This is a genomic window from Myroides sp. LJL116 (genome assembly GCF_054871685.1).
In genome coordinates, this window is record NZ_JBTXLR010000008.1 from 1 (window position 1) to 57,671 (window position 57,671).

Annotated in this window: 45 protein-coding genes and 1 pseudogene (1 of these 46 running past the window's edge); 14 read left to right on the forward strand and 32 right to left on the reverse strand. The window is 32.8% G+C overall.

From position 1 onward, the window contains the following. From ACYSNM_RS07245 to ACYSNM_RS07280, 8 genes and pseudogenes are all read right to left on the reverse strand, one after another. A pseudogene (locus tag ACYSNM_RS07245) lies at positions 1-2,936 on the reverse strand (hypothetical protein); the annotation flags it as partial. Positions 2,937-3,754: 818 nt separating this feature from the next. Further along, positions 3,755-4,651: a 23S rRNA (adenine(1618)-N(6))-methyltransferase RlmF gene (gene rlmF / locus ACYSNM_RS07250; RefSeq protein ID WP_461756278.1), complete on the reverse strand. Its 897-nt coding sequence runs from the start codon at positions 4,649-4,651 to the stop codon at positions 3,755-3,757. Between the two features lie 256 nt (positions 4,652-4,907). Beyond that, positions 4,908-6,401, reverse strand: a complete 1,494-nt coding sequence (locus ACYSNM_RS07255) for a carboxypeptidase regulatory-like domain-containing protein (protein WP_461756279.1) — start codon at positions 6,399-6,401, stop codon at positions 4,908-4,910. 10 nt (positions 6,402-6,411) lie between these two features. Then, on the reverse strand, positions 6,412-7,770 hold the full coding sequence (locus tag ACYSNM_RS07260) for a CsgG/HfaB family protein (RefSeq protein WP_461756280.1): 1,359 nt from the start codon (positions 7,768-7,770) through the stop codon (positions 6,412-6,414). A 5-nt stretch (positions 7,771-7,775) separates the two neighbouring features. After that, positions 7,776-8,174: a curli assembly protein CsgF gene (locus ACYSNM_RS07265; protein WP_461756281.1), complete on the reverse strand. Its 399-nt coding sequence runs from the start codon at positions 8,172-8,174 to the stop codon at positions 7,776-7,778. 23 nt (positions 8,175-8,197) lie between these two features. Further along, the gene (locus ACYSNM_RS07270) at positions 8,198-8,989 is read right to left on the reverse strand and encodes a CsgE family curli-type amyloid fiber assembly protein (RefSeq protein WP_461756282.1); all 792 of its coding nucleotides are present in this window, start codon (positions 8,987-8,989) and stop codon (positions 8,198-8,200) included. A gap of 1 nt (position 8,990) precedes the next feature. Further along, positions 8,991-9,488 (reverse strand): hypothetical protein, encoded by a 498-nt coding sequence (locus tag ACYSNM_RS07275; protein WP_461756283.1) that lies wholly within the window; start codon positions 9,486-9,488, stop codon positions 8,991-8,993. Positions 9,489-9,605: 117 nt separating this feature from the next. Beyond that, positions 9,606-10,571, reverse strand: a complete 966-nt coding sequence (locus ACYSNM_RS07280) for a hypothetical protein (RefSeq protein WP_461756284.1) — start codon at positions 10,569-10,571, stop codon at positions 9,606-9,608. Positions 10,572-11,146: 575 nt separating this feature from the next. Between ACYSNM_RS07280 and ACYSNM_RS07285 the strand changes: the two genes are divergently transcribed. Next, positions 11,147-11,860: a response regulator transcription factor gene (locus ACYSNM_RS07285; protein ID WP_461756285.1), complete on the forward strand. Its 714-nt coding sequence runs from the start codon at positions 11,147-11,149 to the stop codon at positions 11,858-11,860. Between the two features lie 379 nt (positions 11,861-12,239). Further along, entirely contained in the window at positions 12,240-13,598 is a 1,359-nt protein-coding gene (locus ACYSNM_RS07290; protein WP_461756286.1) for a hydroxymethylglutaryl-CoA synthase family protein, read from the forward strand. A gap of 105 nt (positions 13,599-13,703) precedes the next feature. Here ACYSNM_RS07290 and ACYSNM_RS07295 read toward each other — a convergent pair whose 3' ends face one another. Beyond that, the gene (locus ACYSNM_RS07295; RefSeq protein ID WP_461756287.1) at positions 13,704-14,651 is read right to left on the reverse strand and encodes a Na/Pi cotransporter family protein; all 948 of its coding nucleotides are present in this window, start codon (positions 14,649-14,651) and stop codon (positions 13,704-13,706) included. A gap of 157 nt (positions 14,652-14,808) precedes the next feature. After that, positions 14,809-18,240 (reverse strand): pyruvate carboxylase, encoded by a 3,432-nt coding sequence (locus ACYSNM_RS07300; RefSeq protein ID WP_461756288.1) that lies wholly within the window; start codon positions 18,238-18,240, stop codon positions 14,809-14,811. 400 nt (positions 18,241-18,640) lie between these two features. Between ACYSNM_RS07300 and ACYSNM_RS07305 the strand changes: the two genes are divergently transcribed. Both ACYSNM_RS07305 and ACYSNM_RS07310 read left to right on the forward strand, forming a co-directional pair. Then, on the forward strand, positions 18,641-19,222 hold the full coding sequence (locus tag ACYSNM_RS07305) for a chromate transporter (RefSeq protein ID WP_461756289.1): 582 nt from the start codon (positions 18,641-18,643) through the stop codon (positions 19,220-19,222). Between the two features lie 3 nt (positions 19,223-19,225). Then, positions 19,226-19,774, forward strand: coding sequence for a chromate transporter (locus ACYSNM_RS07310; protein WP_461756290.1), 549 nt, complete (start codon positions 19,226-19,228; stop codon positions 19,772-19,774). Positions 19,775-19,967: 193 nt separating this feature from the next. Here the strand turns inward: ACYSNM_RS07310 and ACYSNM_RS07315 are convergent, their stop codons facing one another. Then, entirely contained in the window at positions 19,968-21,011 is a 1,044-nt protein-coding gene (locus ACYSNM_RS07315; protein WP_461756291.1) for a CNNM domain-containing protein, read from the reverse strand. A 154-nt stretch (positions 21,012-21,165) separates the two neighbouring features. After that, complete coding sequence (locus ACYSNM_RS07320) at positions 21,166-22,641, reverse strand: anion permease (RefSeq protein ID WP_461756292.1); 1,476 nt, start codon at positions 22,639-22,641, stop codon at positions 21,166-21,168. A gap of 255 nt (positions 22,642-22,896) precedes the next feature. Here ACYSNM_RS07320 and ACYSNM_RS07325 point away from each other — a divergent pair, with 255 nt between their 5' ends. Beyond that, positions 22,897-23,247, forward strand: a complete 351-nt coding sequence (locus tag ACYSNM_RS07325; protein ID WP_461756293.1) for a DUF2200 domain-containing protein — start codon at positions 22,897-22,899, stop codon at positions 23,245-23,247. A gap of 34 nt (positions 23,248-23,281) precedes the next feature. Here the strand turns inward: ACYSNM_RS07325 and ACYSNM_RS07330 are convergent, their stop codons facing one another. The 5 genes from ACYSNM_RS07330 to ACYSNM_RS07350 form a co-directional block, all read right to left on the reverse strand. Next, positions 23,282-23,686, reverse strand: coding sequence for a DoxX family protein (locus ACYSNM_RS07330; protein ID WP_461753295.1), 405 nt, complete (start codon positions 23,684-23,686; stop codon positions 23,282-23,284). Between the two features lie 68 nt (positions 23,687-23,754). Continuing rightward, positions 23,755-24,462, reverse strand: a complete 708-nt coding sequence (locus ACYSNM_RS07335; protein ID WP_461756294.1) for an SDR family oxidoreductase — start codon at positions 24,460-24,462, stop codon at positions 23,755-23,757. A 194-nt stretch (positions 24,463-24,656) separates the two neighbouring features. Beyond that, a complete protein-coding gene (sucC, locus tag ACYSNM_RS07340) occupies positions 24,657-25,850 on the reverse strand; it encodes an ADP-forming succinate--CoA ligase subunit beta (protein WP_461756295.1) in 1,194 nt (397 codons plus the stop codon). A gap of 137 nt (positions 25,851-25,987) precedes the next feature. Continuing rightward, positions 25,988-26,608 (reverse strand): L-threonylcarbamoyladenylate synthase, encoded by a 621-nt coding sequence (locus tag ACYSNM_RS07345; RefSeq protein WP_461756296.1) that lies wholly within the window; start codon positions 26,606-26,608, stop codon positions 25,988-25,990. Positions 26,609-26,634: 26 nt separating this feature from the next. Continuing rightward, entirely contained in the window at positions 26,635-28,971 is a 2,337-nt protein-coding gene (locus ACYSNM_RS07350; protein ID WP_461756297.1) for an ATP-dependent helicase, read from the reverse strand. Between the two features lie 119 nt (positions 28,972-29,090). On the opposite strand from ACYSNM_RS07350, the gene ACYSNM_RS07355 reads away from it, so the two are divergent. Both ACYSNM_RS07355 and ACYSNM_RS07360 read left to right on the forward strand, forming a co-directional pair. After that, the gene (locus ACYSNM_RS07355; RefSeq protein ID WP_461756298.1) at positions 29,091-29,618 is read left to right on the forward strand and encodes a DUF7935 family protein; all 528 of its coding nucleotides are present in this window, start codon (positions 29,091-29,093) and stop codon (positions 29,616-29,618) included. Between the two features lie 18 nt (positions 29,619-29,636). Continuing rightward, complete coding sequence (locus ACYSNM_RS07360; protein ID WP_461756299.1) at positions 29,637-30,446, forward strand: DUF4197 domain-containing protein; 810 nt, start codon at positions 29,637-29,639, stop codon at positions 30,444-30,446. 168 nt (positions 30,447-30,614) lie between these two features. Here ACYSNM_RS07360 and ACYSNM_RS07365 read toward each other — a convergent pair whose 3' ends face one another. From ACYSNM_RS07365 to ACYSNM_RS07390, 6 genes are all read right to left on the reverse strand, one after another. Beyond that, complete coding sequence (locus ACYSNM_RS07365; protein ID WP_461756300.1) at positions 30,615-31,415, reverse strand: ABC transporter substrate-binding protein; 801 nt, start codon at positions 31,413-31,415, stop codon at positions 30,615-30,617. Beyond that, entirely contained in the window at positions 31,415-32,233 is an 819-nt protein-coding gene (pyrF, locus tag ACYSNM_RS07370; protein WP_461756301.1) for an orotidine-5'-phosphate decarboxylase, read from the reverse strand. Before pyrF ends, ACYSNM_RS07365 begins: the two co-directional genes overlap by 1 nt. Before the next feature lie 78 nt (positions 32,234-32,311). Further along, positions 32,312-33,385 (reverse strand): peptide chain release factor 1, encoded by a 1,074-nt coding sequence (prfA, locus tag ACYSNM_RS07375; RefSeq protein ID WP_461753304.1) that lies wholly within the window; start codon positions 33,383-33,385, stop codon positions 32,312-32,314. Between the two features lie 98 nt (positions 33,386-33,483). After that, complete coding sequence (locus tag ACYSNM_RS07380) at positions 33,484-34,077, reverse strand: YceI family protein (RefSeq protein WP_461756302.1); 594 nt, start codon at positions 34,075-34,077, stop codon at positions 33,484-33,486. A gap of 146 nt (positions 34,078-34,223) precedes the next feature. Then, positions 34,224-35,696 (reverse strand): aminoacyl-histidine dipeptidase, encoded by a 1,473-nt coding sequence (locus ACYSNM_RS07385; RefSeq protein ID WP_461756303.1) that lies wholly within the window; start codon positions 35,694-35,696, stop codon positions 34,224-34,226. A 171-nt stretch (positions 35,697-35,867) separates the two neighbouring features. After that, positions 35,868-37,370, reverse strand: a complete 1,503-nt coding sequence (locus ACYSNM_RS07390; RefSeq protein ID WP_461756304.1) for a S41 family peptidase — start codon at positions 37,368-37,370, stop codon at positions 35,868-35,870. Positions 37,371-37,971: 601 nt separating this feature from the next. Between ACYSNM_RS07390 and ACYSNM_RS07395 the strand changes: the two genes are divergently transcribed. Beyond that, positions 37,972-39,057, forward strand: coding sequence for a DUF3810 domain-containing protein (locus ACYSNM_RS07395; RefSeq protein WP_461756305.1), 1,086 nt, complete (start codon positions 37,972-37,974; stop codon positions 39,055-39,057). A gap of 15 nt (positions 39,058-39,072) precedes the next feature. Here ACYSNM_RS07395 and ACYSNM_RS07400 read toward each other — a convergent pair whose 3' ends face one another. The 4 genes from ACYSNM_RS07400 to guaA all read right to left on the reverse strand — a co-directional run bounded on the left by ACYSNM_RS07400 (position 39,073) and on the right by guaA (position 44,541). Further along, a complete protein-coding gene (locus tag ACYSNM_RS07400; RefSeq protein WP_461756306.1) occupies positions 39,073-40,371 on the reverse strand; it encodes an NAD(P)/FAD-dependent oxidoreductase in 1,299 nt (432 codons plus the stop codon). A gap of 308 nt (positions 40,372-40,679) precedes the next feature. Then, positions 40,680-40,907, reverse strand: a complete 228-nt coding sequence (locus tag ACYSNM_RS07405) for a DUF3820 family protein (RefSeq protein ID WP_461756307.1) — start codon at positions 40,905-40,907, stop codon at positions 40,680-40,682. A gap of 12 nt (positions 40,908-40,919) precedes the next feature. After that, positions 40,920-42,941, reverse strand: a complete 2,022-nt coding sequence (locus tag ACYSNM_RS07410) for a LysM peptidoglycan-binding domain-containing protein (RefSeq protein ID WP_461756308.1) — start codon at positions 42,939-42,941, stop codon at positions 40,920-40,922. 70 nt (positions 42,942-43,011) lie between these two features. Beyond that, on the reverse strand, positions 43,012-44,541 hold the full coding sequence (gene guaA, locus ACYSNM_RS07415) for a glutamine-hydrolyzing GMP synthase (RefSeq protein WP_461756309.1): 1,530 nt from the start codon (positions 44,539-44,541) through the stop codon (positions 43,012-43,014). 246 nt (positions 44,542-44,787) lie between these two features. Here guaA and gltS point away from each other — a divergent pair, with 246 nt between their 5' ends. Then, positions 44,788-46,011 carry a sodium/glutamate symporter gene (gene gltS, locus ACYSNM_RS07420; RefSeq protein WP_461756310.1) on the forward strand — a complete coding sequence of 408 codons (1,224 nt, stop codon included), beginning with the start codon at positions 44,788-44,790 and terminating at the stop codon, positions 46,009-46,011. Between the two features lie 765 nt (positions 46,012-46,776). Here the strand turns inward: gltS and ettA are convergent. The 3 genes from ettA to holA form a co-directional block, all read right to left on the reverse strand. After that, positions 46,777-48,465 (reverse strand): energy-dependent translational throttle protein EttA, encoded by a 1,689-nt coding sequence (gene ettA, locus ACYSNM_RS07425; protein WP_461756311.1) that lies wholly within the window; start codon positions 48,463-48,465, stop codon positions 46,777-46,779. 664 nt (positions 48,466-49,129) lie between these two features. After that, entirely contained in the window at positions 49,130-49,318 is a 189-nt protein-coding gene (locus tag ACYSNM_RS07430) for a CAL67264 family membrane protein (protein ID WP_461753316.1), read from the reverse strand. Positions 49,319-49,324: 6 nt separating this feature from the next. Beyond that, positions 49,325-50,332, reverse strand: coding sequence for a DNA polymerase III subunit delta (gene holA / locus ACYSNM_RS07435; RefSeq protein ID WP_461756312.1), 1,008 nt, complete (start codon positions 50,330-50,332; stop codon positions 49,325-49,327). Positions 50,333-50,388: 56 nt separating this feature from the next. Between holA and ACYSNM_RS07440 the strand changes: the two genes are divergently transcribed. The 5 genes from ACYSNM_RS07440 to ACYSNM_RS07460 all read left to right on the forward strand — a co-directional run bounded on the left by ACYSNM_RS07440 (position 50,389) and on the right by ACYSNM_RS07460 (position 54,536). Next, positions 50,389-50,844: a type I restriction enzyme HsdR N-terminal domain-containing protein gene (locus ACYSNM_RS07440; protein WP_461756313.1), complete on the forward strand. Its 456-nt coding sequence runs from the start codon at positions 50,389-50,391 to the stop codon at positions 50,842-50,844. A gap of 7 nt (positions 50,845-50,851) precedes the next feature. Then, on the forward strand, positions 50,852-51,844 hold the full coding sequence (locus tag ACYSNM_RS07445; protein ID WP_461756314.1) for a glycosyltransferase family 2 protein: 993 nt from the start codon (positions 50,852-50,854) through the stop codon (positions 51,842-51,844). Between the two features lie 76 nt (positions 51,845-51,920). Next, positions 51,921-52,757, forward strand: a complete 837-nt coding sequence (locus ACYSNM_RS07450; RefSeq protein ID WP_461753319.1) for an OmpA/MotB family protein — start codon at positions 51,921-51,923, stop codon at positions 52,755-52,757. A gap of 137 nt (positions 52,758-52,894) precedes the next feature. Beyond that, positions 52,895-53,845: a metallophosphoesterase gene (locus ACYSNM_RS07455; RefSeq protein WP_461756315.1), complete on the forward strand. Its 951-nt coding sequence runs from the start codon at positions 52,895-52,897 to the stop codon at positions 53,843-53,845. 232 nt (positions 53,846-54,077) lie between these two features. Then, a complete protein-coding gene (locus ACYSNM_RS07460) occupies positions 54,078-54,536 on the forward strand; it encodes a hypothetical protein (RefSeq protein ID WP_461756316.1) in 459 nt (152 codons plus the stop codon). A gap of 820 nt (positions 54,537-55,356) precedes the next feature. On the opposite strand, the gene ACYSNM_RS07465 is transcribed toward ACYSNM_RS07460, so the two are convergent. Together ACYSNM_RS07465 and ACYSNM_RS07470 are read right to left on the reverse strand one after the other, a co-directional pair. Then, entirely contained in the window at positions 55,357-56,583 is a 1,227-nt protein-coding gene (locus tag ACYSNM_RS07465; RefSeq protein WP_461756317.1) for a hypothetical protein, read from the reverse strand. 34 nt (positions 56,584-56,617) lie between these two features. Then, a protein-coding gene (locus tag ACYSNM_RS07470; RefSeq protein WP_461756318.1) for a hypothetical protein crosses the window boundary here: on the reverse strand, positions 56,618-57,671 show its 3' portion. The gene runs 653 nt beyond the window's last position; 1,054 of the gene's 1,707 nt are visible here — the last part of the coding sequence; its start codon lies off the right edge, out of view; the stop codon is at positions 56,618-56,620.

Consider the following 57,671-nt stretch of genomic DNA (forward strand, 5'->3'; position numbering starts at 1 on the left):
TATTCGGTATCTTTACCGTTAACTGTGGTTCCAACAGTTACGTTAGTTCCTGCTTTAACTGAACTAGTTTTTTGACCACTTTGGATATCTGTATCAGAAATTGAAGCATTAACCAAGTATTCGGTATCTTTACCGTTAACTGTGGTTCCAACAGTTACGTTAGTTCCTGCTTTAACTGAACTAGTTTTTTGATTACCTGTTACAAGAGTACTTTTATTTTCCCAGATTGGCTCTCCACTAGTATTAGTTACTAAAACTTGATCACTCCCAGCATCAGCAATTTTAGCTGTAGTAACTGCATTATCAGCAATTTTAGCTGTAGTCACCGCACCATCGAAAAGCTTCACAGTAGTTACTGCTCCTGATTTAATATTTGCGGTTACATCTTTTAGTAAAGCTACGTTAGCATCTGAAGACAAATCTAGATCTGTAGAGCTAAGCGCCTTACCATCAGTGAATTCTAATATACTTTGCGTCTTTGGTACCCATTTATTTGCTGTTACATCGTAAGTAAGTACTTGTTTATCTGCTGGAGTACCTTCTAAAACCTCTATTCCTTGAATAGCAACTACAGTATTATCATTTAATGCTCCTGTAACATCTCCTTCTAGTAGTTCTTGTGTTGGGTCAACTGACACAGTATAGGTATGTAGTTTTCCATCACCACTAGCAGCATATCCTACATCTATACCAGTACCTTCAACAACTTTAGTTACAATCTGACCATTTTGAATGTCTATATCAGGAGTGAAACTAGCTGAAGAAATAGTGTACACAGTATGTTTACCATCAGGTGAAGTTGTAGGGGCTACAGTTATGTTTACTCCTGCTGCTACAGTGGTAGTTTTTTGAGCTGCTTGAATAGCAGCATCAGAAACTGAAACGGTATAAGAAGCTTCATTACCTGCAATATTCTCTATAACCTGTACATTAGTTCCTTCAACTACCTTAGTAGTGTGATCAATACTTGCTAAATTAATTTTATTAGATTCAATACCATTCACACTGGTCGTTAAATTATTACCATCTAAAGTGTGTTCAACCTCAGCAATAATAACAGCAGATTTATCAACTCCATTAATAGTTGAAGTCATATTGTTTCCAGCACTAGATAGATTATGGATAATCTCTGGTGAAATAACCGTTTTATTTACCCACTCTAGCTCCCCATTATTGTTAGTTATCAAAACAGTATTAGCACTACCTGGATTAATCTGCGTAATGTTTAATTTACCCCCGATTAAACTTAAATCATAATTGGCTTGATTAATAGAAAGGGTTACATCTTTTAAAACAGATTCACCTCCGTTAGTTACTGTTAGTAAGTTATTAGCCGATTGTAAAAGTTTGCTCTCAATATTATCCTGAGATAATTTCTGGTATTTTACACTACCGTCAGCTTGGACAACTCCAACCATGGTATTTTGTGCAGGGGTAGCACCTAACTTATCTTCAGTTACAGCTCTACCTTGAAGCATTTCGGTAGATATTTTATCTACCAAACTTACTGAAGATTGTATTGCGTTTACCTTTGATACTAAAGAAGAATTATCTAAAGTTAAAGAGTTTGTAGTAAGCACATCTATAGCGGACCAAACAATATCACCATTCTGATCTACAATTAAGATATCTCCCTTATTCCCTTTAAAAAGTTGATTTAGGTTTAAAATTCCTCCTATATTTTGTAAACTCAATTTACTTTCATCAATATCTAAGTTTACTTCTTTTAATACAGAACCTTCTCCATTGGTAACTACAATCTTGTTATTTCCTTTTAGATCTTGACCTTGCATTACAGCCCCTAAATCTACACTAAGAACTCCCTCTTGATCTACCAATAAACCACTTCCTGGTTTAACCACCCCTAGAGAGCTAGCCGTTGCAGGTTTTACCTCTAAAGTATAGGTTAAAGTATTACCATTAACATTGCTTTGGACAGTAATGTTTTTAGAAGCATTAGCATCAATTCTTGTTTTCTCCTGAGTGTCTTGTACAATTTGGGTTAAATCAAAGTCAAATACCTGTTCATTCTCGTCAGTAAAATTTAAAATTCGAGTGGTAGGATTATAAAAAAGGCGTGTAATACTTTGATGGTCTTTCACAAAAGTTTTTAAGATATTATACAAGTCTAAGTCTAGTTTTCCATGGATAATATCTACTAAATCCCCACTAACATTGATCTTTGTTTGAAGGTCTTTTTCATTGGTGTAGGTATATTTTCCAGGTCCATCTTTAACTAAAGTGGTAACTGTCTCTGCATTTTTGACAAATCCTTTCAAGTCAATAGTAGTAGAATCTCCATTCTCATCATAAAATATGATGGTATTATCGTTTAGATTCTGAACGATTTTTGTTACCGATTCAAAAGCCTTGACAGCACTTTTAATATCTACACTGACTAAATTATTACTTTCATTTTTGTAAGTTAAAATACCTGTAGTGCTATCATAGTCTAAGATAGTGATGAAGTCATCACTTGAAAAAAGTAAAGTTGTCTGGTTTTTAGACTTATCGATATAATATAATTTATTATCATCATACAGAACATTCCCCTGGGTGTTTCTAATAATATTTTCAATTAGATTCGTTACATGAACATCCTGAGAAATTTCTTCAAAGTTGTCGATAACCACCTGAGGAATGTCTTCTGTAATTAGAAGTCTATTCCATTTATTATTCTCCCAATAATAATACCCTGGGCTTAATACATCTGTTGAATTAGTGTTATACACAAGTAGACTTTCTATATTTCCAGCCTTAATTGTTACAGCATCCGTCAAGTCCTTTAAAGCGATATTTGGAATTAATAATCCTCTTTCGGAGGATATTACAGCAAGTTCTGCGGATTTATTTGGAACAAGGGTTCCAACACCAACTTGCGCATAAAGGGAAAAAGCTCCCATTAAGCATGCTACTGATAGTAATTTCTTATTCATAGTTAGTAAGTAGTTAGATGTTTTTCCATTAATACGGAACACAGTAATGCGCATTGTCTTTTACTGAAACAAATGTTGATAATTTCGCTACAACTTATGTTTCAAAAAATTGGCATTAGGGTATTTACAACCAAAAAAGGGTCATAAAACAACAGCTATAAAACCAGGCCTTTAGCCGATTAACTAATTAATAATCAGACTCCTAATTTTTCAAAACACTATACTAAATAGGATAATTTAAACTACCTGCGAAATTGATAAAAACTAAACTAACAACTACTCTATTTTACTAGGTAACACTATACTTTTAAACATCAAAAATTAACATATCAAAACGTATAATACTATTAAATACAAAAAAAAACACAAATTATCAATTTTAAGACCCATAATAAGCTATTCCAAAAAGGTACTTTAAGTTAAAATTTTAACATTTTAATCCGGTTTAAAGCTACTTTTTAGAAGAGTTAACTATTAAAATACTTTCTTAAGCTATAAAATATAGAACTACACCTTTTTTAAAGCCTAAAGGTCAAATACATAACTTGTCCTTTGTTTATTTAAAGCGGATTAAAGGCCAGAAGTATAATGCTCTAATAAGATAGTCGTAGATCTTTAGAATATACCTTAAACAGTAGCTAAAATAACTTGTAACGCTTCTTTTAACAGGGCTAGTTTTCTAGTTACTATATATATTCAAAAACATAGTTGTTTAAAACAAGAAAGGCTTGTAAAGATGTTTCTCTACAAGCCTAATGTATTTTAAATTAATCTTCTACTCCTTTTATAGGAGATCATCAATTTTCTTTTGTGGTCGCTTAAAAACGCCAAGCTAATATTCTACTTACTTTATTGCCCTGTTGCATTGGGATAATCTGGTAAGAATCGACTTTTAATCGCTTCAATAAGGACTTTAAAAAAAACAAATTATCTTTATTAGAAACTAAAGTGGTAAACCATCCTACCTGTTTGGCATAATGTCTACTCTCATAGATATAATTTTCAATAAAGCGCTTCTCACCTCCTTGACAATATAATTCATTAGAAGAACCGCTAAAATTACGATTTTCGATGTTTTTTTTATTTCCCAAATTGGCATTCTTTCTGTTTGCCTGGCTATCGTATTGCTCCTTTGAATTGAAAAAAGGAGGATTACACATAACCGCATCAAAATAGTGATTTAAGGTAATAATACCTTTTAGAATATGATTAGGATTGCTTTGTACTTTTAATTGAACCTTTTCTGCTAAATTTGGATTAGCATTTATAATTTTCTGAGCATTATCTAAAGAAGCTTTACTTATGTCAGAAGCTAAGAAACTCCAGTTATATTCTCTACATCCTATTAAAGGATAGATTATACTTGCTCCTGTCCCAATATCTAAGATGGAAATACTAGTTATCTTAGAAGGCTTCTCATATTGCTTTTTTTGTAACAGATCACTTAAATAATGAATATAATCTGCCCTGCCTGGTATAGGTGGACACAAATTTTGCTTGGGAATATCCCAATTGTTAATTTTATAATCTTTTGCAAGTATTGCCTTATTCAAGCATTTTACAGCCGAATAATTAGAAAAATCAATGGTATCTATTCCTAAAGGGTTTTTAATTATATACCCTTGGAGTTCACTTACATGATCAGCCAACTGTTTAAAATCATATAGCTCATTGTGCTTACTTCTTGGATGTAGCTTTCCTTTGGAATTTTTCAATTTTTCTCTAATTATATTTAATCTACAAAACTAGAGTAATTAAATAGCATTTATAGCTAATTAAAGTCTAAACTTTAATAAAAAATAATACTGCCTGTACTCGTACCGCACACCTCAAGCCTTTGAAAGAAACCAGTTTAAAATTCAGGTTACCTAAACAACTTGTACCTGAGATTCTCACTAAGGTTTCTATGTGTTAAAGTACGAGTATGCAGTATTTAGAAAAATAATCTCTTTTTCAAATATTATCCGCCTTTTATAGCCAATCTGGCATTTTTGCATTGCTTTGAACTAACTTCCTATCTTTAGAATTAATATCTATACTATATAAATTAGCGGAAGACTTTGCGTCATTGGAAGTATTAGTAAAAATAATATAAGCTTCATTTGGTGAAAACCTCGGATCTATATCTATTGTACCATTTGGTTTATTTCCAGAAACGGAACTAGAAGCATTTGTCTTTCTATCGTAAACGAAGATCTGACTATCAAATCTTCTATATTCTGAATTTTGCTCTCCAGAAATATCATGAGAATAAACAAGTTTTTGCCCGTTAGAAGATAGATGTAAACCTGATACTGCCCCATCTACCTTATCTAAGACACTAAATAAAAGGTTTCCATTAAAATCTACCGCATAAATAGAAGCTTGGTAACCATTAGAATTATTAGTTTTCAAAGCAATTATACTATGTGTATGATTTACGTCCATTTCAGAGATAAAAGCACCATCCTTAGTTTGATAGATTAATTCAAGTCCTTGCCCATTGGAAGAAATACGATATAGCTTATCAAAATTTGAAAAATATATTTTATCACTTTGACTAGGCCAACATATGCCTAATTCGTTCATATTGAATCCCATTGGTTTAACATCTGTAGTAACCTTAGTTAAATTAGATCCATCCCTGTTAATGGTATAAATATCTGTATTAGCACCATTATTTTGTAAAAAGGCAATTTTGTTAGCCTCATAATTTCTCCTAGGTCTATAACTATTTATATTAGAAGACGTTAAAGCAAAGTCTTCTGCTTTATCGTTTGTAGAGAAAAGTACATTATTCTCAGCGATCTTTCTGGTAAATAGAATTCTATTCTCTAAAGGAGCAGTGTATACACTAAAAGACCCCATTTCACTTTTTACTGGCTCATGTAGGGAATTATCAACAGTTATTTGCCAAAAATATTTAGCTCCAAGCTCTAACTCATCATAAGTATAAACCGAATCTTTTATTCCTTCCAAATAAATAATTTTATCTGTATTTGCATTGTGTAAAGTTAGAGTATAATTAACCTGTCCTACCTTATTTGGTTCTGAACTCCAAGAGAAATTAGCCGAAGTGCTAGTTAGAAGCTCATTATTTTTAGGAGTTTTTAAAAGTGGTACAATCGGAGGAGTCTGTTCTTCTTTTTGGTATTCCATTTCCAGTACTACATTGGATTTTCTACCGCTGTAGACCTTTGTAGGTTCAAAAATAGTTACATATCCTTTTCCTTGCCCCTTAACAGAATAATCTCCTTGTTTTACGTTAGTTAAGGTGAACTTACCATCTTCATCGGTAAAAACCGTATTCGTAAGTGGAGAAGTCTCTATTTTAATATTAGCCAATGGCTTTAGATCATCATGTGAGACTACAGTCCCCTCAATGGTACCTTCTCCAAATTCATCTTGATAGTCTTCACTACAAGAAATGCTTATAAATACAAGAGAAAGTACTACTAATAATATCTTTATATATTGTGTTTTCATGTCGTTTCAATTAAAAGTAATACCTTAATCCAATCCCAAAGTTGAAGTAGTAATCATCTCTTTTTCCACTTTTAAGGTTATCTAATTCATCATTAAAAGTGATATTTTGCTCTGCAAAACCAATGATACTTACTTTAGAGCTAGCCTTATAACTTAAGCCTAAACCATATTGAAGTTTAAAATAAGATTTAGTCTTTTTGGCTGAACTATTATGGAATAAAAAATAACCAGGGCCACCGTAAATGTATGGGGAAAGCTTATCATGGGGTAAAAGCGTAGCTCTAATATTTCCATCTAAACTATACACTTGACTGGAAAATTCATTTCCTGCTTTAAGCGAAAGAGCATTTAAGCTGATTTGCGCATCAAAAACTTGACTAATCGCTCTAGCATATGCTAACCTAAAGGAATACCCTGGTTTTTTCTTTTTAATATCTCCATCTAAAAGACTTACTCCACCGGTAAGCTCTACACTGTTTTTATCATTTAAAACATCTAGCTTGCGATCATACAACTTTGTTGACTCATCTTGCTGCTTCTCATAATTATATTCAGCAATCAAAGCCTTATCAACCTCTTCTCCAGAAGAAGTAGACCATAGGTTAGAGTCGATCCCTTCAATAATCAAACCATTCACAGCCTTTTCAATGGCCTCCTTCATCGCTAAGTGAACAGGTTCATTGGTAGTAAACCCAGTTTCAACCTCTAATAAACGCTGAAAATTAACGAACTTAAAGAGATTGGCTGAAACAGCTTGTGATAAAATTGTCTTTGATACATATACTGTTTTAAGTATCTTACCATTTGTAGTTGAAACAGCTCTTAGATACACTGTCAATCTATCCTCTCTATATTGATTAGCAGCTCCCACCCCGAAGTAACGTACCCCAGAGCCTCCTGTAATAATATTAGTATCATAGGAAATTACCCCTCCTTCTAGGAGGATTCCAGCAAAAAGTAAAGGCGGTAAATGCGCTTGTGTAGGCTCTCCGGCTTTTTTGAATTGCTCCCTTGTGGTTTGAATTATATTACGTTCATTTAAAAGATTACTTAAATTTTCCCTTTCCACAACAGTAAACCATCCACTATCCTCTAAAGCTTTAATAAGCATAGTAGTTCCTCCTTGTGAAACAGCTGTACTAAACGAGCTACCTACTTCTATGCTCTTGTACTGTCCTGTTTGATCGCGAAAATTGTAAACCCCTGCTACAATTGGTTCAGTAGGCTTGGGAAGATCTTTAAGTATTTTATATTGATTAGTTACTTCTCCTACACGAGCTCCTTTTTTTGAAAAGGGTTGATTCATATAGGCCCCGCAACCAGTTAGTGTCAACGCTAATAATATACCACTTGCAAAATATTTTCTCATATTGCTTAGTTATTTGGCATAGTTATTTGTGTAAATTCCCCTGTCACTGTATTTAACATATTAATTACAGTTCCATTTTTTGTTTCGAAAATCTCAATAGATAATGTCCCTATAGTAAAAACTCCTTCTTTTATTCCATTAGAAAAACTTTCTTCGAAGAGTTCTCTAGATAGTTGGTTCATCAATTGATTATTAATTCTTTCCTCAAAAACTTGTTGAGAATTTTTTGTTTCTTTCTCGTCTTTTTTCTCCTTAAAGCTATTTTGTGCTTGGGCAGAAGATAAGATCATTTGGTAATTAAAAGTCTCCCCACCAAAAAATGGACTAATGGGCTTATAAGATAATTGCTGGCTATAACAAAACCCTACCCATAGTAGAGTTGTTAAAAAGATTATTTTTCTCATTTTGTTTAGGTATTAAGTATTGATTAATAAATTTTTAAGCGCTTTTCCTTTTGGTTTTCAAGTGCTATATAACGTTGAACCCTAGCTAGGGCAACTTTAACCATCTCTCTAATAAAATCATATTGGCTGCGTACAAAAAATTCAAATAGTAGCTGATTGTCAGCATATACTCTCAAAATAGTACTAGAACCCATACTCCAGGTTTCTGTAATTTTGATGATCGCATTGGTTTTGATGTTAGTGGCAATAAACTGACTATAAAACAATTGGTAAAAATCCCTACCTGCTTTTGTTTTTGTTTGATCAATTACAATATTTTCTAAGTGAACTATCTTATATTCTGGAGGACTACTAACCTGGCTACTATACATAGCGAGTTGCTCACTAAATGCCTCTTTTATCCTCAAAGAATCTATTTGTTCATTTAAAGCCAAACGCTTCATCCCAACCAAATCTGAATTAGTATCATATAACAATAATAAAAGTGTAAGACTTTCCTTTTGATTTAACTCTACGTATTCTTCAAAAAGGGTTATTGTTTGGAATTCTTGTACGACAAATCTACCTTCCCTCTTTTCCAAGGCTTGATTGGCAAGCGAGTCAGAAGACTTGATAATTGAAAAGACTGCAGATAAACTTTTAGTCTGATCTGTTTTATTAAAAGCTTGAGCAGTAACTAACATATTATCCTCAAAGTATTGGATATTTAGTTCTGCTTGTATTTTTGTATTAAGTATTTGACTATAGCTAACACTTGAAAACATTATTATAAAGAGTAGTAGGCTTATTTGTCTTATAACAATGTTTTTTTTCATTTTAGTTGAAATTGTTAATAATTAAAGAGCGATTATCCCCTTGCATATGTACAGTCATCTCTTTAGTCATAGAATTTTCGCCATAAATAGAAATAGATTGGTTTGATCCCTCTTGAAATACTTCTACATTTTGACTTACATAAGGATTATTAGTATAATGTTGCATCGAGTTGTTACCTCCTTCTTGTCGCACATTTTGTTGAACCTGATATCCACTTACGTCCACATCTATATAATTACTATCTCCAACTTGTCCATAATTAGCCTCATAAGAGGTGGAGGTTATGGAAACTTGTAGTTTATTTTCGTCCCCATGTTGCATTACATTCACAGTATTATTCTGCTGCGAAGAGTTTAGAATTACTATAGGTACCTTTGTTACCGATTCTCCCATAAAGGGTTGTAGGTGAATTTGATCAATATGTACTGGATTTTGGCTATAGATTAAAGAACTAAAACCAAAAAGACAAAACGTATAAAATAATTTATTTGTTTTCATAATAATAGGTTTTAAATAAAACGTTCCTTTTCTTATAAATGAAAAGGATGAGTCAGCCTTTTAATTTGAGAGCTAACTCACCCTGTTTCATTTCAATAAACAATCAAACTTTAAAAATTAGTTTGATCCACCTTGTTGATAAACTTGAGAAGAGTTTAAATTACCAAATTGATGAGTTACACTAGAGTGTCCGTTACCAATTTGAGTGTCATAAGCGGCGTTATTGTTACCAGTTTGCATTGTATAAGATAAGTTTGCAGCCCCCTCTTGGTAAGTATCGTGCATATTCCCTGCTCCATTTTGAGTAATGAACGTTGCATTATACATACCATCTTGTTTGATGATACTAAAGTTTGACTCTCCATTTTTCTGTAAAACTTCAGCATAGTTCCCTTCTCCATACTGAGTAGTCATAGAAATACTGTGATCCGCATCGTTTTGCTCAACTAAAGCTAAGTTTTCATCACCAACTTGTACAACTGTAGCATATCCCCAATCTGTTAATTGTACGATTTCACTTCCATTGTTGTCTCCTTGTTGAATTACATCAGCTACGTTGTTATCACCGATTTGATAAAATATTGAAGCGTTTTCATCTCCATACTGTCTTGAACGAGCCCAGTTATCATCTCCTTGTTGTCCTAAGAAAGTTGAGTTAGCGTTACCCTCTTGAAAAGCATTGTTCTCGTTACCATTACCAATTTGAACAAGTTCTGCTTGGTTAAACATACCATCTTGGAATACCGTTGATTGGTTATCGTCTCCAATTTGCATAACCGAAGAATCGTTTCCAAGAAAAATTTGTTCTACATCAGCGCTATTTCCGTTACCATTTTGTCCAACATAACTATTGTTTACATAACCTGATTGACGAACTTGAGAATTGTTATCGTCACCGTACTGTTCTACTTCAGATTGGTTACCAAGTCCAGCTTGCTCCATTTGACTAGTGTTTGAGTCACCAATTTGACGAAGTTTAGCTAAGTTTTGATCACCGTATTGATCAATTGTAGAACTGTTGTTTTGTGCAAATGCAAATCCACTGAATGCAATTGCTGCTAAGCATAATACTGTTTTTTTCATAATTTTAGAAAATGATGTTAATAAAAAAAGTTTGTTAATAAGATCTCCAATTACCTCTTCTTTGTTTACTATCTCTATTATGAAAAAAAACAAATTTTACCAAAGTCTACTGTATATTTGTAAAACAATATGGCTTCTGCTTGGTCTCACTTTTCAAGTTACTGCACTCGAAGTAGTTATTGTTGACAAGGCAAAGATTCGATTAATTCGAACACCAAAACATACCCTTTTTAGGGTATTTTTCTCACTTTTTTTGGCCCTTTTTTCGCCTTTTTTCGCTCTTTTTTTTACATTATAACAATTAGATTGAGGATTATATAGTATTTTACTTATTGATTTAACTAAATATCATCTTTCAAAATACATTTACTAAGTTGCTTTAACAGTTTTTTATAAGTTTGGTATTTCTATTTTTTTTTATATGTTTGTATGTATCAGAACATTATAACATGAAAATTCAAGCCTTTTACTAACCATTAAAAACACTTTCATTATTATGACATAATAAATTTGAGCCAACCTATTTTTAAACCAAGTGATTATAATTTGTAGAAAATGCAATTACACTCGAGAAAATGATAGAATTCACCCAATCAATCTATGAAAAGGTAGACCCTAGAAATAAAACAGCGTTTACCAGTCCTGAGGTTGCTTTGGCTAGAAAAATGAAATACTATTTTTATATACAGGATTGTATATCGGATAAAGCTATTTTATCGGACTCAGCTTTTGAAAACACAACAGGACACCCACCTCGTTTTTTGAAATGGAGCCATTTTAAAAAACTAATACATGAGCAAGATCAAGACGATGTCAATAAATATCGTAAAAGAGCAACAAAATTAACCTCTAAACTTGATTATGGCGATCTCTTTAAGTATGTGATTTACTTTCATTTTAGAATACGGTGTGCCAATAAACGGTACATTCGAGTCTTAGAGAAAAGGCAAGTCATTGAAGTAACTGCAGATGGAAAAGTAAGTAAACTTTTAATACAACATCAAGTGATTCCTTCCCTACAACAAGAAATCGGTAACAATTTTAAAATATTTGATTTAACCACTAACACCTACATTAAAGATGAACATTATTTTCATCTAACAAAAAGAGAATTTGAAATATTACGTTTAATTAAAGAGGGCTATAATAGCGGAGAGATATCGGATAAATTAGTAATAAGTATACAGACCATCCAAACCCACCGCAAAAATATTTTAGCCAAATCACAATGTAATAGCTTCATAGAAGTGATTCAAAAGTATGAATCTCAAGAGGCTAAAAAAATATAAAAAATGTATAAGTTAAGTAGCGTCCCCCCTTTACTTGCATTTACTACATTTTTAATAGAAAACTAGCCACAATTTTCGTTTCCCTATTCTAACCTAGAATAGATAGTTACAGTTTTGTATTTCTTTTACAAACTGTTTTTTGTCTTTTTACTTCTAATAAAAGACATATAAAATACAAAGATCTTTTGTCTTTAACATTTTTCCATTTTAAGTAACTTATTTTTAGATAGCTGTTTTTGTGCCTATTAAAACAGAAGGACTCTTCCTATACAATGGTATTATAGCTATGTCGATTATTTTTTAAAATAAAACACCATTTATTGTATGGTTAATATTTTAATTACTACTATTTTTACAGGTCACTTTTAAAAGACACACCATGAAAGTAGGAATTGACAGTATCTCCTTTTATATACCAAGTATTCATTTGCCCATTACTACCCTAGCATTAGAGCGTAAGATTGAACCAATGAAATTAATCAAAGGTTTGGGACTTGAGAAAATGGTTTTATTAGACACTAACCAAGATGTTATTTCTATGGCTGCCAATGCAGCATACCGCCTATTACAAGACAACCCTAATTGTCCCCTTGATAAAATCGCTAAGATTTACGTGGGAAGTGAAAGCTCTTTAGACAATTCAAAACCAATTGCTTCTTATGTATTAGGATTATTAGAACAAGTTTATCCAAAAGACAGCTTTTTAAACTGTGATGCAGTAGATCATACGTTTGCTTGTATTGGAGCTGTGGATGCCATGCAGAATGCCTTAGATTTTGTACGTGCAAATCCAACTAAAAAAGCTATTGTAATTGCTACAGATCATGCAAAATATGATTTAGAATCTACGGGAGAATATACCCAAGGAGCTGGCGCTATTGCCCTATTAATCAGTAGTGATCCTAGAATGCTAAGTTTCCATGGACAAAGTGGTGTAGCTACAAAAAGTGTATTTGACTTCTTTAAGCCTTATCACAAAATATCTAAAAAAGAAATTACTCAACAAGAACAAAATACACCTTGGTTCAATATTTTAGAAGCTGAGGTTTCCGTTCATAAAGAACAACCTGTTTTTGATGGACAATATTCCAATGAGTGTTATATTGAAAGAATAAAACAAGCATATAGTAATTTCAAATCTGTCAATAATATTGACCAACAAAATTACTATAACAATTGGGAATCCATTTTAATGCATTTGCCTTATTGCTACCAAGGAAGAAGAACTTTCCAGGAAATAATACTTTTAGAGGATCCATCTTTAATAGATCAACAAGCAGAGAATGTAAATGAACAAATCAAGGCTTTCGCTAAATCAGAAAACTATTTAGAGATTGTAAAAAATAAAATTGCACCTTCTGAAATAGCTTCAGCTAAGGTTGGAAATATATATACAGGTTCTATTTTCTTAGGCTTGCTTTCTACTCTTACTTACTTTGAAAGTATCAACAAAGATATTCAAGGAAAAAACATTGGTTTTATCGCCTATGGTTCTGGTTCTAAATCCAAAGTTTTTGAAGCAACTGTAGAACAAAAATGGCAAGAAGGGCTTCCTAAAGTTTCTGTTACTCAGGCTTTGGAAGAGTCATTAGAAATTGACTTCCCTACTTATATGGCATTACACAAAAAGGAGCTTAAAGAACCAATAAATCCGCAAAAAGATCAATTCGCATTAGATTTTGTGGAAGAAGAAAATCCAAATTTAATAGGAGCTAGATACTATACCTTTATAAAATAACCTTATAAAGTCAGCTATTTCCCATAATATAAAAGCTTTAAGACTAAGTGTCTTAAAGCTTTTATATTTTATACTTGTTATATACAAGGTTATCCACTAAAAATATTAAATCCCAAGCTTAGCCTCTTGGTACCAATGGTGTTTCATTAGTCTTTTTAAAGTTGGTTGTAAAAAAACTAAAAAGAACAAAGAAGTAAAAGTATTACTTAACGTAAAAGCTATGGCTACTTGCAAAGAAGCTTGACTGCTAAAGGAAAGAGCAATGTCCTTTAAAAACCCTAAAAAGGGAAAAAGTAAAATAACTCCAATAATATTAAACATACAACTGGCAAAAGCAACTAATTTGGATAAAGAGGATAAACGCATACTCACTAACAGTGCAGTAGAGGTTGTTCCAATATTTGCCCCAATAACAATAGGAATAGCTGCATTTATATCAATGGTACCTTGACCAAGTAAAACAATCACCAAACCTACTACAACGGAACTAGACTGAACTACAATAGTAATTATTATTCCATAAATAATACCTAAAATAGGCGTTGATGCTTTTGCAAGTATAGCTATAAGATATGGGTTACTCTTTATTGGCTCCATTGCCACTGATATAAAAGATAGGCTAAAGAAAATAAAACCAAAATAAAAAATAGGCTTACCAATAACAGCTATCTTTTTGGGTATCATACTAAGGGTACTCCCTAATACAATAAAGAAAGGACCTAAAAAAGAGGAATTTAAAGATACAATCCAAGCAGTAGATGTAGTACCAATATTAGTACCTAAAAGTATCATTATACTATCTTTAAATGCAATAACCCCACTATTTACTAGGGTCACTGTCAAGGTAGAAACTAAGGTACTAGATTGTATAACTGCGGTAAAGATAGCGCCTAAGAAAAAACCACCTAAGGGTAGTTTGGTTACTTTACTAACCAATAAAGAAAGTTTATGTGTACCTATAGACTCTATCTCTCTACTAAAACTCTGTAGTCCAAAAATAAATAAAGTAATAGAACAGATAATAACAATTATAGTTTGAAAAGTTTCATACATACATTCTAGGATATTATTCTCCTTTATGGAGTTAACTATTTATACTAAAAAATTAGCATTTTATAGGCTAAAGATAGTAATTAATACAAAATCAAAAAACCAGTTTTTATATCCTTAGATATAAAAACTGGTTTAATTTTATTATTTAAACAGAAATCTATTTTATTTCTATTACTGCATCATTTTGATCTACCATCACACCACTTGGCAAATAGATTTGCGTTACAACCCCAGCAGTAGAAGCAGTAACATTACTCTCCATTTTCATGGCTTCAATAACAAATAAAGGAGTTCCTGGTTCCACCTTATCCCCTACTTTTACCAAAATACTAGATAAACTTCCTTGTAAAGGCGCTCCTACTTGGTGTTTGCTATCCTCTACCTTCCTATGCTGTACTTTTGTGGAAGTGATACTATTGTCTTTTACTTTAATGATTCTTATTCCTCCGTTTAATCCAAAGGAAACTGTTCTATAACCTAATTCATCTGCAGTAGAGATAAATCGAAGGGTAATGTGAACTGTCTTACCTTTGGCGATTTTTACCTGGATTTCTTGTCCAACCTTTACCGGATAAAAGAAGGAACTAGTTGGTATGTTCTGAACATCCCCAAAGGTTTGTCTATGCTTATAAAAATCAGCAAATACCTTAGGAAACATTTGGTAGGATAAGAAGTCTAAGAATGTAGCACTAGGGTAATCCCTATTGAAATCACTGAAAGCTAAATCCAAATCAATATCTTCTAAAATAGCTTCCCTAGAAGGGCCTACAACTTCATTTTTTAAGACAATCTTGCGTAATTCTTCTGGGAAACCACCATATGGAATTCCAATATCCCCATTGAAAAAGCCTACAACAGATGCTGGGAAACTATGGTTTTGTTTTGGATCTAATACATCTTTTTGGCTTAGGTTGTTGGCAGTCATAAATAAGGCCATATCCCCAACTACTTTACTACTTGGAGTTACTTTAACGATATCTCCAAACATTTGATTTACAACAGCATAATTTTTCTTTATTACATCTAACTGATCTCCTAGACCAACTCCTTCGGCTTGTTGTCTTAAATTGGAATACTGTCCTCCAGGGATTTCATTATCATATACCTCTGCAGTAGAGGATTTTAAATCCGACTCAAAAGGATAATATTTCTCTCTTACTACATCCCAATAATTAGAATGCTGATTCAAAGAAGGTAAATTCATAGAGGTATTCTCTCTTTGGTGCCCCTGTAAAAGAGCAACTAATGAATTTAAATTTGGTTGAGAAGTAGTACCACTAAAAGATGCAATAGCACAATCAATGCTATCCACGCCTGCTTCAATAGCCCTTAAATAAGTAGCTATTTGAGTTCCTGCTGTATCGTGGGAGTGTAATGCAATTGGAATAGATACATTTTGCTTCAAAGTTGATATTAGTTCATGGGCTGCTTGTGGTTTTAACAGACCAGCCATGTCTTTTACTGCTAGCATATGAGCACCGGCATCCTGTAATCTTAAAGCTAAATCAACATAATAATTTAAATCGTACTTATTGTTGGTTGTACGCAAAACATCTCCTGTATAACAAATAGATCCTTGAGCAATAGAATTGGTGTATTTATTAACGTAATCAATGGCAGTAACCATTGAATCTAAATTATTCAGAGAGTCAAATATTCTAAATATGTCTATACCATGATTGGCAGCTTGTTCAATAAATTGCTGGATAACATTCTTTGGATAACTAGAATAACCAACTGCATTGCTTCCTCTAAAGAGCATTTGTAACAGAACATTAGGCATAGCTTGGCGAATTTGTGCTAAGCGTTCCCATGGACATTCATGTAAAAAGCGCATGGCAACATCAAAGGTGGCTCCACCCCAAACTTCACTTGAAAAAACACCAGAATTATTTTGAGCAAAACTACCAGCAGCAGCCAAAATATCCTTTGTTCTTACTCTAGTTGCCACCAAAGACTGATGAGCATCCCTATAAGTGGTATCCGTAAAAAGAATTTGTTTTTCATTAGCGATATGCTCCATTAAAGCATCTCTTCCTTTTTCTACTAGAATATCCTTATACCCTGGAGTGAAACCTTTTAGAGGGTCAAAATCTGGTTGTTTCTCTTTTCTAAATACTTTAGAGGGATCGTAAATCTTTACATCAGGATGTCCATTGATTTGAATATTTCCAATATAATTCAATAGTTTAGTAGAAGAATCCTTGAGTTTTCTTACTTGGAACAACTCTGGGTGATCTTTAATAAAGTTAACTCCACAATCTCCTTTTTTGAAAACAGGATGGCCAATAACTTGTTCTAAGAATAAAATATTGGTAGTTACCCCCCTTACTCTAAACTCAGATAAAGCGCGTAACATACGTTGAGATGTACCACTTAGTGTACGTCCTGAGGCAGTTACTTTAACAATCATAGAGTCAAAAAAAGGAGATATCTTCATTCCTTGGTAAGCAGAACCTTCATCTAAGCGAATCCCATAACCCGCTGCATTACGATAAGCCATTAAAGTACCGTAATCTGGTTTAAAATCGTTTAATGGATCCTCGGTGGTAATACGACACTGAATAGCATACCCATTAATCTTTAAACTTTCCTGACCTAGAATATGGATCTTTGGATCAGCTAAATGCACACCTTGAGCAATTAAAATTTGACTTCTAACAATATCAATTCCTGTAATTACCTCAGTAATAGTATGCTCTACTTGAATACGAGGGTTTACCTCAATAAAGTATACATTATCTTGTTGATCTACTAAAAACTCTACAGTACCAGCATTATTATACTGTACCTCTTGGGCTATTTTGGTAGCATAATCATACACTTCCTTTTTACATTTAGCAGACAAATTTGGTGCAGGTGCAATTTCAATAACCTTTTGAAATCTTCGTTGTACCGAACAATCCCTCTCAAATAAGTGTACAATATTCCCATAATTATCCGCTAAGATCTGTACTTCAATATGTTTTGGATTTTCTATAAAGCGCTCCATGAAGATACTATCATCACCGAAAGCCTTCTTAGCTTCTCCCTTAGCCTCTAGGTAAGCTGATTTTACTTCACTTACTTCTCTAACAATACGCATTCCGCGTCCTCCACCACCAGCAGCCGCCTTTAAAATTAAGGGAAAACCAATATTTTGTGCAATTTTCTCGATTTCCGCTATATCTTGTCCTTCTAAAATGGCATCTTCAATTACTGGTATTGCGATGCGTTTTGCCAATTTCTTTGCTGCGATTTTATCCCCTAGTTGTTCCATTACACTACTTCTAGGACCAACAAAGACAATACCCTCTTGTTCGCAACGACGTACAAAATCCACATTCTCGCTTAAAAAGCCATAACCTGGATGAATGGCATCCACCTCATTTTCTTTGGCTACGCGAATAATTTCTTCAATATCTAAATATGGTTTTAAAGGCTGGTCATCTTGTCCAATTTGATAGGATTCATCTGCTTTATACCTATGCATTGAATATCTATCTTCATAAGTGTATACACTTATCGTTCTAATGCCCATCTCTGAAGCAGCACGCAAAACACGAATGGCTATCTCTCCTCGGTTTGCAACAAGTAATTTCTTAAACATTTCAATATTTTTTAGTTATTTTGGTGGTTTATTGTTTGCTAACACATAGTATTTATAGGACCATTGTTATAAATATTTCTATGAATTAGCAATCATTGCCATAAACTTAATAAAATAAAAACTAAAAACATTGTGAAATTTACAAATAATGCAAAGCTATCCCTCCATTGAATTCTGTTAACAAAGTTAAAAAAAAGAATATTTATAATATTTATAACCTTAAATAAGAATATCTGCTAAATAAAAATATTCCTATCTACTAAATAGTCTATTTTCTGACTTGAAATAAAATTCATTTTTTTTTCTCTATCCTTGTTTTACTAGTATACCAAGGATAGAATAGGAATAAAACCCTTCATTTTAAAATAAATTAAGAGCAATAATAAAATCCACTTTATCTATGTGGTTAGCCGCAAAATCGGTATTTTGTGAACTAATTATTAATCGAGATATGCTTTTACATTTATTTTTAATCTTCACTAAAATTGGAATGTTCACCATTGGAGGTGGTTACGCTGTAATTCCACTGATAGAAAAAGATCTGGTTCAAAAGAAATGGCTGTCCAATCAAGAATTTTACGAGTTAATAGCTATAACGGAATCTTTACCTGGGGTTTTTGCCACTAATATTGCCGCTTTGGTAGGTTATAAAATTGCTGGTATAAAAGGAGCTTTAATAGCCGGTCTAGCAACGATAATTGCACCATTTATTTTATTGCTTATTATAGCAATATTTTTAGCGCAGTTCCAACAAAACATCTATGTAGCAAAAGCCTTTAAAGCCCTTAGGCCAATAGTGGTTGCTTTAATTGCAGCGCCTTGTTATACGGCCATTAAAGCCAATAAAATGACAATCAAAACCTTAATACTTCCTTGTATAGCACTAGCTTTAATGTTCTTTGCTGGTCTATCTCCTATTTGGATTATACTCCTTGGAAGTATTTCGGGCATAATATATCACAGTATAATTATAAAAAGCTAACACATGATATTTCTAAAACTATTTTGGGTATTCCTTAAAATAGGCACCTTTGGTTTTGGTGGAGGTTACGCCATGTTGTCTTTTATTCAAGAAGAAGTAGTAGATAACAACCACTGGATAACCAAGGAAGAGTTTACAGACTTAGTGGCTATTTCCCAAATGACACCAGGGCCAATTGGAATTAACTCGGCCACTTATGTTGGGTTCATCACTTTAGAGAATCAAGGGTATTCTCCAATAGTCTCTATCCTAGGCTCTTTTATAGCTACACTAGCTTTATGCCTTCCTTCCTTTATAATGATCTGCTTTATTAGCTACTATTATTTCAAATTTAGGTCTAATAAATATTTTTCCTATGCCTTGTCGGCAATTAAACCTCTTGGTATATCCCTAATTGCCTTAGCAGCCCTATCGATGACTACGCCAGAAAACTTTACAGGAATAGATAGTATTATCCTCTTTGCTCTTGCACTAGTTTGTAGTATTGGCTTTAAAATCCACCCTATAGTTATTCTATTCTCCGGGGCTATTGTTGGTCTAATCATATATTAGACATGGACCTCAATGCCTTAAATAAACAACACTTATAACTAATTATCAATCCATTACTTATAAAAACAACCTAAAGTATTACTTTAAGCTAAAAGGTATTTAAACCAAAAGAGTCTAACCATTTTAAATACCAAGAGCCTAGTAAAAACTAGGCTCTTGACGAGTTAAATACTTATGTAAAAAACTGTATTTCTTAATCTAAATATTGGTATTTCTTTTGTTTGCTTTTCCATCTCTGCATGGCAAATTCTCTTAAATCTACAATGCGATCCTTTTCATCTACAATTTCAAAACCTAAAAGTGTTTCTAGAATATCCTCTAGAGATAAAAGTCCACTGATTTCACCATAATCATTAGTTACAACAGCAATATGCTCTTGGTTGTCAATAAACTTATTCCAAGCATCTACCACGCTATTTCTTTGACTTATAACAAGAATCTCTCTTTTTATATCTGCTAATTTTAAATCAAACTTATCTTCAGCTAAATATTCAAAAGCTACCTCCCTTAATACATAGCCAATAATATTATCTTTATTATCCTGGTAAATTGGAATTCTAGAGAAGTGTAAAAGTTCTTTATTCTTTAGGAACTCTGCTAAAGTCATTTCACAGTCAGCACTTACCATCATAATACGCGGAGTTTGAATTTGATCAACATCTACAGATTTTAAGGCTATAATATTTTGAATAATACGATTTTCTTTTCCTTCTAAAATACCTTCCTGTTCCCCAATACTTGCTAAAACAGCGATCTCTTCTCTACTTGTTGTATTAGAGTTCTGACCTCTTGTAAGACGCTTGGTTAGAAAAGAAGAAAGCAATACTAATGGGTAACATATCCAAATCATCGCTTTGATTACTTTGGTACACGTCTTATATAATTCATTGGCATAATTGGCCCCTAGAGTCTTAGGAATAATTTCTGTAAGTACAAGGATAAGCAAGGTTAAAATCGCAGAAATAACTCCAAAATAAACTTGTCCAAATACTAAAGTTGCTTGTGCACCAACTCCAGCAGCACCAACAGTATGGGCTATAGTATTTAAAGATAAAATAGCAGATAAAGGTTTATCTACGTCCTTTTTCATATCAACCATGGTTTGTGCATTTTTGTCACCCGCTTCTACTTTAGTACGTAAGAAAGCAACAGAAATAGATAGTAAAACTGCCTCAGCTATCGAACAAATAAAGGATATCGATAAGGCAAGTGATAAGTAAACTAATAATAGTATCATATATATTTTTAAATTCAAGACAAAATTAAACTTTTAAAATAGCATTATTATAAAAATAATAACCCAAGCATAAAAAATCTTATCTGAAGTGTACAAAACAATTTACAGATTAATTTACTTACCTATTTTTTCAAGATAGTTTTATCTACGTATTTTACCAAAAACCTAAGAATTTCCACCAAAGAGCTCCTATAAAGACAAAGATTAATAAGTTTATAACACTCATTATAAATCCTGTCTTCCACCATTGTCCTAAAGTAGTATAGCCGGAACCGAAAATAATAGGCGCTGTACCTGTACCATAATGGGTCAATGACATCATTAAAGAAGACGAAAATCCAAGAGCCAAAGCCAATAGCATTGGTGGAGTTCCAAGGGCTATACCTGCGGCGAAAAAGGCTCCAAACATCGCCGTAATATGGGCAGTTGTACTGGCAAAAAAGTAATGAGAATAAACATAAACTAGCAACAGAATACCTGCTCCTACTGCCCAAGACACTCCTAAATCATCAATACCCGAGCCCACAATATTGGCCAACCAACTAACTAATCCTAATTTACCAAGGTAAGAGGCCATCATTACTAAAGCAGCAAACCAAACAATAGTATCCCAAGCACCTGTATTTTTTAGAATATCTTCCCAAGTTAAAACCCCACTTGCAATTAAAACAGACAAACCTATAAAGGCAGCTGTTGTAGGCTGAACAGCAAAACTTTCACCAAACATAGCAGCAGGAACCCCTGCCCAAAGCAATAGTAAAAGCACAAAAACACCTAAGGTGATTTTTTCCGCAAGAGAAATTGGCCCTAAATCTGCAATTCGCTGTTTTGCAAATAATGGTGCGTCTGGCGTCTTTTTAATCTCCGGTGGATACAGATAATAGATTACTAATGGCATAATTATCAAGCAGATAATCGCAGGCACAAAAGCCGCTAAAGCCCATGAAATCCAAGATAAATATTCCCCAGGAGAAGTACCTTCATAAATCAAGGCTATAATTAGTGGGTTGGGCGCTGTAGCAGTTATAAACATAGCCGAAGTAATTGGGTTAGTATTATAATTCACTAGAGCTAAGTAAGTACCTATCTTGCCACTTGTACCCTGTTTTTCACTAGAATTAAAACTCGAAGCAATAGACCGCATAATGGGATGTATAATTCCTCCTCCCCTTGCTGTATTACTCGGAGTAACTGGAGCTAAAACCATTTCAGAGAACACCAATGAATAGGCTATCCCTAATGTTTTCTTTCCAAAAACAGAAATGAGGTAATAACCAATACGAGGCCCTAATCCTGTTTTACTTAAACTCATAGAAATCATAATGGAGATTCCAATTAGCCATATTAGATCATTTGAAAAACCACTTAAAGCATCTGCTAAAGCAGCCTTTGGATTTCCTGGATTAGTTACTCCTGTAATAGCTACCAAAGCGATAGCTAAAATAGAAACTCCACCAATTGGCAAAGCCTTTCCAATAATAGCTGCAATTGTACCTACAAATAAGGCTAGTAAATGCCAAGCATTTGGAGTGACCCCTTGTGGGACCGGAATTACAAACCAAATAATTAAAGTGATTGCCACAGCAATGCTGGCTGGAATCCATTTTATGGGTTGAAGTTGATTATTCATAATAAAATACTTTTGCTAATACTAAAGATACGATAATTATCAAAAAAATACACAAATAACTAACGAAGCTTTCTTTAAATACGAATTTAACACAAAAGCAAAATTTAAAATATGATACATCTTATATTTTAAAATTTAATTAAAAATAAATTGAGCGGATAAAGGGGCTAAATCCTTGACATTTTACCCGTTTACCACTGTAACAAACACTAATAGTTGTATATTTAAAATGAAGAATTAACCTTTAGCAAAAAGATGAAGAATAACCGTGTTTACCAAATGACTTTTGCCAGTATATACCCTTTGTATATCAATAAAGTAGAAAAAAAGGGACGAACTGTCCTAGAGCTAGATCAAGTAATAACTTGGCTTACTGGTTATGACCAAAAGGCCATACAACAAACTATTATAAACAAATACACCTTAGAAGAATTCTTTGACAAGGCTCCAAGCTTTAATGAGAATGCCTCTAAAATTACAGGTAGTATTTGCGGCTACAAAGTACAGGAAATAGAAGAAGAACTAATGAGAAAGATCCGTTACTTAGACAAATTAGTCGATGAGTTAGCCAAAGGTAAGAAAATGGAGAGTATACTTAGAAAATAAAAGGCTCAAAATTCTTATTTTGAGCCTTTTATCTTTATTTAAAAATTCCTTTATCTCCTTGATAAATAGCCAGTTTACCTGGCCCTATAAATACAATGGTAATAGCTGCTATTAAAAACAGTATATTTAATTCTGCATTAACTCCCCCTGTAGCAGGGTTTATAAAAAAGCCCTCTACTCCTTTTACTAAAACAATAGACATCACCATAGTAAAGGCAATAAGAAAAGCAGATATCCTTGTTGCAAAGCCTAATATTAATAAAATTGGAGCTAAAACCTCTGAAATTGGTACACCTAGCCACAATAACTTAGGTAAGCCACTTTCTTGTAATTGCGAAATAATATAATCATGTCCATTAATTAGCTTGTGTATACCATGCAAAAGCATAAGTCCACCTACACCAAGACGCAGCATTAAGCTACCAAAATCTCTACTCATATTAGTTAATTATTAATTATAAACTGCTTTTAAGGATAGCCTCACAAAATTCATTTGCTCTCTTTCAGCTACAAGGAAGTCTTTGTTGGGCGTATTTCAATTTTACTAGGTAATACATTTGCTTTCATTTGAAGTATATCTACTATTAATTCAGCCATATCCTCTGGCTGAATTTTCCAAGCATCTGCCTTTGTAGGAGTATGATCGTTAAAATTGCTTGTCACAGACCCTGGAAGAATAGTTGTTACTTTAACCCCGTAGTTTCTCAAATCAAGCATTGCTGCTTGAGTAAATCCTACAACGCCAAACTTACTAGCATTGTATCCCGCTCCATTGGCAAAAAAGTTTATACCAGCTAAACTTGCAATAGAGATATAGTAACCTTTATTTTTTATCAGCTCTGAAGCACTGGCTTTTAAAGTATGAAAAACTCCAGTTAAATTCGTATCAATCATTGCATTCCACTGCTCTAAAGAAAGCTCAAACACTGGAGCGAAGATTCCTAAACCTGCATTTGCAATCACCACATCCACTTTACCAAAACGCTCTACTATTTTATCAACAGCATTTTGTTCTTGATCAAACTCTCTTACATCAGATACAATACCCAATACATCACCAAATTCGGATAACTCTAGTGCAACTTGATCAACTGTTTTTTGATCTCTTCCACTAAAGGCAACTTTACAATTGTTTTGCAATAACCCTTTAGCTATTCCTTTTCCAATTCCTTTTGTTGCTCCAGTTATATAAACTACTTTCCCTTCTAAGTTCATTGTAGAAAATTTAAATTTAATATTCCTTTAAATATAAACAAAAAAAACATCCATACTACCTTTATTACAGCCTAATAAGGTTTTTTTCATTTATAAACTCGTTTGTCTTTTAAATATTTTTACAAACGACATTTCTAAGTAAAAAAAAAGGGCCATCTAAATGATGGCCCTTTACTTTTTTGTAATCTATTGAATTAAGATAATGCAGCTTTAACTTGATCAGCAGCTTCTTGGAAAGCTACAGCAGATAAAATTGGCATACCTGAAGCATCAATTAATTCTTTCGCTAATTCAGCGTTTGTTCCTTGTAAACGTACAATAATAGGCACGTTGATTTCGTCACCCATGTTTTTGTAAGCATCAACAACTCCTTGAGCAACACGGTCACAACGAACGATTCCTCCGAAGATGTTAATTAAAATTGCTTTTACGTTTGGATCTTTTAAGATAATACGGAAAGCAGTTTCAACACGTTTAGCATCAGCAGTTCCTCCAACGTCTAAGAAGTTAGCAGGTTCGAAACCAGCATACTTAATTAAGTCCATTGTAGCCATCGCTAATCCAGCTCCGTTTACCATACAACCTACAGTTCCATCTAAGTCTACATAGTTTAATCCTGCAGCGTTAGCTTCTACTTCGATTGGTCTCTCTTCAGAAAAGTCTCTGTACTCAGCATACTCTTTTTGTCTGTAAAGAGCGTTATCATCGATAGTAACTTTAGCATCAACAGCTAAGATTTTATCGTCAGATGTTTTTAATACTGGGTTAATTTCAAACATTGAAGCATCACTTCCAATGTATGCTCTGTATAAAGCATCCACGAACTTCACCATTTCTTTGAAAGCGTTTCCAGTTAATCCTAAGTTGAAAGCAATTTTTCTAGCTTGGAATCCTTGTAAACCTACAGCTGGATCAATTTCTTCTTTGAAGATTAAATGAGGTGTGTTTTCAGCTACTTCTTCAATATCCATTCCACCTTCAGTAGAATACATAATCATATTACGTCCTTTAGCTCTATCTAATAAAACTGACATATAGAATTCTGAAGTTTCGCTTTCCCCTGGGTAGTATACATCTTCTGCAACTAAAACACGGTTAACTTTTTTTCCTTCTGGTGGAGTTTGAGGAGTAATAAGATCCATACCGATAATGTTACCAGCAATCTCTTTTACTTGCTCTAAGTTCTTAGCCAACTTAACTCCTCCCCCTTTACCTCTTCCACCTGCGTGGATTTGAGCCTTAATTACATACCAACTTGTACCAGTTTCTTCTGTAAGTTCTTTTGCTTTTTCAACAGCCTCTTCAGCGTTATTAGCCACTAACCCACGTTGTACTCTTACTCCGTAGCTAGCTAATATTTCTTTCCCTTGAAATTCATGTAAATTCATAGTTCGATAAGTTTAGCATTTAATTTAAACAGTTACAAAAATAAGAAAACTGTTTTTAATTATCTAATTTATTAGCAGTATATCTTTATTGCTATTTGTTTTTTGACCTTAATGGTCATTATATAATGTACTTGTTTTTATAAAAAATCAACATCCCCTTTACCCTGACGAATAAGCACTGGCTCGGATTCTGTCAAATCAATAACCGTAGAGGCTTGATTATCACCATACCCGCCATCAATAACGGCATCTACCTTATTTTGCCACTTCTCAAATATCAATTCTGGATCGGTAGTATATTCTAAAATTTCATCTTCATCATAAATGGAAGTAGAAACGATAGGATTTCCTAATTTTTCCACTATTGCCCTACATATACTGTTATCTGGAACGCGAATTCCCACTGTTTTCTTCTTTTTAAACTCCTTTGGCAATTCATTATTACCAGGCAAAATGAAAGTATACGGTCCAGGAAGTGCTTTTTTCAATATTTTAAAGGTAGCTGTATCTATTTGTCGAATGTAATTCGAGATATTACTAAGATCGGAGCATATAAAGGAAAAGTTTGCTTTATCTAATTTTATACCTTTTATTCTAGCTATCTTCTCTAAAGCTTTAGAATTGGTAATATCACACCCTAACCCATATACTGTATCCGTAGGATAAATAATTAACCCACCATCGCGTAAAATCTTTACAATTTTATCGATTTCCTTTTCATTGGGGTTTTCTGGGTAAATTTTAATAAACTGTGCCATATTCTATTGTACTATTTATTTGTAATTTACGATAATACCTTTAGCTTGGCAAATCTTAATAACAATTTTTTAATTCCTCCAACATCAAATTTAATCTCCGCTTTTTTATCGGCTCCAACACCTTCTAGATTCAAAATGAGTCCTTTACCAAATCTCTCATGCATCACAGTTTGCCCGCTAGCTAAAGCTTGGTTATCCACAGAAACCGCACTATTAGAAGAAGTACTACTCATAGGCTTTAGCTTTCTAATATTCCTATCCAAGGTAGGCTCTTGATTATTAGTTATATAAGCTGGAGGCGTACCATTCTCAGGTTTTTTAAGACGTAATTTACTTTTATCTACATCCCCAAAAACATCGGCATTCATTCTTGGCTTATACCTATAATTAGTTTCTACTGGAGTTAAGTATTCTAAATACTGATCATCGATATCCTCTATAAAACAAGAAGGTTCACTATCTACTAATTTACCCCATCTATATCTAGATTGGGCATAGGTTAAATAGGCTTGATGTTCTGCTCTTGTCAATGCTACATAGAAAAGACGCCTTTCTTCTTCCAAATCTGAACGGGTACTTTTACTCATTGCACTTGGAAATAAATCCTCTTCCATTCCTACACAAAAAACAGTTGGGAATTCTAACCCTTTAGCCAAGTGAATGGTCATTAGAGCTACTCTATCATCATCTCCGTTATCTTTATCTAAGTCAGTAGCTAATGCTACATCCTCCATAAACTCACTTAAAGAACCTCTAGCTCCATCAATTTGTTTTTGCCCCTCAATAAAGTCTCTAATACCATTGAGTAATTCCTCAATATTCTCCATTTTAGCAATACCCTCAGGAGTAGTATCTTTTCTTAATTCTTGAGCAAGTCCTGTTTTCTTAGCAACATGTTCTGTTAATTGATAAGCATCCATAGTGGCATCATTGGCCTGGAATGCCTTAACCATATTAACAAAGTCTGTCAATTTTCCTTTGGTACCTGAGCTAATCTTTAAATCAATTTTATCGATATGCTCCATTACCTCGAAAATAGAACGTTTATAATGATTGGCAGCAATCGTTAATTTATCTAGAGTAGTAGCACCAATACCACGAGCTGGATAGTTAATTACCCTAATTAAAGCCTCTTCATCTTTAGGGTTAATAATTAACCTTAGATAGCACAGTACATCTTTAATCTCCTTGCGTTGGTAAAAAGACAATCCTCCATAGATACGGTAAGGAATATCTCTTTTTCTAAGTGCATCCTCCATAGCACGTGACTGAGCATTGGTTCTATATAGGATAGCAAAATCACCATTTTGAGCTTGGTCTCTCATATTTAATTCGAAGATAGTTGAGGCTACAAACCTACCTTCTTCTCCGTCTGTTAAAGAGCGATGAATTTTAATCTTCGGACCTGGATCGTTAGCCGTCCAAACTACCTTCTCTAGCTTTACTTTATTTTTATCAATAATAGTATTGGCTGCTTCAACAATATTTTTTGTAGAACGATAGTTCTGCTCTAAACGATATGTTTGAACATTATCGTAATCCTTTTGGAAGTTCAAAATATTATTAATGTTCGCCCCTCTAAAGGCATAAATACTTTGTGCATCATCTCCAACTACACAAATATTTTGAAAACGATCCGAAAGAGCTCTAACAATTAAATATTGAGAGTGATTGGTATCTTGATACTCATCCACTAAAATATAGCGGAATCTATTTTGGTATTTAGCCAGAACATCTGGAAATACCGTTAGTAATTCATTTGTCTTTAGCAGTAAATCATCAAAATCCATGGCACCTGCTTTAAAGCAGCGTTCCACATAGTTTTGGTAAATCTCCCCTATACGAGGTTTTTTACTCATAGCATCAGCCTCTTGTAACTCTGGATTTTCAAAATATGCCTTTACAGTGATAAGGCTATTTTTATAGGATGAAATTCTATTAAGTACTTCTTTTGGCTTATAGATATCTCTATCTAATTGCATCTCTTTTATAATTTGACCAATAAGACGTTGAGAGTCTTGAGAATCATAAATAGAGAAATTAGAAGGATAACCTAAACGATCCGCCTCTGATCTTAAAATACGCGCAAAAACAGAGTGAAAGGTTCCCATCCAAAGATTCTTAGCCTCAGAGCCACCTACAATCTGTGCAATACGGGATTTCATCTCCTTAGCTGCTTTATTGGTAAAGGTCAAAGCTAGGATATTAAACGCATCCACTCCTTGATGCATTAAATAAGCAATCCTCAAAGTTAAAACTCTCGTTTTTCCAGATCCAGCACCAGCAATAACAATCATTGGCCCGTCCTTTTGTAATACGGGAGCCCTTTGTGCCTCATTTAACTGATCAATATAATTTTGCATATTCTCTTTTAGTAAAAAATCAAAATTACAACTCCTGTGGCTTTATAACAAGTTTTTGCAATTATAAAAAAGTTAACCTTAGAAGATAATATTGCCTATTTTTGTAAAAAAACAAAACAATGAATCTACAGTCTGTACTTACTATAGTAGCTTATGTCTTACCAGCAATGGTAGTAATTTTAATTAATAATTTGATATTTAAAAGAGTTCTAGAACAACAAGTAAAAATCAGCCGAGGACTTTTGCAACAAAGCCTAGAAAAAAAACTAGATGCTAATGCTTTAAAGCTTCAAGCATTGGAAAGATTAACTTTACTAATAGAGCGTATTGATTTACAAAACTTAATACTTAGGGTTCCTTTGGCTACACAGGATAAAAGTGCTTATACTTTAGCTTTAATCCAACATATCAACCAAGAGGTCGACTACAATATTACCCAACAACTCTATGTTAGTGATGCCCTATGGGAGCTAATTATAACCCAACAACAAACAATCATAGCTACTATTCAACAACTTGGCCAAGATTCTACCTATGCAAACTCTAATGAATTACAACAAGAGCTATTTCATAGAGCAATCCCCCTTAAGAACAACACTAAGATTACACTACAGGCTATAAAATCACAAGCAGTAGAATTATTATAAATAACCTAATACAACAAAATGAATTTAAAACTAAAAGGCATCCTATTTGCAGCAATGCTATGTTTGAGCCCAACTACAATCCAATTACATGCTCAAGAAAACCCTGGTCTTTTAACTTCTTTACCACAAGACAAAATTGCTCAGGCTTTAAAACTTGCTTTAAACAAAGGGATTACTGAAAAAGTGGCAAACCTTACACAAAAAGATGGTTTTTATAAAAACGAAATGGTCAAAATTTTGTTACCTGAGCAAGTAAGAAAAGTAGATGAAACTTTACGTAAGTTAGGTATGGCTAATCTAGCCGACCAAGGACTTATCTTGCTTAATAGAGCAGCAGAAACAGCAGTAAAACAATCTACACCGATATTTATAGAAGCAGTTAAAAATATTTCCTTTAAAGATGCAACTTCCATCTTACTTCAAACTCCTGATGGAGCTACTACTTATCTAAAAAATGCAACTAGTAACGCTTTATACGATCAACTAACTCCCATTATTAATGAATCACTTTCTAAAGTAGGAGCAGATAAAGTATGGCAAAATATTTTCAATACCTATAATAACCTACCATTAGTAAACCCAGTTAATACCGATTTAACAGACTATGTTACCAAAGAAACAATGCAAGGGGTATTTACTATGATAGCTGTAGAGGAAGAATCCATAAGAGAAAATTTACCAGGGGCTAGAAGCAATTCTTTACTACAAGAAGTATTCTCCATTCAAGATAAAACAGAAAATACACCAAATACTACTACTTCAAACCAAAATACAGAGGTAAAAAACAATAAATCCAAACTTTTAAGAAACTTGTTTAACAAAAAGTAAAAAATTAAACATTTTGATTAAATAACAATATTATAACATTCATTTAACTAATTAAGAAATATTATTTTTAGATATTTGCAGTAACAAAATATGATTGATTTCATAAAGGTTAGGGTTAGTTAATAAAAAAACCGAGTAGGATTAGGCCCCTACTCGGTTTTTATTTTTCTATTCAATTCTATTGTGAATCTGCTTAAAGTATTCAAAGGCCTTAAACAAGTGAGTTCCCGACCAAGAGAACATTTCTCCATCCACAAATACAGTCTTACCATGATGCGTACAACGCCCTACTTCAAAGGCGTGTTCTTCTTTAAATGGATAAGGTTCTGAGGATAAGAAAATCAATTCAGGATCCCCTTGAATTCTAATCTTACGTATTTCAACTTCAGGATATCTACCAGGTTTATTAGTATAAATATTCTCGAATTTATTGATACGCAATAACTCATTGATAAAAGTATTATCTCCAGCAGCCATATAAGGCTCTCTCCAAATAAAGTAAGCTGCTTTGTAACTAGGTTTACTAGCCACAAATTGCATAAAATCCCTTTGCGCAAAATTAATTTTATCAATCCACTTCTGCGCCTCAGTACGCTTATTAAACAATATTCCAAAATCTTGTATCATTTGAATATTATCCTCTAGAGTTACTACATCGGTAACCCATACTGGACAAATATCCTTTAAACTTTCTACAATCTCTAGAGTATTTTCTTCCTTATTGGCAATTATAATATCAGGACGTAATGCCTTAATTTTTTCTATATCTACTTTCTTAGTACCACCAACTTTAGTTTTAGTTGCTCTTAAATGATATGGGTGAACACAAAACTTAGTAATTCCAACTAACTCATCTTCCAAACCTAAATCAAAAAGAGTTTCACTTTGAGAAGGAACTAAAGATACAATACGTTTAGGAGTAGCTTCAAAGCTATGCTCCTTACCTATTTGGTCTTTTAAAACAATCATTACTTTGAATTTAAAATTTGCTCCATTTCCTGTTGCATTAATAAAGCTTGCTCTCTTGCTTTTTCTGCAAAATCCACTCCATTTCCTGCGTAAATAATTCCTCTTGAAGAGTTGATTAACAAACCAACATCCTTATTTAGTCCATATTTACAAACATCTTGTAAATTTCCTCCTTGAGCTCCAACTCCAGGAACTAATAAAAAACTATTAGGAACTATCTTTCTAATTTGTTGAAAGTATTCTGCTTTTGTAGCACCAACAACATACATTAAGTTATGTGCATTTTTATATTCCTGAGATACACTAAGTACTTTCTCATAAAGAGGAACTCCATCGATTTCTTGGGTTTGAAAATCAAAGGCCCCAGCATTACTTGTTAAAGCTAGTAAAATAGTATGCTTATCTTCAAAGGCTAAAAAAGGTTCTACAGAATCCTTCCCCATATAAGGTGCAACAGTCACACTATCGAAATCCATATCTTCAAAAAAAGCTTTTGCATACATGGTAGCAGTATTACCTATATCACCACGTTTTGCATCCGCGATGGTGTAAATCTGTGGATAATGTGTATTAATATAATCGATAGTCTTTTTTAAAGACTCCCACCCTTTTAAACCATATGCTTCATAAAAAGCAATATTAGGTTTATAAGAAACCGCTAGGTCATGGGTTGCATCAATGATGGCTTTATTAAAAGCAAAAATAGGATCTTCTTGATCTAGTAAATGCTTAGGTATTTTATTTAAATCAACATCTAATCCTATACAAAGAAAGGATTTTTTGCTTTTTATCTGCTCAATTAATTGTTGTGTGGTCATTCTAAGTGCAAATTAGTATTTTAAAAAAAACCACACTATACAAAAGTAAGTGTGGTTAAATATAATAGAATCAATAAATTAGAATACGTCGCTTTCTTTAAGCTTCTCTGTATTACTAACCATTTGTAATTCGTCAATGATTTTCTGAATATTACCATTCATTACTCCATCTAAATCGTATAGGGTTAAACCAATACGGTGATCCGTTACACGACCTTGAGGGTAGTTATAGGTTCTAATCTTAGCAGATCTATCTCCACTACTTACTTGTGAGTTACGTTTAATAGCATCTTCCTCTTGCTTTTTAGCAAGTTCCATTTCATATAATCTTGAACGTAAAACAGATAAAGCTTTATCCTTATTTTTATGTTGAGATTTTTCATCCTGACATTGAGCCACTAATCCCGTTGGAACGTGTGTCATACGAACAGCACTCTTTGTTGTGTTCACACTCTGACCTCCAGGACCTGAAGAACAGAATAAGTCAATACGAACATCGTTCATATCAATATGTACATCAAATTCTTCTGCTTCTGGTAAAACCATTACAGTTGCAGCTGAAGTATGTACACGACCTTGAGTTTCCGTTTGAGGAACACGTTGTACACGGTGTACACCAGCCTCAAATTTTAAAGTCCCATAAACATCCTCTCCAGTAACTTCGAAAATAACCTCTTTATAACCTCCAGAAGTTCCTTCATTTACATCTACCACAGAAGTTCTCCAACCTTTACTTTCACAGTATTTAGTATACATTCTATATAGGTCACCAGCAAATAAACTTGCCTCGTCTCCACCTGTACCAGCTCTTACCTCTACCATTACGTTTTTGGCATCCTCTGGGTCTTTAGGTATTAATAAGAATTTGATCTCTTCTTCTAATTCTGGTAAACGTTCCTTTGCCTCTGAAAGTTGCATTTTTGCCATTTCCACCATTTCATCATCACTACCATCAGCGATAATTTCATTAGCTTCTTCAATATTTCCAGTTACATCAATGTATTCAGCACGTTTCTCAACAAGCTGTTTTAAATCTTTGTACTCCTTATTTAATTGTACATAACGCTTTTGATCCATGATTACATCTGGTTGAATAATCAAATCAGAAACTTCATCAAAACGTTGTTTTATAATTTGTAGTCTATCTAACATATCTTTAAACAGATAATTAATTTGGTTTGCAAAGGTATAAAAAAAAGGGGAATATCACTAAATATTCCCCTTCAAATTTATGCTTTTTTACAATTGTATTATTTTGTAATATCTACTGAAATATCTACATCAGACCAAGTTTTACCTTCATGTAAGGCCTTACAAGCCTCGTGTAGGCTATTAAATGCACTCTGAGCAGCGAAATCACTAATAATATCGATACTACCTTTAATGTGGATACCATTTTCAATAGTAGTGTAATCAAACTCCTTTTCAATTGTTTTCCCATTCATTGTCAAGTGAATCAATACCTTATCTTGGGTGAACTCACCAAAAAAACCACTAATATTTCCAGTCATTTGACTAAAGAAATTAGCTACTAAAGTTTGATCTCTTGCTGCATCTTTTGTGGTTACACTAGAGGTAGTTACCACAAAAGTTGCACCTTGTAATTCTTGCTCTATAGTAGTCCCTTTTGGGTTTAATCCCGATAATTTAATATCTGTAAAGCTACCAGTAACTCCAACTTTTTCAGGCGTTTTAAAAGCTGTCCAACTCAAAGTATAATTTAAATTCTTTTGTTGTACCGATTCTACCTCAGTGGTATTTTCACTAGTATTGTCTTGTTTTTTATCTCCACAAGAAGCCATTAACGCTCCTACAAATAACAGTGCTAAAAGTGTTTTCTTCATAGTATTTACCTTTTTAAACTTTGGGTACAAATTACAAAAAATCTAGCAGAAAAAGTAATTAATCCGGTATTAACTTTATTGTATAAAAAATAAGGTTTTAATCCTAAAAAAATAAGCCAACTTAAAAAGTTGGCTTATAAAGATATTTAATTTTTCTTTGGAATATTTTTCAATACTTCCAAAATAAACTTCCAGTATTTCTGAACTGAAGAAATGCTAACTCTTTCATCTGGAGAGTGTGCTCCACGAATTGTTGGTCCAAAAGAAATCATATCCATCTCTGGGTAGTGCGTACCTAGTATTCCACATTCTAAACCTGCATGACAAGCCACTACATTAGCTTTAGCATTGTTTTGCTTTTCATATATTTCTTCTAAAACTCCTAAAATCTCACTATTTGAATTAGGACTCCATCCTGGGTAAGATCCAGAGAATTCTACCTCACAACCCATTAATTCAAATGCGCTTCTAAGAGAGTTGGCTAAATCCATTTTAGAAGATTCTACCGAAGAACGAGTTAAACATTTAACCGATAACTTCCCTTGCCCTACTTCTACTTTTGCAATATTATTTGAAGCTTCTACTAAATCTTCAAAATCTGTACTCATTTTATACACCCCATTATGAGCTGCATATAAAGAACGTACAAAGAAGTACTGAGCCATAGGAGGCATTACAAACTTGGGTGAATCACTTGGTTCTAATTTCTCAAAAACCACTTCAAAGTTTGGATCTACTGTATGTAATTCTTCTCTTATTTCTTCCACTAAGACATTCATATCAAAAACGAAAGCCTCATCATAAATTTGAGCAATAATAACTCTAGCTACACTTTCTCTTGGGATTGCATTACGTAAACTCCCTCCTACAATAGATTCAATTTGTAAACCGAAAGAATCAAAAGAGTCAAAAAGTAAACGGTTCATAATCTTATTAGCGTTACCAAGTCCTTTATGGATGTCCATACCAGAATGTCCACCATTTAAACCTTTCACTGTAATTTTATAACCAACTGATCCCTCTGGAACTAATTCTTCGTCATATTCAGCAGTAGCAGTTACATCTATACCTCCAGCACAACCAATATCAATTTCGTCGTCCTCCTCTGTATCTAAATTCAAAAGAATCTCTCCTTCTAATAGTCCACCTACTAAACCTTTAGCACCTGTCATACCAGTTTCTTCATCGATGGTAAAAAGAGCTTCAATAGCAGGATGCTCAATATCATTACTCTTTAAAATAGCCATGATAGTAGCTACTCCTATTCCATTATCTGCACCAAGAGTAGTACCTTTTGCTCTTACCCAATCCTGATCTACAAACATTTGTATACCTTGAGTATCAAAATCAAACTCTGTATCGTTATTCTTTTGATGTACCATATCTAAATGGGATTGTAACACTACTGTCTTACGATCAGCCATTGTAGAGGTAGCAGGCTTTTTAATAATAACGTTACCTACTTGATCTTTAATTGTTTCTAAATTAAGACTTTTACCAAAGTTCATCATAAATTCAATTACGCGCTCTTCTTTTTTAGAAGGACGAGGAACTGCATTTAAATCTGCAAATTGACCCCACAACTCCTTAGGTTGTAAATCTCTTATCTCTTGACTCATATCTTTGTATTTGAATTTTGTATTTGTATTCCAAATGTAGACAATTAATGCTTAAACCCTACTTAATAAAAGGAATTTTACTACCTAATGCTAATTTTTTTCGATAATACGCATCAAGGGGGCAAAACAACATCAATTATCCCTTTTCCACTAGTAGCTTTACCTTACGAACTACTCTAAATTAGATTGCATTACTCTTTGCTCTATTTTTTGTTTTTCCAATAACTGTAAGACCAATTCAATATCTGGGTCTTTTGCTTGCTTTAAACTTTTTACAAAAAGTCCTTCACTCACAGAGAAATTGGGTATTACCCCTCTACATTGGACTTGCTCTTCTATATCTTGATTAAAAAACACTTCGGAACGAGGTAAATTCACAATAGTTTGGGTATTGGGAAGTTTATAATTTAAAAACCAGGAAGCAGTGGTGAAATTGCTACAGGTTCTAGTTTCTTGACCAACGATTATTCCCCTATTGTTTTGCTGAAATAAGCTAGCAAAATAAGCTGCCGCAGAGACTGTATTATTATCTATTAATAGTATCACATTGCCATCAAAAGCATTTCTATCCCTAGGATAATTCTCCAAATAATTCTCCTCAAGTCGACTATTTCCAAAGTAATATTCACTTTGAGGATCATAGTCATAACGTTGAAGCATAAAATTATCCATATTCTTAATATCCATATCGGATAGCTGCCTTTCATTACTATCCACTAAATTTTCTCTAACTTGAATATCAATCACCTTTGTGGCATATTTGTATTTATTAGAAAATGTTTTGTCTTTGGATATAAAAGAATAATACAAAGGGATATTACTTAATAGACCACCACCATTGGCTCTAATATCTATAACTAAATTCTTAATTCCTTTCTTATTGAGTTCACCAAAAAACTCGTTAAGCTTATGATAAGCATATTCTTCTGAAAACCCGAATGTTTTAATAGTCAAACAATAGGTATCTTCATTTAACTCTTTAGCAAAAATTCCATAGGAATAGCTTATTAAATCAATTGGAAGTATAGATTTTTGAGAATTGTAATAACTACGTGAATAATCCACAGCTTTAAGACTTATATGGAATTGTTCTTGAGCATCTTCCCCTAGTTTATAAGTGATTTCATAGGTATCTTTATCACTAAACATAAAGGAACAATACAAGGAGAAATCTTTTGCATTAATTGCTTGAATACCTCCATCGGAACTTATTTTTATACTCTCTAGTAAGTCTTCTACTTTATGGCCATTAACCTCCACTAATAAGGCACCTTGCGGGATATCTTGTCCAAATTGATTCACATATACTTTACCATTATAAACTACAGTGGAAAAAGGAAAAAAATAGGCTTTTTTTGCAAAGTCTTCAAAAAAAACTAAATCGGTACTGAGCCCAGAATGTGCATCATTGATATATGACAAAGGACTTGATAACAAAAACTGAGCATAGGTAGGATTTTGCTCTAATTCATTCCTTAAACGCACCACATTTTCATTAAACTCCTGTTCTGTGGTGAATCTATATGCATTAGGATGTTGCTTTTGGATAATATTTACCAATACATCAAAATCCTCTAAATAATCTTCTTTGGTTAACTCTTGATGCTTTTTTTGAGCTTGTACTTGATGTACTCCCACTAAAAAACAAATAAGTAACAGACTCCTTTTTATCATGTAAAATGATTTCCTTTTAATTAATTGTTATTTCAAATACAAACGCAATTAAAGAATAATTATTTTAAAACTTTTGTTTTATTACTCCTCAAAGTATTTAAAACACCATTTTTTATGAACCATAAGAAACAGTTATCCATAGGATTATGCCACATTATAGCTTGTATTTAACTAGCAATATAAAAATAAACCTTGTAATTCTGTGTTAATCTTTGTTTTTTATATCTATTATAACTTAAGAAAATAAGTAGTAAAAAACACAACCCATTAATTCACAATAAATTAACTTTATTATTTTCAACCAAGCCTATTGTGTACCGATTTATTTATTACCTTTGCATTATAGTTGTGATTATTCAAATAATGTAATTTATATTTTTATAATCCCTTATCGTAATATAGCATTTTTAGTGGGTTTCCCATTAACAAAAAGAACTACTCCCCCCTTCAAGTAGTTCTTTTTTGTTTTACACCTATTTGTAAAACAAAACAATTCCCTACTACTTAGAACATTTAAAGCTTGAAATAATGCAACTAAAATGCTTATCTTTCCCCTACATGAGCCTTTTAAATTGACTATAAAAACAATCCAATCATAGAAATGGGCAATTTCAACAAGAAAACACTCCTAAGCATCTATATAGCAATTACTTTATGGATCTTACTTTATATAGCAAGCTATCATCCCGTTTTAGTACAAAAATACTATACAAATGATATATACCTTTTATATAGTAACTATACAAACCTTCTAACAAAACATCTGCCTTTTTCAGTTGGAGACACTGTTTATATAGGACTAATTGGTTTTATCTTATACAATATATTCGCTCTTATTAGTAGCCCAATCACTGTAAAGAAAAAATTGATTCAATTTGGCTCCAATACAATACTTACTGTTTCAATAGCCTGGAGTATCTTTAATATCACATGGGGTCTCAATAATTACAATCTTCCAATTGACAAACAACTTGACTTAGAACAAAGTTATACTACACAGCAATTAGTAGAGGTTACCAAGTTGATTATAGAAAAAACGAAACAACAACATCAAGAACTTGCAGCTCATAAAGATATTGCAGTAAAAAACAATGATTCAGTAGATCAAATCATCCAAGGAGTACCAATGGGTATAAAACAAGCCTCTAAACAACTTGGCATCTTTTCCTATAGAGAAACCTCTTTGAAAAAATCCTTATATAGTTCCTTAATTACTTTTATGGGATTTTCCGGTTATATTAACCCCTTGACTAACGAGGCTCAAATAAATAGGCATATCCCAAAATTAACCATGCCAATTACAGCTAGCCATGAGGTAGCGCATCAATATGGCTTCGCAAGAGAAAGTGATGCCAATTTTATAGGATTTCTAGCCAATTATCACCATAATTCTTTACTAAATCAATACGCTGCAAATATATTTGCTTTAAGGTATTGCCTAGGGGAGTTAAACAAAAAAGAATCCGAAGAATTCCTTGCTATCCTTCAAAGCATTCCCCAAGGTATTAAAGATAATATCCTTGAAAACGCAGTGTTTTGGCATAAGCATAGAAACTTTACGGATTCTTTCTTTACACTATTTTATGACACTTTCCTAAAGGTCAACAACCAACAGCATGGTTTGCAGTCTTATAGCAAATTCGTAGATCTTTTGATTAATTACCAAAAGAAGAAACCTCTTTACTAATACAATGTTAACGCCTTAAGATTGTTTATCTATCTTGTGTTTATTTTTATAAGGTCGTATAATTAAACGCGCTTGTCTATCAAACATTAGGTAGTTATATAACCAGTTAGAGAAAACAACTAATTTGTTTCTAAAACCAATTAAAGACATTAAGTGAACAAACATCCAAACAAACCAAGCAAAGAAACCATTAAAATGGAATTTTGGTAAGTCCACTACAGCTTTATTACGTCCAATTGTCGCCATAGAACCTTTATCATTATAACTGAAGGCCTTCATAGGTTGCCCTTTAGCTAAACGAACTAAGTTACTAGCTAATAAATCTCCTTGTTGAATAGCAGGTTGTGCCATCATAGGATGTCCCATTGGAGTTTTTTCAGTAATCATTGCGGCTATATCACCGATAGCAAAAATATCACTAAAACCTTCCACTTGGTTAAACTCATTAACTTTCATTCTATTACCTCTTTGCATAACAGTTGGCTTATCGAAACCTTCAATATCAGCCCCCATTACACCAGCGGTCCAAATAACGTTTTGAGAAATAAAGTCATTTCCACTCTTAGTGGTTACTTTTTCCCCATCGTAATTGGTAACAATCTCACTTAACCAAACAGTAACTCCAAGTTGCTTTAAGAATTTTTCTGCTGCAATAGAACTCTTCTCGCTCATAGCATCAAGTACTCTATTTGCACCTTGAACAACGTTGATCTCCATTAAACTAAAGTCTAAGTCTGGATAATCCTTCGGTAAGATATGTTTTTTCATTTCCGCCAAAGCACCAGCTAACTCTACTCCTGTTGGTCCTGCACCTACAATAACAAAGTTCATTAATGCTTTACGCTCCTCAATATCATTAGTTAATAAAGCAGCTTCAAAGTTTTCCAAAACTAAACTTCTAATATCTAAAGACTGAGGTATAGTTTTCATTGCCATACTGTTTCTCTTAATCTCCTCGTTTCCGAAGTAATTAGTCTTAGATCCAGTAGCAATTACTAAATAGTCATAAAAAATGGTACCAATATCAGAAACTACTTTTTTATTTTGGGTATCAATACGCTCTACATTTGCTAAGCGGAAGAACACCTCGTTTTGAGATTGAACTACCTTACGAATCGGGTATGCAATAGACCCTGATTCTAACCCACCTGTTGCAACTTGATATAACAATGGTTGAAACGTATGGTAATTGTGCTTATCAAGTAAGACAACTTGAAAGTTTTGATTTTTTAATTTTTTAGCAAGAGACAGTCCTCCGAAACCTCCACCAATAATAACTACTCGTGGTAAACTGGAAGTTGGAATATTCATCATAATCATTCGATTTTTACAAGGTGCAAATTTACGATTAATTATTGTCTTCGTAAAGCCTTTTTAAAAACCTTTTTTCCAGCAAAACCCCGCATAGTTATTGACATTACAAACTTTTATATATTTTTTTATATAATCAACAAACCTAGCTGTTTCAATTACATTATTCTACTTAAAACTCAAAAATAAGTACACAAAAATCAATTCTAAGAAGAAAACGCCCTGAAATTTTAACAATACCTACAAACCTCTTGAAAAATCAATCCCATAAAAAAAGGCTTAAGAAAATTTCTTAAGCCTTATATTCTTTCTTATTTAGTATAATTTCTTCTAATATTATGAATAATAGTTTCTAAACCATTAAGTTTCAATTCATAAACCAAAGCTAATTGCTCGCCGAGCTTTCCTTTAGGAAAACCTTTATTATGGTACCACACCACATAATGCTCGGGTAAATCAATTAAATACACCCCTTGAAACTTACCAAATGGCATTCTTGCATGGGCCAATTCCACTAAATACTCCTGGTTATTTATCATTAATCTAAATAATTACTGTACCACTTTTACTGTAAAATCATCATTATACTGTAGTAAGTAAACTCCTTTATTAGTTAAACCACCATTAGAAGTTGGTACATAGTCAAATTTATTTTCTAATTCTTGAGAACTTAACTGTAGGGTTTGTGAAAAACCTTGCTTTTGAAACAACCTCAAAATAACATCTAAAGTCACATCATAACCTCTTACTGCAAAGCGATTAGGAGCAATCTTAAATTGATCTTTATATGCTTGATAAAAATCAGCTTCATCCATTGAATTATCCGTATCTTTAGTTACTGAAGCGTAAATATATTTTAAGTCCACTAAAGATTGAACGGTAATTTCACTATACTCAAATATATCAGATTTGTCAAAACTAGCTAGTTGAATATCATAACTACCCACTAATTTGCTCAATGTTTTAGTTAATAAAGAAGCCGACTCAATACTTGCAGAATCTAAAATAAAAACATTTTTAACTCCTGAAGATAAACTCTTATCTACACTAGCTAAGTCTGTTGTACTAATTGTTCGTACCGAAGGATAGTTTTCTCTCATAAATTTCTTTGTAGAGGCTCTTCTATCATCCACTATCACAGTAACTTTAGTATCCTTTTGCTTTAAAAAATAATTTAGTAAAGTAGATTTTAAAACATCACTATAAGGCATAGTTTGTATTACTCTAGCAGAACCCACAGCCTTTTCATTTGATAAAGGAGAAACTAAGACAACTTTACTATTAGGTAAGTTCTTAGCTGCATTTTCAACGTTGGACTGAAAGAACGGCCCTATAATAGCATCCGTATCTCTAAAATTATTAGAAGAAAATATTTCGATAACACTTGAAGAATTCTTACCTTCATTAGAATCAAATACATCTACTTGAACATCAAGTCCCATAGATCTTGCTTTACTAACTGCTAATTTAGCACCAGAGTAAAAGTCAAGAGTCATATTTAAAAAATTATCACTCTGAAGTTTTGCTTCTACGTCTTCTCCTACCCCATTAACATTAAATGGCAACAATAGAGCAACTTTCTTTGAAGTATTTAAATCCAGTGAATTCTCTAATTTTAAAGGAGCATCTATTGTATCGGTAAAATCCTGTTCTACAATAATTTGCTCGAAATCTTGCGGATTATCAACCTTAATTTTAATAATCATATTACTTTGAAGACCTTGCTTTTGAATCTCTGGGTTCCATAAAAGCAAATCACCAACACTCACATTATAATTACGCGCTAAACTATATAAGGTCTGTTTAGGCTCCACTCTTATGGATACAAAATCAGGCGTTTGCTTGTTTTGATCTACTTTCTTATCTTCTTTTGCTATAGTTGTAGCACCAAAAGAAGGTACTTTTATTTGCTGACCAGTTTTTAATCCTTGTTGTAACTCAGGATTTAATTCCACTAATCTTTGAATAGAAGTTTGGTAAAGCACAGCTAGTCCATATAAAGTAGATTGAGGCTCTACCTTTATATATTTATAATATATATTATTAATATCTACAATAGTATCTACAGAAGAGGCTGTTAAACTAGTTGGGTATTTAACAGATCCTTCTTGAGGATTTTGTTGATCTTGCCCAATTATTATAACAGAACCAGTTTGCAAACCAGTTAATTTTAATTCCGGATTCCAAAATAACAGATTTTCAATACTTACATTATGAGCCTTACTAATACTATATAAAGTTTCTTTAGGCTGAACTACATAGGTGTGTTGCTTAGTACTAGGAGCAGTAGATTCTGAACTACTTTGTTTTGTAGTAGATTCTGAATTAGTTTGTTTTGTAGTAGACTCGTATTTCTGTGGAATCAAAAGCAGCTGTCCTGGTCTAATTCCACTTTTTGCCTCAGGATTATATTTAAATAACTCTGTAACGGTAATATTATAATCTCTAGCAATTTTACTAATTGTTTCACCTTTACTCACTGTATAGGTAGAAAAGGTTTCTCTCTGCTGAGCACTAACTCCACTAGCAGTAATAATAAATGCGGATAAAATAGCAATAAAATTCTTTCTCATTGTGCAAATCTATTCAATAAAATAATAAGTCGCTACAACAAAGTTACAGCGACTTACTTATTTGGTTAAATTATTCCCATTCAATTGTTGCAGGCGGCTTAGAACTAATGTCATACACTACTCTATTTACCCCTCTCACATTATTGATGATTTTATTGGAAATTTCCATTAAGAATTCATACGGAAGGTGAACCCAGTCTGCAGTCATACCATCGGTAGAAGCAACAGCTCTTAAAGCTACAACTTTCTCATACGTTCTTTCATCTCCCATAACTCCTACACTATTTACAGGCAATAAGATTGCTCCTGCTTGCCATACAGAGTTATATAGATTATGTTCTTTTAATCCTTCTACAAAAATAGCATCTACCTCTTGAAGTAATCTTACTTTTTCTTGGGTGATATCTCCTAAGATACGAATTGCTAATCCTGGTCCTGGGAAAGGGTGCCTTCCTAATAATTCAGGATCAATACCTAAAGAAGCACCTACTCTACGAACCTCATCTTTAAATAACATTCTTAAAGGCTCAACAATTTTCAATTTCATAAAGTCAGGTAAACCACCTACGTTATGATGAGATTTAATTGTTGCTGATGGTCCTTTAACTGAGATAGATTCGATTACATCAGGATAAATAGTACCTTGACCTAAGAAAGTAGCATCTTTAATTAATTTTGCTTCATCGTCAAATACTTCGATAAATACTCTACCAATTGCTTTTCTTTTAGCTTCTGGCTCTTCTAAACCAGCTAAAGCTTCCATAAAACGATCTGTAGCATCTACTCCTTTTACGTTTAACCCCATTCCGTTGTAGTTTTCAAGTACAGTTTGGAATTCATTTTTACGTAAAAGCCCATTGTTTACAAAAATACAGTGTAAGTTTTCTCCAATAGCTTTGTGCAATAATACAGCAGCTACAGTAGAGTCTACTCCTCCAGATAAAGCTAGAACTACTTTTTCCTCACCAATAGTTTGTTTTAAATTAGCTACCGTTTCTTCTACGAAAGCACTTGGTGTGAAGTTTTGCTCTACATTAGCAATATCAACAAGGAAGTTCTTTAGGATTGCCGCTCCATCTGTAGAGTGGAAAACCTCTGGATGGAATTGAATTCCATAAGTAGTCTCTCCTTGAATTTTATAAGCTGCATTTTTTACATCTTTAGTGCTAGCTAATAAAACACCATTCTCTGGTAAAGTTTCGATTGTATCGCTGTGACTCATCCATACTTGACTAGAAGCAGGAACATCCTTAAATAAAGGCTCCGATTCTTCCATAAAAGTAAGATTTGCACGCCCATACTCTCTTGTTTTTGAAGGGGCTACATTTCCTTGGTTAAAGTGTGCTAAATATTGTGCTCCATAACAAACTCCCAATAAAGGCATTTTTCCTTTAATATTTGTCAAGTCTGGATGTAAAGCTTGTTCAGAACGAACAGAATAAGGACTACCAGACAAAATAACAGCAGAATACTCTGTCATGTCTGTTGGTATTTCATTGTAAGGTAAGATTTCGCAAAAAATATTCATTTCACGAACTCTTCTCGCAATCAACTGTGTGTATTGCGATCCAAAATCTAATATAAGTACATTGTGTTGCATGCGCAAAAATAGCTAATTCCTTACTTTCAGCAAAAAATCTTCTCAATTATTTTTAAGGAATTTATTCCATTCCATATAACCCAAAAAAACACCTCCAAACTTACATAATATATGATAATAGTACTAAATATATGGTTAAACGAGAAAATTTCATTCCATTTTATTTTTTTAGAGACTTGTTTCTATATATTTGCTACTCTTACAACAGAATTATTAATATTTTAAAACAAAAATCACCTTAGATATATGGAATTTGGAATATACGAAACTCTTATGTTTGCTTGCTTGGTACTATTTTTAGGCCGAGTAATTGTTCAAAGAATTAATTTTTTCAAAAAGTACAACATACCCGAGCCTGTAGTGGGTGGGTTCCTAATTGCACTACTTTGTTGGGGGGCATATTCTTTTTTAGGAAAAGAATTTATTTTCCACGCAGGACTGCAACAAGGAATGATGTTAATATTCTTTTCTTCTATTGGCCTTAACGCAGACTTTGCCCAACTTATTAAAGGAGGCAAATCCCTTATCTTCTTTTTAGTTATTGCAGCTACTTTCATTATTTGTCAAGACACCTTAGGAGTAACAATGGCTAAAATCATGGACTTAGATCCACGTTTTGGACTTATTGCAGGTTCAATTACCTTAACTGGTGGCCATGGGACAGCTGGAGCTTGGGCAGATGATTTTGCACAAAGTGGCAACCCACTACCAGGTGCGAAAGAAATTGGAATGGCCTGTGCTACCTTCGGTTTAATTTTTGGTGGTACCATTGGAGGACCTTTGGCTTACCGCTTACTAAAAAAGAAGAACTACGCTCCTTTAGATTCTAAAGCAAATAAAACAGCAGAGTTAAATCCAGAGTTCTCTAGCTTAAATGAGCCTGCTGATTTTGAAGAAAAACCTAACCTAATTAACTACCGAAATGTACTTGGTTCTATAACAATGATTGCAATTTGTTTAGTGGTTGGTAATATTCTTGCTACTTGGAATGCACAATACAGTTTTAAACTCCCAGCTTTTGTTTGGTGTTTATTCATTGGAGTTTTAATACGCAATACAGCCACTCATCTATTTAAAACCAAAATTGTAGATGAACCAACAGAACTTTTAGGAAACATTGGATTATCCATTTTCTTAGCTTGTGCTTTAATGAGTCTAAAATTATGGTTGATTATTGATCTAGCTTTACCTGTGTTATTTATTTTATTATTACAAGTTGTATTAATGATTATATTCGCTGCCAACATTACCTACCGTTTTATGGGTAAAGACTACGATGCAGTAGTTCTAGCAGCAGGACATTGTGGTTTTGGCTTAGGTGCAACCTCAACAGCTGTAGCTAACATACAAGCAGTAACAAACCGCTTTGGACCATCTAAAAAAGCTTTTTTAGTTATTCCAATGGTTGGTGCCTTTTTTATTGATATTTTAAACGCACTTATTTTAAACTTATTTATCACCTTTATATAAGGTCAAATAAGTTTTCTTATAAAAAATGGGGGTCTTTACTTTAAAGTAAAGACCCCCATTTTTTATTCTATATTCTAAAGGTGCAATTTAATACAGAGCATACTCCAAAGCTATATAGCTCACCTCCACTCTTTACTACTCCCATATTCCTTATTAGATCGCATTTAAACAGATATTATATCTAGGGTTAAATATTGAGCTTCTACCCCTATAATACTAGGAGAATAACCATTTGTAAAAACGTTTCGTCCAATTATATCAAACACCCCTATCTTAAGCTAGCTAGGCATTAAAATATATACCAATAGATAATGAAACATTTTGACTAAGTCCTTAATAAATACAACTCAATTTCATTTAGATACAATACATAGCATCTAAAATCATATATCAAGAGTAAAACAAACCTTTCAAAAAGCCAGACTATTATAAATCAATTTCTTAACGTTTAAATTAAGCTACAAATTATAGCGATTTAGCCCTACTATCCTTTCTTTTATAGATGAATATATTAAATTCCTTCTGTAATTTGACTTAATATACTATTCAATAAATAAAAATGATACAAACTATAGCAATGATAGATTTAAAGAAATACAGCTTGTTCTCAAAACCATAATAACCAAGCAATTAAAATGCAAATACAACTACATACTTTAGCAACACAGTAAAAACTAGTGATTTGAGATATTAATAAAGCCTTTTTATATCTATCAAAAAAAGGTCTTAGATTACTCTAAGACCTTTTTTAAAAAGTGTTTAAAATTAGCGTACTAACTTTTTATATTTTAAACGTGTTGGAGCTGCATCTCCTAAACGCTTAATACGATTCTCTTCATATTCAGAGAAAGATCCTTCAAAAGTATATACTTGAGACTCTCCTTCAAAAGCTAAAATATGCGTACAAATACGGTCTAAGAACCAACGGTCGTGGGAAATTACTACAGCACATCCTGCGAAGTTCTCTAGACCCTCCTCTAATGCACGTAATGTATTTACATCCAAGTCGTTTGTAGGCTCATCCAGTAAAAGTACGTTTCCTTCTTCTTTTAGGGTCATTGCTAAGTGCAATCTGTTTCTTTCCCCTCCAGATAAAGTAGATACTTTTTTGTTTTGTTCTGAACCAGCAAAGTTAAAACGGCTTAAATAAGCACGTGAGTTAACTTGACGTCCACCCATTTGAATTAATTCCTGACCATCTGAGAAGTTTTCCCAAATAGATTTCTCTGGATCAATATTAGAGTGAGTTTGGTCAACATAAGCAATCTTTACTGTTTCACCAATATCAAAACTTCCTTGATCTGGCTCTTGCTCTCCCATTATCATACGGAAGATAGTAGATTTTCCAGCACCGTTTGGCCCGATAATCCCTACGATACCAGCTTGAGGTAAAGTAAAGTTTAAGTCTTCATATAATAACTTATCTCCGAAAGCTTTACTTACTCCTTTTGCCTCGATTACATTTGTACCTAAACGAGGACCATTTGGGATATAAATCTCTAACTTCTCCTCTAATTGCTTTTGGTCTTCATTTAAAAGCTTATCATAGTTTTGTAACCTAGCTTTTTGTTTAGTCTGTCTACCCTTAGCACCTTGGCGAACCCAATCTAATTCTCTTTCTAAGTTCTTACGTCTTTTAGAAGCAACTTTTTCCTCTTGCTCTAAACGCTTACTTTTTTGATCTAACCAAGAAGAGTAATTTCCTTTCCATGGAATACCTTCTCCTCTATCTAGCTCCAAAATCCATCCTGCTACATTATCTAAGAAATAACGGTCGTGGGTTACGGCAATAACAGTTCCTTTATATTGTTGTAAATGTTGCTCTAACCAATGTACAGATTCAGCATCTAAGTGGTTGGTAGGCTCATCTAGTAATAACACATCTGGGTTTTGTAAAAGTAATCTACATAAAGCAACACGACGACGCTCCCCTCCGGATAAAACACTAATTGGTGTATCTGGCTCAGGAGTACGTAAAGCATCCATTGCGATTTCCAACTTAGTATCTAACTCCCATCCTCCAGCTGCATCAATCTTATCTTGCAACTCTGCTTGACGGTCCATTAGCTTTTGCATCTTATCTGCATCTTCATAAACCTCAGGTAAGCCAAACATATCATTAATTTGATTGAACTCATCTAAAATAGCAACTACCTCAGCAGCTCCTTCTTTAACGATTTCAATTACTGTTTTGCTCTCATCTAATTGTGGCTCTTGTTCTAAGTATCCTACCGTATATCCTGGAGCAAAAACAACATCTCCTTGGTAGTTCTTATCCACACCAGCAATAATCTTTAAAAGGGAAGACTTTCCTGAACCGTTAAGTCCCAGAATTCCAATCTTAGCTCCATAGAAAAAGCTTAAATAAATATCCTTTAAAACTGTTTTATTTGTCGATGAGTAGGTTTTACTCACTTTTGACATCGAAAAAATAACTTTTTTATCGTCTGACATAAAGTATAATAAATTGAATTAAAAAATTAAATATGCAATAAGGAATAAACTCTTAATGTAGTCTATTCTGCTCACATATGCCAAAAGTACGCTTTATTAACCAATTTAGAAACTGTTTTTTCACAAGGAAGCGGCTAAGGTTAATTTAAACACACTTTATCGTTAATAAATTAATAAATTACGTAAATCTACATGAAATTCATATTTTTTACTAGGCTATTAAATATAAAAATTGTATTTTTAGAAGGAAATTATAAAATCAATATTCTATGAAAAATTATTCTTTAGTACAAGAGAATGATTTTTGTGAGGATAATCATAAAAATCATTTTTACGATCCCTCAATCGATGCTTATGTTTGTCAAATGTGCGATAGCATATCTCCGGCAAACCACCTAAACAATACCACAGAGGATGAGTATCAAAACTGTATAGGGATTTAATTAGTTTAAAATTTGTGAAGATTGTATTGTAGAATATATTTTTACAAGTTTTACCTAATCAATCCTATTATACCACAAGTTTTGATGACAAAAGGTATGTATAGAAGCATAAGCAATTAAAAAAGGCAACCCTATAGTTACTATAGCGTTGCCTTTTTTACTTTCACCTATTTTTGAAGCTCATAGCTAAAGGTGTTAATTTTGTCAGTCAAAACAAAACATTATACCCTACCTTTTAAGGCATTAAATACCCATGCGATAGCCCAAAATCCAATTCCTACACATACAAATCCCCATCCAGCTACATCATAATACTTCAATGCTCCTAAACCAATTAGCAAACCTCCCATTAAAATCATAATAAGAGTGGCGTATCCCAATATTTTGTTTTTATCTAACTTATATCCCATAATTAATTATTTACTAAAAATCTTTACTAACATTTCTTTTAATAGATCTGATTGAGTGGCGCTAAAAGAACCTACTCCTTTACTCTTTAAGTCTATATCCTTTAAACTAGCAATAACACCGCTAACTGCTTTCATAGAGTAGTGTTTTACTCCTTGTTGATAGTCCTTTACTGCATAAGGATTAATTTTAAGCTGCTTTACAACATTTGCTGAGCTTTTATCTGCTAATCCATGATACAGTAGAAGTTTACTAAAATAACCATATACTAAAGCAACCGTTACCACTATAGGGTTATTTTTAGGATTCTGAGCAAAGTACTCTACAATTTTAAAAGCGCGAAAACGGTCTTGTTCTACTATAGCTTTGATTAATTCAAAATTATTATAATCCTTACTTATTCCGATATTTTGCTCAACTACCAAAGGAGTGATAGTACTTTGAGCAGGAATAACCAGCATAAGCTTATCTAATTCATTACTTATCTTAGACAAGTCGGTTCCTAAAAACTCCACTAACATGGCATTTGCTTTGGGCTCTATAGTATATCCCTTTGCTGATATCTGTTTATTTAGCCAAGGTTCAATTTGATATTCTTTGAGTTTTTTACTTTCGTAAATCACTCCAGCTTTTTCAATAGCTTTATATACCTTTTTGCGTTTATCCACTACCTTATACTTATAGCATAAAACTAAAACTGTAGAGGGTTGTACCTGGTTTGCATAAGCTTCTAATTGATCAAAACTACGGGCTAGGTCTTGGGCTTCTTTGACAATGATAACCTGTTTATCGGCCATTAAAGGAAATCGCTTAGCATTTGAAATAATATCTTGTATACTAACATCTCTACCGTAAAGAACCATTTGATTGAATCCTTGTTCCTCTTCAGAGAGTACATTATCTTGAATGAAATCACTTATTTTATCTATATAATAAGGCTCCTCTCCCATTAATAAATAAATAGGTGCTGCATTATTACTCTTTATATTTTTTATTATCTGTTTGATTTGCTCCAAAATAAAACCTTTGTTTTTTAATTGCCTTGTTCACAAAGAAAAAATATCTTTGCTTTATGCAAAAGTTAAATTATCCCGTATTTGAATTTCGCTTCAAAAATAGTGAAAATAAGCTATCTATTTTTGATGTGATTCGTAAAAAGTTTGTTTTACTTACCCCTGAGGAATGGGTTAGGCAACATGTTGTCCATGAATTACTCTATATTAAAAACTATCCCATATCCTTAATTAGCGTAGAGAGAGTAGTTAAGATCAATACGATGAACAAACGATACGATGTGGTAGTTTTCCAACCAAATGGTCAAATTGAGATTTTAATAGAGTGTAAAGCTCCTTCCATTAAGATTACTCAAGAGACCTTTGATCAAATTGCTCGATATAACTTTGAACTTAGATCTAGATATTTGTATGTAACCAATGGACTTAATCACTATTTCTGCCAAATGGATTACTCCAATAATAAATATATCTTTTTAAGAGATTACCCTATCTACACACCATTTATCCAATAATACAATTATGAAAAAAATAGCCGTTGCCATTTTAAATTACAATGGAGAAGCTTTATTGAAACAATTTTTACCCTCTGTTGTAAAATATTCCCCACAGGCTACGATCTATGTGATTGACAATAATTCCACAGATAACTCTCTAGAAGTTTTACAGCAAGAGTTCCCAGAGGTAAAAATAATCCAAAACCAGGATAATTATGGTTATGCAGGGGGATATAATATAGGACTAAAGCAAATCGAAGAACCTTACTTAGCACTGGTTAATTCAGATATAGAAGTTACCCCCAATTGGCTTGATCCTATTTTAGAACTTTGGGAAAACAGCCCCAATACAGCCATTATACAACCTAAGATATTAGACTATAAAAATCCAGAGTACTTTGAATATGCTGGTGCAGGTGGTGGCTTTATTGATAAGTATGGCTTTCCCTTTACTAGAGGTAGAATTTTTGACACCATTGAGAAAGATATGGGCCAGTACAACGATATAGCTGATATCTTTTGGGCAAGTGGAGCTTGTTTTTTTATTAGAACAAGTGTTTTTTGGGAATTAAAAGGTTTTGATACGGACTTTTTTGCACATCAAGAGGAAATTGATTTATGCTGGAGAGCACATCATTTGGGGTATAAAACCCAATATTGTGGATTATCTACAGTTTATCACTTAGGTGGGGCAACCTTAGGATATCAAAATCCTCAAAAGACCTATTTAAATTTTAGGAATTCTTTATTGATGATGTATAAAAATCTTCCGAAAAATTCTAAATTCTGCACGATATTTTCCCGTCTATCTTTAGATGGCATAGCAGGAATCAGGCTCTTAACCCAAGGAAAACCTAAGCATTGTTGGGCTATAATACGCTCTCACTTTGCATTTTACAAAAGAATACCAAACTTTAACAACAAGGTAGTACAAGAGCCAATTTCTAATTATCATCACTGTAATTCCATTGTATATAGATACTTTGTGCAAGGCAAAAAATATTATAATAACATTTAACAATAAAAATGTATAAAAAATTATTACAATTGCACGCTATTTGATATATTTGATTCGAAATTCAATCATTATAATTATGAAAAAAGTAGTTTTAGGATTATCTGTGCTTGCCTTAGCACTTACTTCATGTGGAACTAAACAAAAAATTGCTGATTTAGAATCTAAAAATCAGGAAATACAAGATTTATTAAATACTTGTACTATTAAATTAAACTCTACTTTAGCAGAGAAACAAGCTTTAGCTAGTCAAGTAGACTATTTAAAACAAAATACTTCTGATTTAATTAGCAATGTTGGTAACCTAACGATGTTATCTTCTAAAGGTGCAGAAAACCTAGAAAAATCATTAGAAAGCTTAAAAGAGAAAGATTTAAAAATCTCTCGTTTACAAGATGCAATCACTAAAAAAGACTCAGTTACTTTAGCTTTAGTGAAAAGTTTGAAAAAAGAAGTTGGTTTCGATGATCCAGATATTCAAATAAATGTTGAAAAAGGAGTAGTATATATTTCTATTGCAGACAAATTATTATTCAAAACTGCTGGTTACGAAGTTAGTGATAATGCTAAGAGAGTTTTAGCTAAGGTTGCTAAGGTTGCACAAAGCAAACCTGACTTTGAAGTTATGGTAGAAGGACATACAGATAATGTGTCTATTAAAAATGCTATGATGAGAAACAACTGGGATTTAAGTGTTAAACGTGCTTCTTCTATTGTTTCTGTTTTACAAAACGAATATGGTATTGCACCAGAGCGTTTAGTAGCTGCAGGACGTGGAGAATACCAACCACTTGTTCCTAATGATACAGCTCAAGATAGAGCAATCAACAGAAGAACTCGTATCGTATTATTACCAAAAATCGATCAGTTCTATGACATGATTGAAAAAGAAATGAAAGACTTAGCTAAACAATAGTTTAGACTTTTACTTTAAAATATAAAAACCAGACTTTATAAGTCTGGTTTTTTGTTTCTATTTTTTATGATAACTCAAAAATGAAACAGATAACCCCCTATATATGTGAATTATTTTGTAAATTAGAGAGAAAAACTATGAAAAACATTGATGCAGATTTCAACCATTTTGATCTAATAGGAGATATTCACGGACATAGTAATGATTTAAAGCAATTACTAGAGCAATTAGGATACAATAATACCAATGGCTATTACCAACACCCTAGTAGAAAAGTACTTTTTTTAGGAGACTATATTGACAGAGGGATTAATGTTGTAGAAGTTTTACATATTGTAAAATCCATGGTAGATAACCATCAAGCTATTGCTTTAATGGGCAACCATGAATATAATGCTATATGTTATAATACAAAAGATAAACAAGGGAATTACTTAAGGGAACAAAATAAGAAGAACTTTAATCAACATGCCGTTACCATGGCGGCATTTATGAAAGACCCTAAAAGCTATAAGATGTATATTGAGTGGTTTGCTACTCTTCCCCTATTCTACGAAAATGAAAACTTTAGAGCAGTACATGCTTGTTGGGATCCTCAAAGCATTGAATATCTTAGAAAATATACTAAAGATGGTGTACTCCCATTAAAATACTATCCTACTACGCAGGACAAAAACTCTCGTCTACATCAATGTTTAGAAATCACTTTAAAAGGCATGGAATTACCCTTACCTAAAGGACAAGTCTTCTACGATAAAGATCGTGCTATTCGAAATGATTTTAGGATTTCTTGGTGGACTTCACCTACTGATACTACCTATCAAGGTATTAATGCCATGAAGGAATACAAACTACCTGATACTCCATTAAATATTGAGCATATTCCTTTTTATAGCAGTAAAGAAAAACCAGTATTCTTTGGTCATTATTGGATGAAAGCTCCAAAGGGAGAGAATCCAAAACTATTAAGTCCTAATGCTGCTTGTTTAGATTTTAGTGTGGCAAATGATGGAATTTTAGTTTCCTATCGATACCAAGGAGAGAAAACCTTAGAAAATGATCATTTATGCTATAGTCTACAAAAATAAAACACTATACTACAAAACAGAACTAAGATTTAGTTCTGTTTTTTTATTTAAAAAAAACTCAACAATTACACAAAGCACAAAACTATACTCAGTAAGTTTTTCAAAAAATTAAGAATTATTCATAGAAAATAACCTTACAAAATATATTTCCTATAAATGTATTAACATATTTTAAATTTAACAGAATTTAACTATATTTGAAGTAGATACACAATGAAAATATAGCACAATTATGATAAAATTTAATTCTAATCTTTCTCATTATATTAATTTAATAGGAGAACAGGAGTCAAACAATAAAATACTATCGCAAATATTGAATTATTTAAGTAGTGAAGACATTACCTTTTTGGGATTCTATGCTCTATTAGAGAACAATCATATTTATCACTTAAAAAGTATAAAAAGAGATTTATTACACGCTTATTGTGCTTTAAAGAAATCCATTCAATCACAACAAAACTATATTGATTGGGATCACTTACAAGATTTACGCATTATTAAAAATCTATGGGAAATTGACCCTTTTGAATTAATAGCATATAAAAAGCAAGATGTAGAGGAAATTTTAAGCTTACAAAATGGTTATTTTTCTACTCAAGCAAATACAGAGTCTACACAATACAAGCAAAACATAGAAGACCTAAAAGACTTACTTGGCTATAGTACTATATCTTATGCTACTACTTAATAACACATTACAATAAAATTTCAAAAAATATCCAAATTATTTAATCCTATAAGAAAACTAGTAAACTAGTTTTCTTATAGGATTACTTTTTTATAGTCTTCACTAAATCCTAATTATACCATTGCATATAAACTGCTTGCATTTTTTAAATTCTTACCACCAAGCCAGTCTAATCCCAAGTCTACAACTAAGCTATAGGTATACTTATTCGTTTTACCGTACTACCCTAAAATTAAGGGGTTCTATAAACAGGAACTTTTTAACATAGTTTTATTACCATAAGTACTTGTGTGCTTATTTGTACTTCTGTAGAAAAGAAAGACTTAAAATGTGTTTTATTTCTTTTTGATGAGCTTTGGAGTAAACCTAGGAAATATAGCTTAAGCTTAAAAATGGGCATATTCTTCTTAAAGGCATAAGCCTGGTTTAAAGCTAAATAGCTTTATAAAAACAAAACAAAATTAAACCATTTAAATTCCCAGACAAATAACAGTAGTTTTTTTATTGGTGGTAGTACATCCACACAATACATTAAGACCACGGTCGAATATAAACCTACAGCTAGATTAATTTAGAGTATAAAACAGCTGAAATACAAATAGACTATAATTTACTGATAGGTAGTCTTACTCCTGGCTAAAGTATACTGCCTCAAAAAAATCTAAAGATTACTAATAGAGTAATAATACAAGTAAGATTTATATCAATTAAAAAAGTAAAAGTATCCCATATCTTGTATCCAAAAAAAAAACAGCAGTATACCTAGGTATACTACTGTTTTTTATGTTATTCGCAAATTTACGTTAAAAAAGTAACTCTTCTACTTTTGAGTAAACTCAATCACGGCATTGTATTCCCCTTTAGGTAAAGGAGTGTACATACTGCCTGAGCCTAAACTAAAACTAATTTTAGTATTCTCAATAGCTACATCTGTTGTACCCACATTTATGGCATTGCCATTGGTATCTAGAATAGAGATACTAAAGATCGAAGAAATTTTAGATCTAAGACTAGTGGGAATAAGAATAAATGTTTCTGCATTATTCTCCTCTATACTTATAAAATCCTTATACACATAAATATGTGCTTGTTCTACTTTATTACCCGTAGAGGTAGCTTCTAAACTAATATTATAGCCAATATAGTTTCTAATGGTAGTATGTATTTCATCTCCTGCATTTTGGAAAAAGTGCAAAATATTTTGAGCTATATCGATAATGTGTGTTACTCTATCTCCATTCTCATTAATCATACTTCTATATAGAACTTCATTCTGCTCGCCTGGGAATTCTCCAAAATACACATTACCAGCATCTCTATTACCTCCATCATCTCCACCAATTATATTAATAATTTCATTTCTTACATTAGTATTATTCTCTAAACTAGCTAATAAGTCACTGGTAAAATCAACGAAATAATTTTGGCCACCTTCCGCAGTGTATTTATAAATTACTTTCCCTTTCTCTGGAGTAGGCTCTTGGGTATAAACTGAGTAGTTCCCCATTTGGGTTGCATTAATATCTTCTCTTCTAGCCATGGTAGTCTTTGTTTCCAAATCCGAAATAGCACCGGCTAAATCAATTAGCGTCTCTGTAGCTTTTCCCTGAGCATCGATCTGTACATTATAAAAATTCCCCTGATCAGCTTTATAGATTACATAACTCTTAATAGAAGAATTACCGCCACCACCGCCATCTGGTAAGTTATCAAGGATTTCCTTTAAACTTTGACTATCGACTATTCTAGTCCAACTACTCCCAGTCCAATAGTAGTATCCCCTAGTTAAATCCTTGCTAGTATTTATACTAGTATTGAATACTAGAAGACCAATATTATTTGAATCTGCAGGATTACCGTTAATTGGCGAAAAAACTTTAATATCAGTTAGTGCTACATTAGGTAAAATAACTCCTTTATCTCCACCTTCACTATAAACGTGAAGCATGGCAGAATTAGAAGGTTTTTTTAAACCTATCCCTACTTGGGCATGTCCTAAAAAGGACACACCAAGTAAGGCAGAACAAATTATTAAATATTTCTTCATATTATTTTTTATTAGTTATTCTACTAATTTATATTTATTTAGCAATGTACTCATAAATAAGCTGGTAATTTCCCGCTGGTAAATTAAGGTACATTATTCCTTGACCAAAGTCAAAGTTGAATGTTTTAGGTCCTACTATAGCATCCGTAAAAGTATTTACTAATACCGATCCGTTTGGATCTAAAACTTGAATGGATAATAAGCGTCCAATTTCTATAGTTGAATCAATTACAAATTCTGTTTCTCCTGTAGAAGTTTTCACCTCTTTTTTAGGCTGTATAGTCACCGGAACAGATAATGTACTAGGTTTATCATCAACTACACTTACTGTTTGCGTACCTCTATATACAGGCTTATTGTTTACAAAAGTATTTGTAAGCTTATCGCTATCGGTTACAATATCCAATCTAGTTACTTTCTTAATTGTATTTTGAACCTCTGTATTATTAGTGATCTCATTGATGATATTCTGTGAAATATCTATTGGAGTACGCTTTCCTGCTTTATCTACACTAAAAAGAATATCTTTTGCAGTAGTATCTGTAGTATCTATTTTTCCAAAGTATACATTGGACCCTCCTTCTAAAAAGTTATTCACGATATTGGTAATATCTTCTTGAAGTTTCGTGTTATTATTGATAGTAGTGATTAAATCTTGGGTTAGATTGATATAATTAACCTCTTCGCCATTTTTACCTTCTGTTACATATTCATAGAAAATCTCCCCTTTTTTAATCTTTGCTGTGTCTGGAGCTGTACTGTTAGCAGCAAAACTAGGTGCTACACCATCTGCAGTAACTTCTCCTGTTTTTAACGTTGTCTTAAACTCCATTTCGTTAAAATAGGTTGTTGTAGTGGTTTTATCTGGGTTTTTCGACACAAAATAATACTTTCCATCTGGATCTTTATGTAAAGTAACATTTCCTTCTATATTAATAAAAGTATTTTCTATAAACTCTTTATTCTCAGTAAGATGCTCTATAAAAGTATCTCCAGCAATACTAGCAACATCAATATAGAACCCTAATGCTGGATCAATAGTTTCTATCGCAGCTGTTGGGTTGGTTTTTCTCCATTCCTTAATTACT

Excerpts from the sequence above, each read along its gene's own strand:
- ACYSNM_RS07380 (WP_461756302.1), bottom strand. The coding sequence starts at position 34,077 with ATGAAGAAAACACTTTTAGCACTGTTATTTGTAGGAGCGTTAATGGCT.
- ACYSNM_RS07280 (WP_461756284.1), bottom strand. The coding sequence starts at position 10,571 with ATGAAAAAAACAGTATTATGCTTAGCAGCAATTGCATTCAGTGGATTT.
- ACYSNM_RS07260 (WP_461756280.1), bottom strand. The coding sequence starts at position 7,770 with ATGAGAAAATATTTTGCAAGTGGTATATTATTAGCGTTGACACTAACT.
- ACYSNM_RS07465 (WP_461756317.1), bottom strand. The coding sequence starts at position 56,583 with ATGAAGAAATATTTAATAATTTGTTCTGCCTTACTTGGTGTGTCCTTT.
- ACYSNM_RS07390 (WP_461756304.1), bottom strand. The coding sequence starts at position 37,370 with ATGATAAAAAGGAGTCTGTTACTTATTTGTTTTTTAGTGGGAGTACAT.
- ACYSNM_RS07335 (WP_461756294.1), bottom strand. The coding sequence starts at position 24,462 with ATGAACTTAGAAGGGAAAGTAGTTTATATAACTGGAGCAACAAAAGGA.
- ACYSNM_RS07385 (WP_461756303.1), bottom strand. The coding sequence starts at position 35,696 with ATGAGTCAAGAGATAAGAGATTTACAACCTAAGGAGTTGTGGGGTCAA.
- ACYSNM_RS07275 (WP_461756283.1), bottom strand. The coding sequence starts at position 9,488 with ATGAAAACAAATAAATTATTTTATACGTTTTGTCTTTTTGGTTTTAGT.
- ACYSNM_RS07315 (WP_461756291.1), bottom strand. The coding sequence starts at position 21,011 with ATGATACTATTATTAGTTTACTTATCACTTGCCTTATCGATATCCTTT.
- ettA (WP_461756311.1), bottom strand. The coding sequence starts at position 48,465 with ATGTCAGACGATAAAAAAGTTATTTTTTCGATGTCAAAAGTGAGTAAA.
- ACYSNM_RS07300 (WP_461756288.1), bottom strand. The coding sequence starts at position 18,240 with ATGTTTAAGAAATTACTTGTTGCAAACCGAGGAGAGATAGCCATTCGT.
- ACYSNM_RS07330 (WP_461753295.1), bottom strand. The coding sequence starts at position 23,686 with ATGAGTAGAGATTTTGGTAGCTTAATGCTGCGTCTTGGTGTAGGTGGA.
- ACYSNM_RS07355 (WP_461756298.1), top strand. The coding sequence starts at position 29,091 with ATGAATCTACAGTCTGTACTTACTATAGTAGCTTATGTCTTACCAGCA.
- ACYSNM_RS07320 (WP_461756292.1), bottom strand. The coding sequence starts at position 22,641 with ATGAATAATCAACTTCAACCCATAAAATGGATTCCAGCCAGCATTGCT.
- sucC (WP_461756295.1), bottom strand. The coding sequence starts at position 25,850 with ATGAATTTACATGAATTTCAAGGGAAAGAAATATTAGCTAGCTACGGA.
- ACYSNM_RS07440 (WP_461756313.1), top strand. The coding sequence starts at position 50,389 with ATGCAAAAGTTAAATTATCCCGTATTTGAATTTCGCTTCAAAAATAGT.
- ACYSNM_RS07345 (WP_461756296.1), bottom strand. The coding sequence starts at position 26,608 with ATGGCACAGTTTATTAAAATTTACCCAGAAAACCCCAATGAAAAGGAA.
- ACYSNM_RS07360 (WP_461756299.1), top strand. The coding sequence starts at position 29,637 with ATGAATTTAAAACTAAAAGGCATCCTATTTGCAGCAATGCTATGTTTG.
- ACYSNM_RS07350 (WP_461756297.1), bottom strand. The coding sequence starts at position 28,971 with ATGCAAAATTATATTGATCAGTTAAATGAGGCACAAAGGGCTCCCGTA.
- ACYSNM_RS07310 (WP_461756290.1), top strand. The coding sequence starts at position 19,226 with ATGATATTTCTAAAACTATTTTGGGTATTCCTTAAAATAGGCACCTTT.
- ACYSNM_RS07290 (WP_461756286.1), top strand. The coding sequence starts at position 12,240 with ATGAAAGTAGGAATTGACAGTATCTCCTTTTATATACCAAGTATTCAT.
- ACYSNM_RS07395 (WP_461756305.1), top strand. The coding sequence starts at position 37,972 with ATGGGCAATTTCAACAAGAAAACACTCCTAAGCATCTATATAGCAATT.
- ACYSNM_RS07400 (WP_461756306.1), bottom strand. The coding sequence starts at position 40,371 with ATGATGAATATTCCAACTTCCAGTTTACCACGAGTAGTTATTATTGGT.
- ACYSNM_RS07410 (WP_461756308.1), bottom strand. The coding sequence starts at position 42,941 with ATGAGAAAGAATTTTATTGCTATTTTATCCGCATTTATTATTACTGCT.
- ACYSNM_RS07445 (WP_461756314.1), top strand. The coding sequence starts at position 50,852 with ATGAAAAAAATAGCCGTTGCCATTTTAAATTACAATGGAGAAGCTTTA.
- ACYSNM_RS07285 (WP_461756285.1), top strand. The coding sequence starts at position 11,147 with ATGATAGAATTCACCCAATCAATCTATGAAAAGGTAGACCCTAGAAAT.
- pyrF (WP_461756301.1), bottom strand. The coding sequence starts at position 32,233 with ATGACCACACAACAATTAATTGAGCAGATAAAAAGCAAAAAATCCTTT.
- ACYSNM_RS07325 (WP_461756293.1), top strand. The coding sequence starts at position 22,897 with ATGAAGAATAACCGTGTTTACCAAATGACTTTTGCCAGTATATACCCT.
- ACYSNM_RS07455 (WP_461756315.1), top strand. The coding sequence starts at position 52,895 with ATGAAAAACATTGATGCAGATTTCAACCATTTTGATCTAATAGGAGAT.
- prfA (WP_461753304.1), bottom strand. The coding sequence starts at position 33,385 with ATGTTAGATAGACTACAAATTATAAAACAACGTTTTGATGAAGTTTCT.
- ACYSNM_RS07460 (WP_461756316.1), top strand. The coding sequence starts at position 54,078 with ATGATAAAATTTAATTCTAATCTTTCTCATTATATTAATTTAATAGGA.
- guaA (WP_461756309.1), bottom strand. The coding sequence starts at position 44,541 with ATGCAACACAATGTACTTATATTAGATTTTGGATCGCAATACACACAG.
- ACYSNM_RS07295 (WP_461756287.1), bottom strand. The coding sequence starts at position 14,651 with ATGTATGAAACTTTTCAAACTATAATTGTTATTATCTGTTCTATTACT.
- ACYSNM_RS07305 (WP_461756289.1), top strand. The coding sequence starts at position 18,641 with ATGTGGTTAGCCGCAAAATCGGTATTTTGTGAACTAATTATTAATCGA.
- ACYSNM_RS07270 (WP_461756282.1), bottom strand. The coding sequence starts at position 8,989 with ATGAAAAAAAACATTGTTATAAGACAAATAAGCCTACTACTCTTTATA.
- ACYSNM_RS07430 (WP_461753316.1), bottom strand. The coding sequence starts at position 49,318 with ATGGGATATAAGTTAGATAAAAACAAAATATTGGGATACGCCACTCTT.
- gltS (WP_461756310.1), top strand. The coding sequence starts at position 44,788 with ATGGAATTTGGAATATACGAAACTCTTATGTTTGCTTGCTTGGTACTA.
- ACYSNM_RS07255 (WP_461756279.1), bottom strand. The coding sequence starts at position 6,401 with ATGAAAACACAATATATAAAGATATTATTAGTAGTACTTTCTCTTGTA.
- ACYSNM_RS07265 (WP_461756281.1), bottom strand. The coding sequence starts at position 8,174 with ATGAGAAAAATAATCTTTTTAACAACTCTACTATGGGTAGGGTTTTGT.
- ACYSNM_RS07450 (WP_461753319.1), top strand. The coding sequence starts at position 51,921 with ATGAAAAAAGTAGTTTTAGGATTATCTGTGCTTGCCTTAGCACTTACT.
- ACYSNM_RS07365 (WP_461756300.1), bottom strand. The coding sequence starts at position 31,415 with ATGATTGTTTTAAAAGACCAAATAGGTAAGGAGCATAGCTTTGAAGCT.
- ACYSNM_RS07405 (WP_461756307.1), bottom strand. The coding sequence starts at position 40,907 with ATGATAAATAACCAGGAGTATTTAGTGGAATTGGCCCATGCAAGAATG.